The following is a 57671-nucleotide window of genomic DNA, read 5'->3' on the forward strand; positions in this document are numbered from 1 at the left end:
TACCTTTAGCCATCGTGATATAGTCTTCGGCGAGAAGGTTGATCATGTTGTTACGCATGTTAACTAGGAAGCCACCAATTTGAACGATGGTTGCACAGAATAGAGGTAGTACAGCGTGGTAACCCACGTTCTTGATGAACTCCCAGCTTGTCCAATCAGGAATAGTACCTGGCGTGTAAGCATAGCCAGATGGGAACCATTTCAGGCCAATCGCAAAGGTAAACAGCGCTAACATTGCGATAACCATTTGTGGAATAGCTTGAATGATCAATGTGCCAGGCGTTACGAATGCATCGTACTTACTACCGCGCTTCCAGGCGGCAAAAATACCAAGGACAGAAGCGATGGAGAAAGAAAGTACAACCGCAGTACCAGCTAGAAATAGTGACCAGCCAAATGCACTACCTAGTAAAGAATTAACTGAAAGTGGGTAGAACTGGATTGAGGTGCCCAATTCCCAACTTAGAATGTTTTTAATGTACGAGAAGTACTGAATGTAAATTGGCCCATCAACGAAACCGAGCAGTTCTTTCATTGCTGCGATTCGTTCTGGAGTCACCTGTACTGAAGCATTAGCAAACATCATGGTAACTGGGTCACCAGGCATTGCTCGCGGAATAATAAAGTTTAACGTCGCTGCAACTAAGAGCGCGACAAGATAGAACGACAAACGTCTTAAAAAATAACCCATAACTCACACCTTACTCACCCAGATTTTTTCCCTGTCTCTGGTTTCAGGTCGCTCCTAGCGAAATTTAGAGCGAAAAATCCCCTGACGACGAGCGCCACATATTGGTTTCGTTAACAAGGGATTTTTATAGGCGGCACACGGGATGTATGCCGCTTGAAATGAACTTCTACTTATTTAACTGGTTTTAGGTCCAGTACGTGAAGTAGACGCTCTGGGATACCTGCCCAAATGTTTGGACGGCCCTTAGGGTTTTCTTCGTTCCACCAACCAGTGAAGCGAGTTGTGTTGTATTGGTACATGTACGCGCCAGATAGCACAGGAATAGTTACTTGGTCCTGAGCAATGATCTTCTGAATGCCATGAGCGATCTCTAGTTGTTCTTGCTTATCTGCTGTCTTGTAGAAGCTGTTAAGAAGACCGTCTAGCTTATCGTTCTTGTAGAAGTGCATTGCAAAGCGAGGCATGCCGTCACCAGCTTGTAGCTTCGAGTTGTAGCCACTATCCCAGTACAAGTGTGGATCTGCACCGTGGAAGTAGTTGGTGTAAGCAACGTCGTAAGTACCTTCTAGCATTGCTTGGTTGTATACCGAGAAGTCCGGTGTACGAGCACGAGCTTTAATGCCCACTTCTGCTAGTTGCTCAACGGCTAGTTGTACTGTGTTGTTGAAGTCAGTCCAACCGTTTGGTGATTGAATTAGAAGCTCGAAAGACTTGCCAGATGGTGTATCCACAAAGCCATCTTTGTTTACATCTTTGAAGCCAGCTTTAGCTAGAAGCTTTTTCGCACCTTCCGCGTTGTATGTGTTGTAGCCTTTGTACTTGTTGTGTGTCTCTTCATCAGACCAAGCTTCGAATGCGTAGCCAAGGCCAGATGCGAAGTCGTTCACTGTACCGCCGCCGTAGAAAGCGATATCAATGATAGTTTGACGGTCTAGCGCCATAGAGAACGCACGACGGAAGTCAACGTTAGTTAGCGCTTCGTTTTTCGCAGCGTCTGGGTTTTTGAAGTTCACTACAAATGCTTGAGTACCCGCTGGTGGGTACCAGTAGTGGTGATTCGGACTTGCTGCAGCGTACGTACGGTCGATGTCTGGTACGAATGAAGACGTCCAGTCCATTTCGCCGTTAACGATCTTGCCCAAGAATTGGTCGTTGTTCGCGATTTGTGGCACACGCAGACAATCTACATCTAGGTTGTCTGCATCCCAATAATTCGGGTTCTCACACTGGATATATAGCTGCGGTGTGAAAGTGTCGATTTCAGTAAATGGACCACTTCCTACTGGATTTTCGTTTGTGAATGTAGCTGGATCTTTTACTTTGCTCCATACGTGCTTAGGTACGACGGGTACTTTCGCAATTTCGTAAGGAACGTTTGAGTTTGCTTCGCTTAGACGGAATTTAACTTGGTAGTCGTTAACTTTTTCTACGCCAGTCACCCAAGAGTTGATACCAGACTGGTCTAGCTCTGGCTTCTCTTTCACTAGGTTGAAAGAATAAACAACGTCATCAGCGGTAAACGCTTTGCCATCAGACCATTTTACGCCCTTACGGATATCGAAGGTTACGCTCATCAGGTCATCAGCCATGGTAAAGTTTTCTGCTAGACGAAATACAGGCGTGTTACCGTGCATTTCGTTAAAAACAACGAGCGGCTCGTAAATAAAGTCGGTTGTTGTGTGCAGGTTAGTTGCACCCAAGAAAGGGTTAAAGTTACGAACGAAAGTTGTAAACTCTTTAGGGTGGATAGTCAGTTCACTGCGTTCAGCCGCAGTAGCTACCGATGCAAAACCTGTAGTAGCCGTTGCAATAATTGCTGTTGCTAGTGCTGTTTTTTTAATATTGGCAAGCATAGCTGTTCCTTACTATTTGCTTTCATTTCACTAAATGGAATTGAATGTCATCAATTGATAAACACTCTCTAAGACCTACCTCTTGTACATGCCTTACTCATTACAACATTGAGTTTCGCCAAGAGTGGCCTGTAGGCCTTAGGCAGGAGTAAGAAAACACCTTATCCATAAAATAATCAAACTTGATTCCCGTTAAAAACGTTAAAATCTCTGAGCTCTCCGTTATAAACGTTATTTTGGCTAATTTTAACCAGCATTGGGCCAAAAAATAAACGTTGATATGCGTCGCAGTTTATATCCTTGTTAATAATGAGTGTTGGTGATTACTAACCTGTTGGTCCTTTTTAAATATACGTTTCCTGCTTGGTTTCTAGGTTCGGAGATCTCGCTCACATGCAGAAATGGTGTTAATTAATCAGCTAAAAATTAATCTGCCGTTCTGTTGTGATTAAGTTCGCAATCTCTATCAATAGTTCGTCAAAATCCGCTTGTTATCTGAAAAATGGCCTTTTTTATCGACAGTTTTCTTCCGTTTGTTGTCCTTTTTTTGTTGTATGAATGAAGTTTTTCGGTTGCTCGAACTTACCTAGTTAAGACAAGTTAAATGGATAAGGTCGTACGTTTTGAATACCAACAATAGATAGCGTTGTCTAACCGAATGTTCGTTATTGGAAATATGTTAACGGGGTAGGAAGAGGCGGTCTCTTTTATCTCTAGGAAGGGAATACTCGAATAACAAAAAAGCCCAGCATGCACGCTGGGCTAGTTTTTTGATAAATATTAGCTGGTCAATAGTCGCTGTAGTTTATCTCGTTGTGCTTCTATGTATGCTCTCTCGGGGCTCTGTTCTTTGCAGTGTTCGAGAATGAACTCTATCGAGCTTAGCACCGTTCTCCAACGTGGTGTTTTGGGTAATGTTTCTATACGCATGTATTTATCTAAAGTGCGTGTTTGCAAAGTACTACGGTCTAGATAAACGCGCCACAAGCCACTTTGCTCTGCAAATGCGAACTTACTTTCACCCGTTACAGATTCCCAATACTCTAAAGCATGTGTCATTGCGTCTACTAGAACTTCTCGCATAAGTTCTTGCTTGTCCTTTTTATTACCGAGTGCTTTGTCTGCAAGGCGCGTAAATTCTCCGCCAAGCTCTTTTAGCTTTTGCAATTGGTCTTTGTCACCATCAAATGCATAACTTGAAAGCACTTCTACGGCGGTTTCTAGATTATGTATGCGAGCGGCACTGGCTCCACCGCCGACATTAAAGATGTACATGATATCTAACCCTGAACCTTCAGGGAGCTTAAGAATGTCTGCTTCGATGTTCTGACGAATATCTTCAATATAGATATCAATCTTGCCACAGTAATGAGGTTGTTTGACGGTTAGATATTTAGGGGCAATCAGCTCATCAGCAGATGAGCGCTTTAGCTGTTCTAAGCTGCGCTTGAATAGCTTACAAGCAGCTTCGTTAGCAAAGCGAATACGCTTGTCTTCACGTAGACAGATGATTGCTTCAGGAGCCGATTCTAGCTGTTCCAACAAACGACCTTGAGTCTCAAGTAAGCTTGCTTCAACGACTGCTCGCTGTCTAAGTTCAGACTCTAACACTTTGTTTTCCATATGGCGCATTTCTGCTTTACTTGCCGTTAAATGCGCTTGGATACGTGCCGCCAACTCTTGTTTATTAAATGGTTTCGATAAATAGTCGTTGGCTCCTGCTTCAAAACCTCTTACACGATCTTCTGTTTGACTGAGTGCGGTGAGCATAATGATTGGCAACTCGGCATGATCATAGGTTTCACGTAGTTCACTACAAACTTGGTAGCCGCTCATGCCTGGCATCATGATATCCAATAACAGAAGTTCCGGCTTCTCTTGCTCGACGAGCGCTAACGTTTCTGGCCCATCGGAGACGGTACGCACACGATAGCCCTCTAAACGTAAAAAGCTTTCAAGCACGCGTAAGTTTACTGGTTCATCGTCAGCAACATACAGTAACGGGCCGTCTGGGTTCTCTGGAAGTGATAAGTCTTCGCTGTTCTCTACATTAACTTCAGGAATTTGGAAGTGCCCGTGCGCAGCTAGAGTCTGGGTTGCTTGGATTTCTTCTTCACTGGCGAGCGGTAAAGTGAAACTGAAGGTAGTTCCGACCATTGGTTGGCTACTGACGTATAACGAGCCTCCCATTAATTCGATCAATTGACGGCTAATGGAGAGCCCAAGTCCTGCACCTTGACGATAACGGCTCGCGTCTTGCCCTGCTTGGATGAGTGGTTCAAAAATATGTTCAAGTTGTTCTGCGGGAATTCCTTGTCCAGTATCCACGACTTGTACGCGTACATGATCATCTACCACATTAGCGGAGATAACAATTTTACCTTCTGAGGTGTATTTAATCGCATTGCCAATCAGGTTATATAGCACTTGTTCAAGGCGTTGCGGGTCAGCTGACACTGCTTTTAAATCCGCTGGGACTTGGTTGATGATGCGGATGGTTTTACTTCCGAGTAAATGGCTAGAAAGCTCTAAAACCAATCGTGTTGCACTGCCCAAACTCACTGCTGATTTCTGGATATCCATGCTTCCATAACGCATTTTATGATAATCCAACAAGTCATCGACTAGATTAGCGAGACGCTGACCACTTTTAATGATGATATCAAGCTGATATTTCTGGCTAGCGGGGATCGCACCATTGGCGCCGGACGCTAAGGTTTCAGCAATCCCGACCATGCCGTGTAACGGTGTACGAAGTTCATGAGAAGTCGTGGCTAAGAATTCATCTTTTAATTTATCGGCCAATTGCAGTTCTTCATTCTGTTTTTGAATGATCTGTATGTTGCTTTCTAGTTCTTCATTTTGCTTCTTAATGGTTTGAATCTTCTCTCGAATAGAGCGTTGCATTCGTTCAAAGCTTAACGCAAGCCGACCAATTTCATCTTTACGAACCGTATTAAAAGACGTGTCATCAAGATCCCCTGCAGAGACCTTTTCGGCAACCCAAGTCAATTTCAGCAACGGAGAAGTGATAAAGTTTGATAAATAGTGAGAAGCTATCACCACAAGGATAATGGCGATCAACATAGCGATAACGAATAGTTTTTCGAGTTGATGGATACGAGCGAAAGCTTCGTTTTCTGGTAACTGTACGACGAGCGCCCAAATCACACCACGAGTTTCAATCGGTGCATAAGCCGCGATGATTTCTTCACCTAAGCCGTTCGTGTAAGTGCCGACACCAAACGCACCAGAGAGTGCTTTATCGATCACTTCTAAACTGTTCTTAATGTCGTCTTGTTTCGTGTTAATTGTGCGAGGTTGGTGATCATTTCCAACCAGCAGGGTGTTAATGGATGACTCTCGATTAGCGTCTGCGGCTAACTTAGTGATGCCATTATTTGGCAAGCGGAACATGGCATAGCTGTGTAGATAACCTTGCTGAACAATTGGTGCACCTAGCCAAGCGACTGATTTCCCCCCTTCCAGCTCGAAGTCAGACACAATCACAGGAGTGTAGTCTTCGTTTACTTTTCGACGTTCAGTCACATCATCGGCGAGACGCTTGAAAGTTTTGCCAAGTGCCGAGTCTTTGTAGGGGCCTGATAACAAGTTCGTTCCGTAGTTATCGTCTTTGTTGATCGAGTAGGTGACGTTACCATTGATGTCTACCAGCAAAATGTCATTAAAATCAGAGCGCTTGAGGAGCTCTAAGTAGGCCCAATGATAGCGTTTATGTAAAAGCCGGTAACGTTCACTTCCTACATAGTTGGATGACTCGGGTAACGTTGAGGTTTTGATTTGGTCTCCGCTGCCCTCGATGTAGCGCTGTTGGGCGTTTTTACGAGACTCTTCAATATCATTGCCTAAACGACTAAAAGCATTGACGAGACCGTAGAATCGGCCACCACTGGCGTAAGCCAACTCTGAGCGCACAAAGCCCATGACTTCGGTTTCTCGTGCCTCAAAGTAGTCGATGATTTGCTGCTGTTTTGTATCTCGAACAGACAGTAAGTGCGAGGTGCTTTGTTCTTGCAGATCTTTACTGTGGGACTGCAAGAAAAAGATCGCAGTAATGGTAAGAGGTGTGATACTGAGCACCAGAAATGCGGTCATCAGTGTACTCTGAAGGCGCTTAAATTTCTGTTTTTTGTAGAATTTAAACATGGATAAGATTACAACTCATAATGGGCAGTTCTAAAACATACTTCGCTGCCGAGGTTCTCGTTAAAAACGGATAAGATGTTCAACTAGATAGAATTAACAAAATTAACGAGTTTTTTTTCTTTGACAAGAAAGTTAGTTGTAAAGCGTGCAGGGTGACGCAGTTTTTCTTATGAGTGTTGAATTTATGAGAAAAAATCGCGCAGGTTTGTGCCTGCGCGGGGGGAAGTTATGATTTTTTCGCGTAGTAGATAGAAAATTTATTGGTCTTATTTAGCGTCTCGCAATTATTAAACGCCCGCTCGATAATTGGTGGGTATTTTAAGAAGCTATTCGCGACAATCACCATTTCGCCGTCTTTGGTTAGATATTGTGGTGCCTGACCCAACAAGGTTTCCGCTGCGTTGTAATTTGTGTCTAGACCACTGTGGAATGGCGGGTTGCTGACGATAAAGCGGTAGTCTTTTGCGGTATCCGAGTATATATCTGATGCAAATACGCTTCCGGATAAACCATTCGCTTCTAATGTGGCTTGGCTAGAAGTGATCGCATAAGCATTAATGTCACACATCTCAATCGCGATCTCTGGATTCGCTTTCGCCATAAACGCACCGAGTACACCTGCACCACAACCAAAGTCGAGCACTTTGCCCGACAGCTTAGGTAAGGTTTCAAGCAGCAATCGGCTACCTAAGTCGAACTCGCCATGGCTGAATACGCCAGGTAGGCTCTTAACCGCTAGTGACTGCTCACCGAGTGTAACAGTGTAAGACTTAAACCAATCTGCTTGGTTGAAAGGTTTTGGCTCATTGAGGCAATTACCCCAGTAAAATGAGCAGCGACGAGCAGAGTCGTACTTGTTCACTGGGCCGTATTCTTGGAACATCTTCTCGATGCTCTTGATGCCGGAGCGGTTTTCACCAACGATGACGATTTCAGTGTTAATGCCCAGTTTCGCCATCAACATCGCCAGCAAGTATTCTGCTTCAGCTTTTGCTTTTGGCCAGTATAAAAGGACCATGTCTGCTTTTGTTTCAACATCAAACACAGAGCCAAAATGACTTTTCACTTTGTCAGAGGTTTGAATTTGGCGGTAGTAGCTATAGTTGGAAGTAAACACTTCAACAGACTCACAATGAGCCACTAACTCAAGAGGAAATAGGTCTTCAACTTCACCAGCGACTAAAACGTGTTTTCCGTTGAAGTATTCAAGTTGGCGCTGAGCTATTTGGCTAGGAGCGATATAAGCAGACATAAATTTGGTTCATCAGAAATAATTTGGGGCAGATTTTCGCACAATCTGCCCCAAGCTTGAAGTGATTAAGCGGTGACTAGCTGTTGTCTTGTTGGTTAAGGAAGTCTTTGAATTCTTCCTCGTAGATATTAAACAGTACCATGGTCACGGCAAAAATAAGTGGGCCGTAGATAAGACCAATCAAACCAAACAGATGCAGACCACCCAGTAATGAGAAGAAAATCATAAGAGTATTCATGCCGGCGCTGCCTTGCATTAGCAACGGACGTAATAGGTTATCTATAGAGCCAACGATAACTACACTCCACACCGTCAAGAAGATAGCCCAAGTCATATCGCCTGTTAAGAACAAGTACGCTGCTGCAGGAATCCAGATTAGCGCGGTTCCTACCACTGGAATGAATGATGCAAAGCCCATCATTGTTCCCCAAAATAACCCAGGGAAACCGGCGAGCCACATACCGATACCGCCAGCCAAACCTTGAGCAATCGCTGTCATGAATGAGCCCATCACGGCTGATTTAGAAACTTGCTCTATCTCTGTCAATATGCGGTCTTCTTGGCTACGTGAGAGTGGCAGGATATGACGAATCGCAGAGATAATTTTGTCGTGGTCACGAAGCAGAAAAAACAGCACAAACAGCATCAGGAAGAAGTTCATTAGGAAGTTGGTTGCGTCTCCTAAAATCTTTGCGCTGATAGCAACTAAGTTAGAGCCAAACGATGTGGCAAATTGACCAATTTTCTCAGCAATGGCTTTGGGCTCGATTTTATCAAAAGGTAAGTACTCATTAACAATCGCTAAGCCTTTGATAACGAAAGGATGTTGGAATATATCTTGGATACCACCATTGGTAACCCAATTATATGTATTTTGTGAGAAAACAGAGCCTTGCTGAACAATGGCGGCAAACACAAATAAAAGCGGGATAACAATAATAAACGTCAAGACGACACATGACAGCAGTGCTGCCATATTTGGGTGCTTGGGAATTTTCTGCTCAAACCATTCGTGTATCGGAAACATGAGCAAAGAAATGATAAAAGCCATCACAATGGAATTGATATATGGCTCAACCAATAAGTAGCAAGCAAAAGCAGCGGCGAGTAAAGCAACCATTAGTACTCGGTGACTCGACGTTATTTTTACATTATTTGGCATGGTATTAGTCCAACTTACAGGTGACGTTTACGGTTTATGCCTTCAATGATGGCGTGTAACCTTTATTACTTTGCACTCTTAACTCTTTCAAGCTTATGACAATGCCGAATTAGAGCAGGGCGATGTACCTTGCTATAATGACTACAAATCAGTCGGTTATCAATCAAGAGATGAGCTATGGGTTGTTGCAACGGTGATAAAAAGTGTCAAACCGAGAAAAAAGCTAAGCGAATACCGTGGTTTGGCATTGTCGTTGGGGTATTAGCGATATTGGTTATTTTGAATTGGCAATAAAAAAGGACCGTTACGGTCCTTTTCTAAATGCGTTATCGCCGTTTTTAGCGATTATTTCGCTTCTTCTGCAAGAACAGCAAAACAGCGGTCAGCCGCTTCTAATGTGGCATCAATCTCTTTTGAACCATGAGCGAGTGAAGTAAAGCTCGCTTCAAACGCAGATGGCGCAAGGTAGACACCGTGTTTTAGCATTAAGTGGAAGAAACGCTTGAAGCGTTCTACATCGCACTTCGTTACGTCTTCGTAGCAAGTTACTTTTTCCTGGTCAGTGAAGAAGAAGCCGAACATACCGCCCACTTGGTTAACAACTAGCGGAATACCGTGTTTTTCTGCTAGAGACTTAAAGCCTTCAGCAAGTTGTTTCGTTTTAGAAGCTAGGCGCTTTTCGTTGCCTTCTTCTTTTAGAAGGTTCAAACATGCGTAGCCTGCTGCCATTGCGACAGGGTTACCGGAAAGGGTACCAGCTTGGTAAACTGGGCCTGTAGGTGCAACGTATTGCATCACTTCTTTACGGCCACCGAAAGCACCTACTGGCATACCGCCACCAATCACTTTACCCAGTGTCGTTAGGTCGGGTTTGATGTTGTAGTGTGCTTGCGCGCCGCCTAGAGCAACACGGAAGCCTGTCATTACTTCATCAAAAATTAGTAGCGCGCCTTCTTGATCACAGATTTCACGTAGCCCTTCGTGGAAGCCTTCCACTGGTGGAATACAGTTCATGTTGCCTGCTACTGGCTCAACGATGATACAAGCAATTTCGCCTTTGTTAGCAGCAAATAGCTCGCGTACAGAATCTAGGTCGTTGAATGTTGCTGTTAGCGTGTGCTTAGCAAAATCTGCAGGAACGCCAGGAGAGCTTGGTTGACCTAGAGTTAGTGCACCAGAACCTGCTTTTACTAGCAAGCTGTCAGCGTGGCCGTGGTAACAACCTTCAAATTTCATGATCTTGTCGCGACCGGTGAAGCCACGTGCAAGACGAATCGCGCTCATCGTAGCTTCAGTACCAGAACTTACCATGCGGATTTGCTCCATTGATGGAACAAGCTCAGAAACTAATTCTGCCATCGCGATTTCAAGTTCTGTTGGCGCACCGAAGCTAAGACCGCGTTGCGCTGCATCAATTACTGCTTCGCGGATAACTGCGTGGTTGTGGCCAAGAATCATTGGACCCCAAGAGCCAACGTAATCAATATACGCTTTACCATCGGCATCAAAAATCAGTGGACCGTCTGCTCGTTCGATAAATAGCGGAGAACCGCCAACGCCGTTGAATGCACGAACTGGTGAATTGACACCGCCAGGGATGGTTTGCTGAGCTTTTTGATACAGCTCTGATGATTTGGTCATGGGGTTATCCTCTTTTGATTGCTCGGACCAAGTGGAGCGCATTGTACCTAGCTATAATCAAGTTAGAAACGTTTTGCTTAATTTATGTGTTGTTTCGCAGTGTAATCTTATATATCCGCATCTGTTATAAAGAATCGGCGGCGAATACTTGAACGAGTTTGTCAGGTATTGGATAATCGTCTCAATTAGCACAAATTTGACGTCTTGCTTCAGGCTTGACGCATTACACGAGTGAGAGAGGTCTTCGTGAGCGAAGTAAACGTACCATTATCTTTTTCTGACGCAGCAGCATCTCGCGTTAAAGCATTGATTGCTGAAGAAGAAAACCCAGCATTGAAACTGCGCGTATACATTACTGGCGGCGGCTGCAGCGGCTTCCAATACGGCTTTACTTTTGATGAAAATGTAAACGAAGGCGATACGACAATCGTAAACAGTGGTGTAACACTGGTTGTAGACCCTATGAGTCTGCAATATCTCGTTGGCGGTATTGTTGACTACACAGAAGGGTTGGAAGGAGCGCGCTTCTTCGTAAATAACCCAAATGCAACGACAACATGTGGTTGTGGTGCATCGTTCAGTGTGTAATTAACACCTAACAGGCAGCTAATGGCTGCCTGTGCTTTATGTAGAAGGATGTCACGTAAAGCACACGCTCGCAGATATGCAGAGAAATAATAAAAAGGACTTTATATGTCTGGACTTTCTTTTGGACGCCGAATTGTCGAGCGCCCTTGGCTAGTATCTCTTATCCTCGTCTTACTTCTTGTTGCATGGCTAACCATCGGCCAACTCAAAGCACAAGATGATCATCCTAACTCTTCAACATCCACGAACACGACACCACTTGCAAAGGTGATGTTTGATACTTTTCTTGCCGAACCTACCAGTAAAACCATTGAATTGTATGGACGAACAGCGCCCAATCGTCAAGCGCGTCTTGGCGCCGAAGTTGCCGGTAAAATAGTCAGTCTTAACATAAAGAAAGGCCAAGCGGTCAAACAGGGACAAGTGATCGCAAACATCGATAAGCGCGACCTTGGCATTCAACTTAAACGGGCCCAGGCGATGCTGTTGGTTAAAGAGAAAGAGTTTAATGCAGCTAAATCGCTAAAAAGTCGCGGACTGCAAGGTGAGGTTGCATTTGCGACAGCGCAAGCAGCGTTGGTAGATGCACGTGCGAATTTGAGTAACGTGCAAACGGCTTTAAGAAATACTGAGGTTAAAGCGCCATTTGATGGCATCGTAGATCATCACTTTGTTGAGTTAGGTGATTTTGTCGGGATTGGCGATCCCATTGCGACGGTCATTGATTTGGATACTCTAGTGATTGAAGCCGATGTCAGTGAACGGCATATACAATACCTTAAGGAAGGCCTAGAAGCCGACGTAAGAACCATTAACCAACAGCATCATCAAGGTCGTGTGCGCTACATTGGACGTGTTTCTTCTGCTTCTACTAATACATTTCCAATTGAAATCGAAATTGATAATCAAGACGCAAGAATTCCTGCCGGTATGAGCGCAGAAGTACAGCTGCCTTTGAGTGAAGTGTTGGCGGTAAAGATTACGGCTGCCATGTTAGCACTAGATGAAGAAGGTAACTTAGGTGTCAAGACACTGCGTAATGAGCATGTTGAGTTTGTTCCAATTCAACTCGTTAAGGCCGAGGATGATGGTGTGTGGCTCTCTGGGTTAGGAGAGCGTGTAGATATTATCGTGCTGGGACAAGGTTTTGTGCGAGATGGTGATCAAGTACTGGCCAATAAAGTTGATGACGTAGTTCTTGAAGCAGCTAATGAGCAGTAAGGAGCACCTATGTACACTCTGATTGATGCTGCGTTATCTCGCGCTCGCACTATGCTGACATTATTGGTGATGATATTAATTGCAGGTGTCATTACTTACGTCACAATCCCCAAGGAATCGAGCCCTGATATTACCATTCCGATCATTTATGTTTCTGTTGGACATCAAGGTATTTCTCCTGTCGATGCCGAGCGTTTATTGGTTCGCCCAATAGAGCAAGAGCTGCGTTCAATTGAAGGCGTAAAAGAGATGACCTCTGTGGCATCAGAAGGTCATGCTTCGGTGACGCTGGAATTTAGTGTCGGAGTGGATCTTGATAAAGCGATGGCAGATGTGCGTGATGCGGTTGATCTTGCGAAGCCAAAGTTACCAGAGGACAGTGATGAGCCAACGGTAAACGAAGTCACGTTTGCATCTGAAGAGCCTGTGTTGACCGTTGTGCTCTATGGCACCGTACCAGAGCGAACCATTGTTCAGATTGCCAGAACGTTACGTGATCGTTTGGAAAGTTTCCGTCAGGTTCTTGAGGTTGAAATCGCAGGAGATCGCGAAGACATCGTGGAGATAGTTGTCGATCCGCTATTGATGGAAAGCTACGGTCTCGATCAAGCGGATATCTATAATTTAATTGCCTTGAATAACCGAGTTGTGGCAGCGGGGTTTGTCGATACTGGGTATGGACGCTTTTCGGTAAAAGTCCCATCGGTTTTTGATTCACTGAAAGATGTGCTTGAACTACCGATCAAGGTGAATGGCAAAGAGGTGATCACTTTTGGCGATGTGGCGACAGTACGACGTGCATTTCGCGATCCTGAAAGTTTTGCTCGTTTAGATGGCGAATCTGCCATCGTTTTGGATGTAAAAAAACGAGCAGGGGAAAACATTATTGAAACGGTTGAGCTGGTAAAAGAAGTACTGGCTCAGGGACAGAAGCGCGCCGAGTGGCCCGACAATTTGCAAGTTAAATACACTTGGGATCAATCCGACGATGTCAAATTGATGCTCAGTGATCTACAAAACAATATCTTATCCGCAATTATCCTCGTAGTTATCGTCATTATTGCCATATTGGGGGTTAGGACCGCGCTTCTCGTGGGGATTTCTATTCCAGGATCGTTCTTGACTGGGTTGTTGGTGTTATCGGTATTTGGGCTGACGGTCAATATCGTCGTACTGTTTGCTTTAATTATGGCGGTAGGCATGTTGGTGGATGGTGCCATTGTGGTGACAGAGTTTGCAGATCGGCGCATGCAAGAAGGAACGCCACGTAAAGAAGCCTATCGAGATGCAGCAAAGCGAATGGCCTGGCCTATTACCGCATCCACAGCAACCACATTGGCTGCGTTTGCTCCGTTACTTTTCTGGCCAGACATCACTGGTGAGTTCATGAAGTACTTACCACTTACTTTAATTGCTACCTTGGCCGCTTCGCTGATGATGGCTTTATTGTTCGTTCCTGTCATCGGTGGGATCATTGGCAAGCCTCAAGTAGTCAATCAGAAAGCTCAGCGAGAAATGGTGGAGCTGCATAACGGCAACTTTGAAAAAGCGACTGGCATTACCAAGCTTTATTACCAGACTCTGTCGGTAGCGATTCGTCATCCATGGAAGGTCTTACTCAGCGCGATACTGCTAGCGGCAGGTGTCGGCTTCACTTACAACAAAGCTGGCTTGGGTGCAGAGTTTTTCCCTGAGGTGGACCCTGCCTTTTTTACCGTTAAAGTTCGTTCTTATGGTGACCTGTCTGTTTACGAAAAAGATGTTGTTATGCGCGAAATCGAGAAGGTGATGCTTGGTCATGACGAGTTTGAAAGTGTCTACACGCGCACAGGATCGAGCGATAATGGGGACGAGATTGGCCAGATTCAAATAACGCCTGTGGATTGGCAGTATCGACGCAAAGTGAAAACCATTATTGAGGAACTAAAAGAGACGACAGACCGCTTTTATGGTGTTGAACTTGAGTATAAATTCCCGGACGCAGGACCGCCTGTCGAGCATGATCTCGTGATTGAAGTGTCATCACGAAATTTGAGTGTTAGTGCGTTAGATGAAGCAGCCAAAAAAGTACGACATTGGGCTGATGGTAATCCTGCACTGACCAACTTGAGTGATACCACTAATAAGGAAGGGATTGATTGGCAAATTGATATCCAGCGAGATGACGCCTCTCGCTTTGCAGCGGATGCTACTTTAGTCGGGAATACCGTCCAGTTTGTTACGAACGGCTTGAAAATAGGCGATTATTTGCCCGATGATGCGGATGAAGAAGTCGATATTTTGGTGCGCTATCCGCAAGATAAGCGCGACATAGGTCGATTTGATCAACTGAGAGTGAAAACGGCAGCTGGTCTGGTACCGATTACGAATTTTGCTCAAATCAAACCAGATCATAAGCAAGACACTATTCGTCGGGTCGACGGTCATCGAGTTATCAATATTAAAGCGGATATGATGGAAGGTTACAATTTGGCGCTTGAGTTACCTAAGATTGCCGCTGGAATGGAACAGCTCGACTTACCGGAAGGCATTGAATATAAGATTCGGGGTCAAAATGAAGAGCAGGAAAACTCATCAGCATTCTTGCAAAATGCTTTTATTGTCGCGCTTGGTGTGATGGCTTTGATTTTAATTACGCAGTTTAATAGCTTTTATCAAGCTTTCTTAATCCTTAGTGCAGTGCTGTTTTCTACCGTTGGTGTCTTCGCTGGATTACTTATTTTCCAAAAGCCATTTGGCATCATTATGTCGGGAATTGGAGTGATTGCGTTGGCTGGTATCGTGGTAAACAACAATATTGTTTTAATCGATACTTATAATCAGATGCGTAAACGTGGCTTAGAAAAATCTGAGGCTATTTTGCGTACGGGTGTGCAGCGTTTAAGACCCGTTTTACTCACGACGGTGACCACCATATTAGGCTTATTGCCAATGGTGTTAGAAATGAACATCGACTTAGTTAATCAGAAAGTGGAGTTTGGCGCACCAAGCACTCAATGGTGGTCTCAGCTTGCGACCGCTGTCGCGGGTGGTTTGGCGTTTGCGACTTTGCTAACGTTAGTTCTGACACCGTGTTTGCTTATGCTCGGGAGAGAGCATCACTCCGAACAGTAAGCTTTATCGTGATGATATCGACAAAACAAAAAGGGCAGCTTCGCTGCCCTTTTCAATACCTGGCTTACTTCATTGCTAGCAGTTTGCTGTAGCGTTCAAGCTTGTCCATGCTAATTTTCGCGTTTGCCATGAAAGTTTGTCTCGCTTTGCCTGTCAGGGATTTAGATTGTGGCAAATTCACCGTGCGCGGGTTTTTATGGACACCATTCACAAGGAACTCATAGTGCAGGTGAGGGCCAGTTACACGGCCAGTTCCGCCAAGCGTACCGATGGTTTGGCCTTGCTTAACGCGTTGACCAGCTCGTACAGTACGTTTGGTTAAGTGCAGGTACTTGGTAATGTAAGTATTACTATGTTTAATGAAAACGTAGTTACCATTAAATTTGTTGTAAGACGATTTTTGAACGACGCCATCACCAGCCGCCCAAATCGGGGTACCCACCGGTGCCGCATAGTCCGTGCCTCTATGAGGACGAACGCGTCCCGTCACTGGATGTAAGCGGCGTGGGTTGAAATTAGACGAAACTCGACGGAAATCCAACGGCGCGCGTAAGAATGCTTTTTTCATTGCACGCCCATTTTCGTCGTAATACTTGCCACTTTTCTGATCCAATATTGCGGTAAAGGTATCGCCTTGGTTTTTAAAGATCGCAGCAATGATTTTTCCACGGCCGATTACTTCACCTTCTACCACTTCCTCTTGGTAAAGTACTCGGAAGCTGTCGTTTTTACGAATATCTAAAGCAAAGTCGATGTCCCAACCAAATATGCCAGCCAGTTCCATGATTTGGTTACCATTTAATCCAGAAGATATTCCTGCATTCCAAAAGTTTGATTTGATGGTGGCTTCAGCGTAGTTGTACTGGAAGTCGACTTCTTTTTTATCAACTTCAGAAACGTACTTGCCGTCTTTTAATGTGATACGAAAAGTCTCGAACGCGCTTAGTGTTCTTCTTAGCTGCACCAAGTCGTTATTTTCGTCAAAACCAAATTGCAATCGGTCACCAGGTCGAAGCCGAGTTAACTGTTTTTCCACTTCTTTGTCTGATGACACCAGTTCATGTAATAGACGAGCAGAAAGCCCTACGCGACTAAATAAGATGGCAGCACTCTCGCCATTTTTTACCTTGTATGTCTCCCAGCGCAGCACGGCGGGAACCGCAGGCGATGAACTATTTAGTGCACTGAGTTCGAGGGAAACTGGCACAGGATAATGTTGACCAACTTTTAATCGGCTCTGCTGCGGGTCTAGGTCTTGCGGATCAGGTAAAAAGAAGAGCGCGAAGATAATCAGCGCACTAAAAAAACCGATCAATACTTTGTGCAAGAGTGGAAGTCGGACAAAAATCGAATGCATGAGGTACTTGATTGCTAAATTAAACGGAAAAAGTGACAACTACCTAGTCTAACGTGTTTCAAAATGCATCGCTATTCAAGTAATATGTTCAGCTATTATATTTTTGCCAAATCTGTGGGAGTGAACAAGAATGGCGAGCATTGAAGCTGCACTAGCCGAGATTAAGCGCGGTGTTGAAGAGCTGATTCCAGAAGAAGAGCTAATCGCAAAACTAAAAGAAGACCGTCCTCTACGTATTAAATTGGGCGCTGATCCAACAGCACCTGACATTCACCTAGGCCATACGGTTATTTTCAATAAGCTTCGCTTGTTCCAAGAACTAGGTCATGAAGTGACGTTCCTAATCGGTGACTTCACTGCAATGGTTGGTGACCCAACAGGTAAAAACACAACTCGTCCACCGCTAAGTCGTGAAGACGTATTGCGTAACGCTGAAACGTACAAAGAGCAAGTGTTCAAAATTCTCGATCCTGCAAAGACTAAAATTCAGTTTAACTCTGAGTGGCTGTCTGAACTGGGCGCAGAAGGTATGATTCGCCTTGCGGCAAACCAAACCGTTGCTCGTATGCTAGAGCGTGACGACTTTAAAAAGCGTTACGCGGGTGGTCAGCCAATTGCTATTCACGAGTTCATGTACCCACTTCTACAAGGCTGGGACTCAGTAGCAATGGAAACGGATGTTGAATTAGGTGGTACAGACCAGAAGTTCAACCTTCTAATGGGTCGTGAACTGCAAAAGTCTCACGGTCAAAAACCTCAGGTTGTACTGATGATGCCGCTTCTAGTGGGCCTTGATGGCGAGAAGAAGATGTCTAAGTCAGCAAACAACTACATCGGTATCAGCGAAGCGCCAAGCGAAATGTTTGGTAAAATCATGTCTATTTCTGATGACCTAATGTGGAGCTACTACGAGCTGCTCTCTTTCCGTCCTCTGGAAGAGATTGCTCAATTCAAAGCTGATGTAGAAGCGGGCAAAAACCCTCGTGACATCAAAGTATTGCTAGCAAAAGAAATTATTGCTCGTTTCCACAGTGAAGCCGATGCCGATGCAGCAGAGCAAGAATTCGTAAACCGTTTTGCGAAGAACCAAATTCCTGATGAAATGCCAGAGTTTGACTTTGACGCAGGTCGCCCAGTGAGTAATCTGTTGAAAGAAGCAGGCTTATGTCCATCATCGTCAGATGCGATGCGCATGGTTAAGCAGGGCGCTGTGAAGATTGATGGTGAAAAAATTGCGGACAGCAAATTTGCTCCAGAAGCGGGTACTTACGTGTTCCAAGTAGGCAAACGTAAATTTGCTCGTATTACTATTCAGTAATTCATAATGACTGCAAATGAAAGCGTCCGAAGGGCGCTTTTTTTGTATGAAAATTTAGCAAAAACGACAAAGTAAAACTTCCATACCTGATGAACTTTGCTACTATACTTGCGCTGCCAATAATGGCAGCGCTATCGGAGATTTACATGAACAATACCGACCATCCTCCCAGTCGTTGGGTGAGTAAGATTAAGGGAGCGAAATAACCCGCTTCGGTATTGGCGATCTCCGCCTTACCTAAGTGGTGAGGCATCTTTTCTAATTTTCTTCTCGTTATTTCCTTCATACATTCTGAATAGACAGTGCATTAGCATTGGTTTTCTCTGTGCATCTTAATTGTTGTCTGACTTTTAGCGTGCAAGAGTGGCTTTTCATGCTTTGTCGATGGTCGTTACCAATGCCAATCGGGAGATTCGCCATGACGGTAATGAACAACACTTTTATTGAAACAACACCAAACTTTTCTGAAGTAGAAATTGGTGCAGCTCGCAATGCATTCTTGCAGTACGAGCAAGAGCAACAAGTCCATTTGCTTACGGTTATGCCGATTGATGAGGCTGTAGGTATTTTACAGCATTGCTCTGTCGGCTATGTGAATAGTCTTATTGCTCAACTTGAGCAAGCAGGTCATGACAAACGCGCACGTCATTATGCTCACCAACTGGGTCTGCATATGTCTGAAGTTGATACACCCGATGGTTATTTATCAACTAGTGTTTTAGGGCATGTAAAACAGCGTATTGGATGGATCATTGCGCTGGCTCTTTTAGGGATAGTGTCAGGCTTGATCATCGCTCAGTATGAGGACACCCTTAGTCAGCTTGTTTTACTTGCAGTGTACATGCCAGTGATTGCAGCTGCTGGTGGTAACACAGGAACACAAGCAGCAACTTTGGTGATTCGTGCTCTTGCTACTGGAGAGTTAAAAAAACGCCAATGGTTAGAAGTTTTGTGGAAAGAGAGCCGAGTCGCTCTATTTATTGCGCTAGCGATCGCTATCGTGATGATTGGACGCATTATGTTATTTAGTGCAGGACAATCAACAGGAGGCTTTGAACTGACCGATATCGCACTGGCAATAGCAGTTGCGCTGTTCATTCAAGTCACCATTTCTACAACATTAGGCGGGCTGTTGCCAATTATTGCACGAGCTTGCAAGTTGGACCCAGCCGTATTGGTGAGTCCAGTTCTTGCGTCTATCGTCGATATTTCAGGAATGTGGATTTACTTTAACGTGGTGAACTATTTCTTAGGTATTGCCTGACTAAAGTTCACAATGTCATTGTAAAAAAGCTGCTCAAAATGTGTAATCGGGGCGATGACAGGTGTGTTGTCGTCCCGTTTTTCTGGGAAGTAGTCTGAAACAAACTGAACAAAAATGGTGTTAGGTTGACCATTTTTATCCAAGCCATATCCAGCCATATTGTAAGTCCCGTAGATAGAGCCACTTTTCGCTATCAGCTGTCCTTTAATTGGAAGTTTTCGCATACTTTGTCGGTACTTTAATGTGCCGGATTCACCTGATTTCGGCATGATGGCAATCAATTTGAGTTCGTTTTCATGCTTCCAAATATAGCGCAGCATTTCAGCCATCTTGGTCGCGGAGATCCGGTTATTTCGCGAAAGTCCTGAGCCGTCTTCTAGGCGCGCATTACGAATATCAATACCAGTGTTGGCGAAAATGATCTGCTTGATCGCTTCTGTACCGTTAGTAAAACTGCCTGGCTGAACGAAAAATTTAGCACCAAGTGTTTTGGTTAATGTGTCGGCAATCAAGTTGTCAGAGTTTTTGAGCATATCTTCAAGAATGTCTGGTAAGGCCTTTGATTGATGCATTGCGATGAGCTTTCGCTGCTTTTCTGGCGCCGTACCGACCCTAATCTTTCCTGATACCCCAATGTTGAGCTCCTTGAGCAAAGTCGCCAACCTTTGACTGGTGTAACGCTCAGGGTCTTGAACCGCAAATTTCAGTGGTAATGGTTTGTCTCTTTCAACCAAGCACCCTGTTAGCTTGTAGTTGTTATCGGGATTTGCAACTAAACCTAAGTCACAATGACGACTTTTCTTAATGGTTTTAGAAACTGTTTCTACGGTACTTGTGACACGAATAGGTTGATGCTCTGGTACGTAGACCCGCGTTCCACCATCTTTTTGTGTATAGATAGAGGCTTGTACACAGTTGTTATTGAGTGTGATGGTCGATGCCGGAGCGCTGTAGCAAACTCCCAAGATATCCCATGGCCAGCCCACCGCACGGTTATAACCAGTGAATGCGCTGTTATCGAGCCATAGGTCACCGTTAATCCGTTTTAAGCCATTTTTCTTAGCTAGAGTGAGGAGTGATTTTAAGTCGTTGGTTTGGAGTGTTGGGTCGCCGACAAAGTAAATCACTGCATCTGAGTTCGACGTTTCCAGCTTGGTTCGAAACCGGAAATTATCACCCAGTTCTAGCTTTGCGGCTAATGCGGTGACGATTTTTAATGTACTCGCTGGTGGGAACAGTTGTTCGGTAGGATGAACACCGTCAAGCTCAGCATTTTCACTGAGTTTTTCCGCAACTAAACTGATGCGGGCGCCTTCAGGCAGCACCTCTTGATGAGGGTACGCTTGTGAAAAAGCAGAAAGTAATGAAGAGAATATGAGCAAGGGCCAACGTAAACGCATAATGATACTTTCTAAGGTGAGTTATGTGATTGAGTATACGCAAGTCCTTTCAATATGCTAGGTAACTAAAGAAATGCTTCAAATGTCTTCATGAATGAGACACGAGAGAAAGGCGCGCTGCTTAAAATTAAGTATAAAAAATGCCCGCTTAAAGCGGGCATTCGATATTCTAGTCAAAGACCGGAATTAGAAGTCGTAACGTAGACCTAGAGCTAGCTCGTCTTCAGCATCGATCTTAGTTGCAACTGTTTTGCTCGTGTCAGTTGAACCAAACTTGTCACCTGCATCAATCAGGTTGAAGTTGTAAGAAATGTAACCACGGAAGTTAGGCTTGAAGTAGTAAGAAGCATCAACAGCGAAGTTGTTTGCAGAAGTTTCGTTGTTAGTTTCTGCATTGTTGTATGATGTTGTAAATACTGTTTGGCCTAGAGTGTAAGCACCCGCTAGCTCGTAACCAGTGTAATCAACTGTGTTACTGTTGTTTGAATCTTCCATTTTCTCGCCGTCAGTGAATACACCAGCGAAGTAAAGATCAGACATTGTGTAAGATGCAGCTAGCATGTACTCGTTAGCTTTGTCTTGATCTGCGTAACCAGCACCTAGCTCAAGACCAGTGTCAGCTAGAGCGTAGATTGCAGATAGAGAGTAACCGTCTTGTTTGTTGTCGTAGTACTCACCAGTGTTTTTGTTTTCCATACGGTCAGCGAAGCGGTAGCTTGCTTTTACGCTTAGGTTTTCAAACTGGCCTTTGTAAGCCATCATGTTGTCTGTACGGTCTGATACAGCTAGTTTGTCTGCTGCAGAGTTACCGTGGTAAGCCATGATATCTGTGAAGTCAGTGATAACGCCTAGTGCACCTTCAGTTTTACCGTATGCGAACTCACCGTAAGCACCGCCAAGACCAGCGTAAGCAAGACGAGTTTCTAGATCGCTCTTGTCGTCGCCGTCTACAGTACCGTTTTGAGCAGTCTCAAATTCACCTTCCCAGAAACCAACACCGTATAGGTTGTCATTGATTTCTTGTTTACCAAGGAAGTTTAGACGGATGCGAGATTTGTCTTGAGCGTCGCCATCTTTCATAGATAGACGTGCTTCAGCACGGCCGCCCATTTCTAGAGAAGTACCGTCTTGGTTGTAAAGTTCAGCTGCGTTTACGCCAGTTGCCATAGCTGCTGCAGATACAGAAAGAGCAATTAGAGTCTTTTTCATCTTATTTGTCCTAGTTAGCTGTCCATAATCATTGTTGTATGGGGGAGAGGTGATCTCTCACAAGTTGTTGGTCCAAAATTGGCTAATTGAGCGATATAGTTCGCACTTGTAAGCCATTGATCTAACAACTCGCTGGACATGTTTTACTGCTAAAGTTTCCGTATGAGTTAGTAAAATGATATAAATCCCACTGATGAACACTGTTCAATTGTGCGTTGTTTTTATTTAAATTACTGTTTTTGATTGAAATTATTGGCAATGACATTGGCCTGACATTGATTAGTTTTTATCTTTTTTGAGGTTTTTGGTGTAATGAACAGTGTTGTTTTTCAATAAATTGAGAAGGTGATTCGCCCTAGAACCGCTCTAAAAGTGAGTTATATCATTATGCCGAAAAGGCATAGTCTTGCTGTCTTTCGAATTAAGATGATTTCGTCCGGGAGTTTGTTTACACTAAACGAAATACATCTTTAAGCGCACTACCCAGTCCTATGACAGGGTGGGCTTTTTTTGTCCAAAGACCCATTTGGGCTTGAGGTTATAAAATGGAAAAAGTTCCAATGACACTACGTGGCGAGCAAAAGCTACGTGCAGAACTCGATCGTCTACTTAAACTACGTCCTCAGATCTCAGAGGCAATTGCTGAAGCTCGTGAGCTAGGTGATTTAAAAGAGAATGCTGAATATCACGCCGCTCGTGAAGAGCAGGGCATTTGTGAAGCACAAATCCGTGACATTGAATACAAACTGTCAGTTGCTCAAGTTATTGATGTAACGAAGATGGAGAACACGGGTAAAGTTATTTTTGGTTCAACCGTAACCTTGATTGATATCGACACCGAAGAAGAAAAAACGTACCAAATCGTTGGTGATGACGAAGCCGATATCAAAGCAGGTCGCATTTCAGTGAGCTCACCTATTGCTCGTGGCCTGATTGGTAAGATGGAAGGCGATGAAGTTGCTATTCAAACTCCGGGTGGCGCGAAAGACTTCGAAATTGACCGAGTAGAATATATCTAAGTCGTTTGGAGTAGCATTACTGCCCTGATAAAACGCAAAAAGGTCGCCTCAGGCGACCTTTTTTCTTCAGCAACGTAAGTAGAGTTACTTACGAGGGATTTCGATTTTACGCTCTTCAGACTGGCGGTATAGCACTAGCACTTTACCAATAGTCTGAACTTTTTCAGCGCCCGTCTCACGTACGATAGCGTCGATGATTAGCTGTTTTGTTTCACGATCTTCCGAAGCAACTTTTACTTTGATAAGTTCGTGATGGTTAAGAGCGATTTCAATTTCTGCTAGCACGGCTTCTGTAAGTCCATTTGCGCCCATTAGCACAACAGGTTTTAAACTGTGAGCTAGGCCTTTAAGGTGCTGCTTTTGTTTGGTGCTTAGGTTCATTACGCGGCCAATTTTCTTTAAAATAAGGGTTGAAAAAAGCTATTTTAACGCCATCTATTGCTGAAGACTATAATTTATTGAGTAATAGGTAGCGCCTATTAAAACAATAGCTCCAATTTGTGCCTTGTTGGGATTAAAATGAGTAAACAAAAACATTCGGCTAGTTCTGGTCGTTGGTTGAAAGAACACTTTGATGATAAATACGCGAATGAAGCCCGAAAAAAAGGCTACCGCTCACGTGCTTATTTCAAGATCGATGAGATTCAAACGAAAGATAAATTGTTAAAGCCTGGAATGACAGTCGTCGACTTGGGGGCTGCGCCGGGCGGATGGTCTCAATATGCTGCTAAGATAGTAGGGGACAGTGGTCAGATCATCGCGTGTGACTTGCTTCCTATGGACCCGATTGCTGGCGTTAGCTTTTTACAAGGCGACTTTCGTGATGATGCAGTATTGGAGGCTTTGCTAGAAAGGATCCAACCTTCCATGGTAGACGTAGTAATGTCTGATATGGCGCCTAACATCGCGGGAAACAATTCTGTTGATCAACCTCGCGCTATGTATTTAGTTGAATTAGCTTTAGATATGTGTCGACAAGTTCTAGCGCCTAATGGTAGCTTTGTCGTAAAGGTTTTCCAAGGGGAAGGCTTCGATCAGTATGTGAAAGAAGTCCGAGACATGTTTAAAGCCGTAAAAATTAGAAAACCAGACTCATCGCGAGCTCGCTCTCGAGAGGTCTTCGTCGTAGCCACTGGTTACAAAGGTTAACCATTTTGCTCTCTTGAGAGCGTGTTAACACTATAGCTACAGTTAATGAACTGTAGTACCCTACCTTTAATTACAATTAGTTATCGAGAGGCTTACACCTTGAGTGACATGGCAAAAAATTTAATTCTGTGGCTTGTTATCGCCGTCGTATTGATGTCGGTATTCCAGAGCTTTGGCCCTGGAGAAAGCAATGGCAGAACCGTGGATTACACCACGTTTGTACAGGAAGTTGGCCAAGGCCAGATTCAAGAAGCAACTTTTAAAGACGGTGAAATTAGCTTTGTTCGTCGTGGCGGCGGTGCCAAAATGGTCACTTACATGCCAGTGTATGACCAAAAGCTTCTAGATGACCTAATTAACCAAAACGTGAAAGTACAAGGCACGCCTCCAGAAGAGCAAAGCTTGCTTGGTACTATCTTCATCTCTTGGTTCCCAATGATCTTACTAATTGGTGTATGGATTTTCTTCATGCGTCAAATGCAAGGCGGCGGTGGTAAAGGCGCCATGTCTTTTGGTAAGAGCAAAGCTCGAATGATGAGCGAAGAACAAATCAAGACAACTTTTGCTGACGTTGCAGGTTGTGACGAAGCAAAAGAAGACGTGAAAGAGCTGGTGGACTACCTACGCGATCCAAGCCGCTTCCAAAAGCTGGGCGGTAAGATTCCAACGGGTGTTCTAATGGTTGGTCCTCCTGGTACGGGTAAAACGCTTCTAGCGAAAGCCATTGCCGGTGAGGCGAAAGTACCATTCTTTACTATCTCTGGTTCTGATTTCGTAGAAATGTTCGTTGGTGTTGGTGCATCTCGTGTGCGTGACATGTTTGAACAAGCAAAGAAAGCCGCACCTTGTATCATCTTTATCGATGAGATCGATGCGGTAGGTCGTCAACGTGGCGCAGGTGTTGGTGGTGGTCATGATGAACGTGAACAAACACTAAACCAAATGCTCGTTGAGATGGATGGTTTCGAAGGTAACGAAGGTATTATCGTTATCGCTGCGACTAACCGTCCGGATGTGCTGGACCCTGCGTTACTGCGTCCTGGTCGTTTTGACCGCCAAGTGGTAGTTGGTCTTCCAGATGTACGTGGCCGTGAACAGATCCTAAAAGTTCACATGCGTAAGGTCCCTCTAGCGGGTGATGTAGAGCCTTCTCTCATCGCACGTGGTACTCCAGGCTTCTCTGGTGCTGACCTAGCAAACTTAGTTAACGAAGCAGCCCTGTTTGCTGCGCGCGGTAACAAGCGCAACGTTTCTATGGTTGAGTTTGAACTGGCGAAAGACAAAATCATGATGGGTGCTGAGCGCCGTTCAATGGTGATGTCTGAGGAAGTGAAAGAGTCAACCGCATACCACGAAGCGGGTCACGCGATTGTTGGTCGCTTGGTTCCTGAACACGATCCAGTGTACAAAGTGTCTATCATTCCACGTGGTCGTGCGTTGGGTGTAACAATGTACCTTCCAGAGCAGGACCGCGTGAGTATGTCTCGCCAACACCTAGAATCAATGATTTCTAGCTTGTACGGTGGTCGTTTAGCAGAAGAACTTATCTACGGTGCTGACAAAGTATCAACCGGTGCTTCTAATGATATCGAGCGCGCAACAGATATTGCTCGTAAGATGGTTACTCAATGGGGTTTCTCTGAAAAGCTTGGCCCTCTGCTGTATGCAGAAGATGAAGGCGAAGTGTTCTTAGGGCGTAGTGTAACTCAGACTAAACATGTGTCTGACGATACAGCGAAGTTGATTGATGACGAAGTTCGTCAGATCATTGACCGCAACTACGATCGTGCGAAGAAGATTCTTCAAGAGAACATGGATATCATGCATGCGATGAAAGATGCGCTGATGAAGTATGAAACCATTGATGCTCGCCAGATTGATGACTTAATGGAGCGCAAAGCTGAAATTCGTGAGCCTGCGGGCTGGAGTGATAACTCAGCAAGCAAACCAGAAGACAGCGACAAGCCTCAAGCAAAGCAAGAAGTTAAAGAAGAAGCAACGGAGACTGCGAAAGATGCAGAACAGCCTAGCTCTTCTGAAACAACTTCTAACGAAGCGCCTGAAAAGAAAGACTCTGAATAAAGAGTATCGATAATATTAAACCCCGAGTTATCTCGGGGTTTTTGTGTTTATGATGATGATTACAGCAAATAACAAATCTTTGGACCTTTCGCGTCCACATGTCATGGCCATTCTAAATGTGACACCGGATTCCTTTTCGGATGGTGGTAAATACAACTCAATTGAACTTGCTCTTGCTCAAGTTGATAAAATGATAAAGGCTGGTGTAAGTATTGTTGATGTTGGTGGTGAATCGACAAGACCTGGTGCACCGGATGTGTCTTTGGAAGAAGAGCTTAGGCGTGTTGTCCCAGTAATCAAAGCCATTCGTGAAAAATATGATGTATGGATTTCCGTTGACACCAGTAAAGCAGAAGTGATGCGTCAAGCAATTGATGCTGGGGCTGATTTGATCAATGACATCCGCTCGCTGCAAGAGCCAGGTGCTCTGGAAGTCGCAGCAGAAGCAAACCTTCCAATTTGTCTGATGCATATGAAAGGTCAGCCTAGGACCATGCAAGTTGACCCTCATTATGATGATTTAATGGGGGACGTGTCGGCTTTTCTAGAAGAACGTATCGCGGTGTGTGAAGCTGCAGGGATTGATAAATCTCAACTGATTCTCGATCCTGGGTTTGGCTTTGGCAAAACAATCGAACACAATTATCATATGCTTGCTCATCTTGAAAAGTTTCATGAATTCGGCCTGCCTATTTTGGCTGGCATGTCTCGTAAATCCATGATCTTCAAACTGTTAGACAAGCCAGCGGCAGAGTGTACGAATGCAAGTGTCGTTTGTGCTACGATTGCCGCGATGAAAGGCGCGCAGATCATTCGCGTGCATGACTTTGAAGAGACAATCGAAGCGATGAAAGTTGTTGAGATGACGAAAAACAATATTTAAAAATAATAAAGGAAAGTTTATGTCGAATGAAAGACGTTACTTTGGTACTGACGGTGTGCGCGGTAAAGTAGGACAATACCCAATCACTCCAGACTTCGTACTTAAGCTTGGCTGGGCTGCTGGTCGTGTACTAGCGAAACAAGGCACAAAGAAAGTTATCATAGGTAAAGATACACGCATTTCAGGTTATATGCTTGAATCTGCACTAGAGGCAGGCCTTGCAGCTGCGGGACTTAAGGCAACATTTACTGGTCCCATGCCAACTCCAGCTGTGGCATATTTAACTCAGACTTTCCGTGCCGAGGCTGGTATTGTGATTTCTGCATCACATAACCCATATTACGACAACGGCATTAAATTCTTTTCTTCTGAGGGTACTAAGCTACCTGACGATATTGAATTGGCGATTGAAGCAGAGTTAGATAAAGAAATTGAATGTGTGGAGTCTGCTGAGCTTGGTAAAGCAACCCGCCTAAATGATGCAGCTGGTCGTTACATCGAATTCTGTAAGAGTACTTTCCCATCTGAGTTGAGCCTTGCGAACTTTAAGATCGTAGTAGACTGTGCGCACGGTGCAACTTACCACATCGCTCCAAATGTCTTCAAAGAACTTGGGGCAGAAGTTATCGCTATGGGCGTAGAGCCTAACGGCATCAACATTAATGAAAAAGTGGGCGCAACAGACGTACGAGCTCTTCAACAGCGTGTTGTTGAAGAGCAAGCGCATCTTGGTCTCGCATTTGATGGTGATGGTGACCGCATCATTATGGTCGATCACCTAGGTAACAAAGTTGATGGTGACCAAATTGCTTATATCATCGCTCGTGATGCACTTCGTCGTGGTGAGCTAAAGGGTGGTGTTGTTGGTACACTAATGACTAACTTGGGTATGGAAAATGGTTTAAAGCAGCTAGGCATTCCGTTTGTACGTGCTGCTGTTGGTGACCGTTATGTCATGGAGCAACTGCTAGAAAAAGGTTGGAAAATTGGTGCTGAAAACTCAGGCCATGTGATCTTATTAGATAAAGTCACAACCGGCGATGCGATTGTCGCTGCACTTCAAGTACTTGCTTCTGTAATTGGCAGCGATATGTCTTTGTATGAGCTATCGCAAGGAATGACACTATATCCTCAGGTTTTAGAAAATGTCCGTTTTTCAGGAGAAAGTAACCCTCTTGAAGCTACAGCTGTATTAAACGCTGTCTCTGAAGTAGAGGCGACACTTGGTGATAAAGGGCGTGTACTGCTGCGTAAGTCTGGCACTGAGCCTTTGATCCGCGTTATGGTGGAAGGCGAAGATGGTGAACTAGTTCAACACTCAGCATTGAAAATCGCTAAGGCTGTTAAAGCAAGTTGTTAATCATTGCGTTAAAGCATGTCTTGAATGAAAAGGGCATCTTTTGCCCTTTTTTTGAGCGCTTAACGCATTGGCATTGATTTTTTACTAATTTTCCCTTGTCAGCGTTACTGGCTTTCGCTAGTATTGCTCCGCCTCCCGTTAGGAGGTCGCTAGCCTTGTTCATTATGATTTATTCTTTTGAACGGCGCTGGCTCAACAATTTGGAACATAGGTGGAAAAAATGTTTTCAGTTCTACTTGTGATTTACCTGTTGGCAGCGCTTGGTGTGATTGGCCTTGTGTTGATTCAACAAGGTAAAGGCGCAGATATGGGAGCCTCGTTCGGTGCTGGTGCTTCAAACACAGTGTTTGGTGCTGGCGGCTCAGGTAATTTCTTAACCCGAACAACTGCTATTTTAGCAACCGTATTCTTTATCGTTAGCTTGTTACTTGGTCGTATGTCTACGCACCAGACTGAATCACAATGGGTAGACCCAACGTTAGGTCAACCAGTTGTTGAACAAGTTAAGGATGCAGCGAGTGAAGTTCCTGCCCCTGCGGGTGATGAAATTCCTCAATAAGCTGTAAGGTTTTGATGCCGAGATGGTGAAATTGGTAGACACGCTAGCATGAGGTGCTAGTGCCTTAGGTGTGAGGGTTCGAGTCCCTCTCTCGGCACCATGTATTTACAAACTTGTAAATCACTTGTTTGCGAGTATAATGCTCAGCAAGTCGGACGCGGGGTGGAGCAGCTTGGTAGCTCGTCGGGCTCATAACCCGAAGGTCGTCGGTTCAAATCCGGCCCCCGCAACCAATCTCTTTCTTTGAAAGGAAATCGTAGATTGGCAAGTTTGCGTAGTGCTAACCACACTACGAGTTAAGAAAAGCAATTGTTGGCTATTCTTAACGTATCAGGGTCCAGCAGCATAAAACCCCGACTATCGGGGTTTTTTGTTATCTGAGCTTTTTGAAATAGCTCAGATACTGCTTGGTTTTTTGATTGGGCTCTGAGCCCTTTTTTTGTTTCTGGAGTGGTTAAATGACTGGTTTAGAAAGACAACTTACTGAAATGCTTGACGCGCCAGTAGCGGCATCAGGTTATGAGTTAGTTGGATTAGAATTCATTCGTGCAGGCGCGCACTCAACGTTACGTATCTACATTGACCATGAAAATGGTATTAACGTAGACGACTGTGCAGAAGTTAGCCACCAAGTTAGTGCAGTTTTAGACGTTGAAGATCCAATTTCTGTTGCTTACAGCCTAGAAGTGTCTTCTCCAGGTTTAGAAAGACCACTTTTTAAAGCAGCACATTACGAGCAATTTATTGGTCACGAGGTCAGCATCGTATTGAAAATGGCTGTAGCAAACCGTCGTAAGTGGAAAGGTATTATCCACGGTGTTGATGGCGAAACAGTGACAATTACTGTAGACGGTCAGCAAGAAGAGTTTGCTCTAAGTAACATTTCCAAAGCTAACCTGATCCCTAAATTTTAGTTCCCTAAAAAAGTTTAAGCTTAGAGGCTAAATACAATGAGTAAAGAAATTTTAGCGGTAGCAGAAGCGGTATCGAACGAAAAAGCGGTACCTCGTGAGCGTATCTTTGAGGCTCTTGAGATTGCTCTAGCAACTTCTACAAAGAAAAAATACGAAATCGAAATCGACGTACGTGTTGCCATTGACCGTAAAACCGGTGAATTTGTAACTTACCGCCGTTGGTTAGTTGTTGATGACGTTGAGAACCCTACAAAAGAGATCTCACTAGAAGCAGCGCAATACGAAGATGATTCAATCGAGCTTGGCGACTACGTAGAAGACGAAATCGAATCAGTAACGTTTGACCGTATTACGACTCAAACTGCTAAGCAAGTTATCGTACAAAAAGTTCGTGAAGCTGAGCGCGCACAAATCGTTGAACAGTTCATCGACAATGAAGGTGATCTAATCACTGGTGTCGTGAAAAAAGTAAACCGTGACACAATCGTGCTTGATCTTGGTAATAACGCTGAAGCGGTAATCCTGCGTGATGACCAACTTCCTCGTGAAAACTTCCGTCCAGGCGACCGCGTACGTGGCCTTCTTTACAAAGTCGCGCCTGAAGCACGTGGTTTCCAATTGTTCATCACTCGTTCTAAGCCAGAAATGTTGGCAGAACTGTTCCGTGTTGAAGTGCCTGAAATCGCAGAAGATATTATCGAGTTGAAAGGCGCAGCACGTGATCCTGGTTCTCGCGCTAAGATCGCTGTCAAAACAAATGACAAACGTATCGACCCTGTAGGTGCGTGTGTTGGTATGCGTGGTGCACGTGTACAAGCTGTTTCTGGCGAACTTGGTGGTGAGCGTATCGATATCGTTCTTTGGGATGATAACCCAGCTCAATTCGTTATCAACGCAATGGCGCCAGCTGATGTTGCTTCTATCATCGTTGATGAGGATGCACACTCAATGGACATCGCAGTTGAAGCTGACAACCTAGCGCAAGCTATTGGTCGTAACGGTCAAAACGTGCGTCTAGCATCTCAACTAACAGGTTGGGAACTGAATGTTATGACAGTTGCTGATCTTCAGAAGAAACACGCTGAAGAATCACAAGCATCTATTGAAAACTTCATGAAGTACCTAGATATTGAAGAAGACTTCGCTCAACTTCTTGTTGAAGAAGGTTTCTCAACGCTAGAAGAAATCGCATACGTGCCAGTTAACGAGCTACTAGAAATCGATGGTTTGAATGAAGAACTAATCGAAGAGCTTCGTGGACGTGCAAAAGATGCACTAACGACGATCGCACTAGCACAAGAAGAGTCTTTTGAAGGTCTAGAACCAGCTGAGGACCTACTTGCACTTGAAGGTCTTGAGCGTGAGATGGCATTTAAATTGGCAGCGAAAGGTGTAGCGACACTGGAAGATCTTGCTGACCAAGGTATTGACGATTTAGAAGGTATCGAAGGCCTGACCGAAGAACGTGCAGGTGAGCTAATTATGGCCGCACGTAACATCTGTTGGTTCGGCGAAGAAGCATAATTTTCGGCAAGGAGGAAGCGGCATGACACAATTAACAGTTAAAGCACTGAGTGATGAGATTGGTACGCCAGTCGACCGCTTGATTGAACAACTTGCTGACGCTGGCATTAAAAAGGCGAGCTCTGACAATGTTACTGATGAAGAGAAGCAGAAGCTTCTCTCTCATTTAAAGAAAGAACACGGTGATAAATCAGGTGATTCAGAGCCGACTCGCCTTACGCTTCAGCGTAAAACTCGTAGTACACTTAGTGTGAACGCGGGTGGTGGTAAGAGTAAGAATGTTCAGGTTGAGGTGCGCAAAAAACGTACATACGTGAAGCGCAGCACAATTGAAGATGAAGCGAAACGTGAAGCTGAAGAAGCAGCACAACGTGAAGCAGAAGAAGCAGCAAAACGTGCAGCAGAAGAAGCTGCAAAACGTGAAGCTGAAGAAGCTGCAAAACGTGAAGCTGAAGAAGCTGCAAAACGTGAAGCGGAAGAAAAAGCGAAACGTGAAGCTGAAGAAAAAGCGAAGCGAGACGTAGATACGAATGCACAACGTAATGCTGAAGAAAAAGCAAAGCGTGATGCTGAAGAGAAAATTAAGCAAGAAGCAGCGCGAAAAGAGGCCGACGAGCTTAAACGTCGTCAGGAAGAAGAAGCTAAGCGTAAGGCTGAAGAGGAAAGTCAGCGCAAGCTTGAAGAAGCTCGCGAATTGGCTGAAAAGAATAAAGAGCGTTGGTCTGCTGCAGAAGAGAAAAAGGGTGATATGGAAGATACAGATTACCATGTAACGACTTCACAATACGCACGTGAAGCCGAAGATGAAGCAGATCGCAAAGTAGAAGGCGGTCGTCGTAAGAAGAAAAAAGCAGCTTCGGGTAAAGACGACCAAGCTCGCGGTGGCCGTAACAACCAACGTGGCGGTAGAGGTCGTAAGGGCAAACTTGCTAAGCCGACTTCAATGCAGCACGGGTTTGATAAGTCAGCAACGGTTGCTAAGCAAGACGTTGTAATTGGCGAAACGATCGTTCTATCAGAACTCGCTAACAAGATGTCGGTTAAAGCGACAGAAGTTATCAAAGTAATGATGAAGATGGGCGCTATGGCGACTATCAACCAAGTGATCGACCAAGAAACAGCACAACTTGTTGCTGAAGAAATGGGCCATAAAGTAGTTCTTCGTAAAGAGAACGAACTGGAAGAAGCGGTACTATCTGACCGTGACACTAACGCGGAAGCAGTTCCACGTGCTCCAGTTGTTACTATCATGGGTCACGTTGACCACGGTAAAACGTCAACACTTGACTACATCCGTCGCACACACGTTGCTTCTGGCGAAGCGGGTGGTATTACTCAGCACATTGGTGCGTACCACGTTGAAACAGACAACGGCATGATCACGTTCCTTGATACTCCTGGACACGCAGCGTTTACTGCAATGCGTGCTCGTGGTGCTCAAGCAACAGATATCGTTGTTCTTGTAGTTGCAGCAGACGATGGCGTAATGCCACAAACAGTAGAAGCGATTCAGCACGCGAAAGCGGCAGGCGTTCCTCTAATTGTTGCTGTGAACAAGATCGATAAAGAAGACGCGAACCCAGATAACGTTAAGAACGAGCTTGCTCAATACGACGTTATTCCTGAAGAGTGGGGCGGTGAGAACATGTTCGTTCACATCTCTGCTAAACAGGGTACAAACATCGATGGTCTTCTAGAAGCAATCCTTCTTCAGTCTGAAGTTCTTGAACTTACAGCTGTAGCTGAAGGCATGGCATCTGGTGTTGTTGTTGAATCTCGCCTAGATAAAGGTCGTGGTCCAGTTGCAACAGTACTTGTTCAATCAGGTACACTAAACAAAGGCGACATCGTTCTTTGTGGTCAAGAATACGGCCGTGTTCGTGCAATGCGTGATGAGCTAGGTAAAGAAATTACTTCGGCTGGCCCATCTATCCCTGTAGAGATCCTAGGTCTTTCAGGTGTACCATCTTCAGGTGATGAAGCAACAGTAGTTCGTGACGAGCGTAAAGCGCGTGAAGTAGCTAACTACCGTGCTGGTAAGTTCCGTGAAGTGAAACTTGCTCGTCAGCAGAAATCTAAACTAGAGAACATGTTCTCTAACATGACTGCTGGTGAAGTTGCTGAACTTAACGTTGTACTTAAAGCAGACGTTCAAGGTTCTGTAGAAGCAATCGCTGACTCACTAGTTAAGCTATCTACTGACGAAGTTAAAGTGAACATCGTTGGTTCTGGTGTAGGTGGTATTACGGAAACTGACGTAGTACTAGCGGAAGCTTCAAACGCAATCATCCTTGGCTTTAACGTTCGTGCAGATGCTTCTGCTCGCCGTGCTGTTGAAGCCGCAGCTGTTGACTTACGTTACTACTCAATCATTTACCAATTGATTGATGAAGTGAAACAAGCAATGGGCGGTATGCTTGCTCCAGAATTCAAGCAAGAGATCATTGGTCTTGCTGAAGTTCGTGACGTGTTTAAGTCACCGAAACTGGGCGCTATCGCTGGTTGTATGGTTACAGAAGGTGTGATCAAGCGTAACAACCCAATCCGTGTACTACGTGATAACGTTGTTATTTACGAAGGTGAACTAGAGTCACTACGTCGTTTCAAAGACGACGTTCAAGAAGTTAAGAATGGCTACGAATGTGGTATCGGCGTTAAGAACTACAATGATGTTCGCGTTGGTGACCAAATCGAAGTCTTCGAAATCGTTGAAATTAAACGTACTCTAGACTAATTGACTAAAATTACTAATATTGTCTTTGAAAGATAAGTAGTAATTGGTTGTTGAATACACCATGGGGGGCTGGCTTTGACCAACCCCCCATTCTTTCTATATAAGAGTAAAGATATGTCAAAAGAATTTAGCCGCACGCAGCGCGTTGCACAGCAGCTGCAAAAAGAACTAGCGATGATCCTTCAACGTGAAGTTCGTGACTCTCGCCTTGGCATGGTGACGATCTCAGACGTAGAAGTCTCTCGTGACCTAGCTTACGCAAAAGTATTTGTGACCTTCCTGTGTGTGGGTGAGCAAACACCTGAATCATGTCTAGCAGCGCTACGTGAGCACGAAGTGCACATTCGCATGATGTTAGGTAAGCGTATTCGTCTACGTTTAACGCCAGAAATCCGCTTCCACTATGACAATACGCTTGTTGAAGGTATGCGTATGTCTAACCTAGTGTCTGAAGTCGTTAGTTCAGACAAACAAAAGCAAAAAGATTCTGGTCGTGAGGACGAAGAATAATGGCTCGTCGTCGTAAAGGTCGTCCAATTAATGGCGTTATACTGTTGGACAAACCAACAGGTATCTCTTCCAATGATGCACTGCAAAAAGTAAAGCGAATCTACTTTGCCGAGAAAGCAGGCCACACTGGAGCCTTGGACCCATTAGCGACAGGCATGCTGCCAATTTGCTTGGGTGAAGCGACAAAATTTTCTCAGTTTCTTCTTGATTCTGATAAACGCTACCGCGTGATCGCAAAGCTGGGTGAACGTACTAATACGTCTGACTCGGATGGTGAAGTTGTAGAGACGCGTCCAGTCGATGTTACGTTAGACAAACTAAAAGCGTGCATCGATCAGTTCCGTGGCGAATCTGATCAAGTACCTTCCATGTTTTCAGCGTTGAAATATCAAGGGAAACCCTTGTATGAATACGCTCGTAAAGGCATCGAAGTTCCGCGCGAATCTCGTAAGATCACGGTATATGAGATTGTTCTTCACCGTTTTGAAGGCGATGAAGTAGAGATGGAAGTGCACTGCTCTAAAGGTACCTATATTCGTACTATCGTTGATGATCTGGGCGAAATGTTAGGTTGTGGTGCGCACGTAACTATGCTTCGTCGTACTGGTGTTGCTAAATACCCTTACGAGAATATGGTAACACTTGAGCAACTAAATGAGTTGCTAGAGCAAGCTCACCGCGAGGAACGAGCGCCTCGAGAACTACTGGACCCGCTACTTTTGCCAATGGATACAGCGGTAGAAGACTTACCAGAAGTCAACTTGGTGCCTGAACTGGCGGATATGGTCCAACATGGGCAGCCCGTTCAAGTATTTGGTGCTCCGACAGAGGGCTCACTTCGCCTTACTATGGGTGAAGAACGCTTATTTATTGGCGTTGGCGAAATGAACGAAGATGGCAAAATCGCTCCTAAGCGATTGGTCGTGTTCCGAGATGACGTTGCATCCAAGTAAATGATTGAAAATACCGACCTGAGTGTCGGTATTTTTATATTGCACGAGATAGGAAATTTCCCTATAATCCGCGCTTCGCGTAGCGGCTGAATCAGAGATTGGCTGCTACAACTTTAAACCTACTCTTATTAGGAGAGAATTATGTCTCTGAATGCAGAAACTAAAGCAGCAATCGTTGCAGAATACGCACAAGGCGAAGGCGACACTGGTTCACCAGAAGTTCAAGTAGCTCTACTTACAGCTTCTATCAACCACCTACAAGGTCACTTCAAAGCGCACAAAGGCGATCACCACAGCCGTCGTGGTCTTCTACGCATGGTTTCTCGTCGTCGTAAGCTTCTAGATTACCTAAAAGGTAAAAACCTAGCTCGCTACCAAGACCTAATCAAACGTCTAGGCCTACGTCGCTAATCAGCGACTGCATAGCAGTTTGTCTAAAAAGGGGCTTTATGCCCCTTTTTTGTTGCCTAAATTTAGCCAAATTAGACTTATGCCGTTATAATACTGGCGGCTAAACCTTGTAAGAGGTTTTCTCAAAAGCTCATAGCATTACAGTCAACCACGTCGACCAAAAGGTCGCGACTATTCAAAAGGAACTTCCGAGTTTCTTTTTACTAGTCGCGATTCGTAATGCCTTGAGTGTCAATTAACACATCTAAGATTTCTTTAAGCACTAAAGGAAGATTAGAAACAAGGAATAACAATGTTCGAAAAACCAGTTGTTAAAACGTTCCAGTACGGTAACCACACAGTTACTTTAGAAACTGGCGTTATTGCACGTCAAGCTACAGCAGCAGTTATGGTCACAATGGATGATACGTCTGTATTCGTATCTGTTGTAGGTAAAAAAGAAGCCGTTGCAGGTCAAGACTTCTTCCCACTAACGGTTAACTACCAAGAGCGTACTTACGCTGCGGGTAAAATCCCAGGCGGCTTCTTCAAACGTGAAGGTCGTCCTTCTGAAGGCGAAACGCTAACAGCTCGTCTAATCGACCGTCCAATCCGTCCGCTATTCCCAGACGCGTTTAAAAACGAAGTTCAGGTTATCGCGACAGTAATGTCTGTAAACCCAGATGTTCAGCCAGATATCGTTACAATGATCGGTACTTCTGCTGCTCTTGCTATCTCTGGCATTCCATTCAACGGCCCTATCGGTGCGGCGCGTGTTGGTCATATCGATGGTCAGCTTGTACTTAACCCTAGCCAAACTGAACTAGAAACTTCTAAGCTTGACCTTGTTGTTGCAGGTACAGAGTCAGCAGTACTGATGGTTGAGTCAGAAGCGGACAACCTAACTGAAGAAGAAATGCTAGCGGCGGTTGTTTATGGTCATGACCAACAACAAGTTGCTATTCAAGCTATCAACGAATTCAAAGCAGAAGTTGCAACTCCTGCTTGGGATTGGGTTGCTCCTGAAGAGAACACAGCGCTTAAAAATAAGATTGCTGATCTAGCAGAAGCTAAACTTGTTGAAGCTTACCAAATTACTGAGAAAATGGCTCGTTACGACCGCATCCATGAGATCGCTGCGGAAGTAAATGAAGTTCTTCTTGCTGAAGATCCTGAAGCAGACACAAAAGAAATCCACACTATCTTCCATGATCTAGAGAAGACAGTAGTACGTAGCCGTATTATTGCTGGTAACCCTCGTATCGATGGCCGTGAAAAAGACATGGTTCGTGCACTAGATGTACGTACTGGTGTTCTTCCTCGTACTCACGGTAGCGCGCTATTCACTCGTGGTGAAACTCAGGCGATCGTTACTGCAACGCTAGGTACTCAGCGTGATGCTCAAATCATCGATGAGCTAACTGGTGAGCGTAAAGATCACTTCCTACTGCACTACAACTTCCCTCCATACTGTGTAGGTGAAACTGGTTTTGTAGGTTCTCCTAAGCGTCGTGAAATCGGCCACGGTAAACTGGCGAAGCGTGGTATTGCTGCAGTAATGCCTTCTGTTGATGAGTTCCCATACACAGTACGTGTTGTATCGGAAATCACTGAATCTAACGGTTCATCTTCAATGGCTTCAGTATGTGGTACTTCTCTTGCGCTTATGGACGCAGGTGTACCAATCAAAGCATCTGTTGCTGGTATTGCAATGGGTCTTGTTAAAGAAGGTGACGATTTCGTTGTACTTTCTGACATCCTTGGCGATGAAGACCACCTAGGTGACATGGACTTTAAAGTAGCAGGTACTAACACTGGTATCACTGCACTTCAAATGGACATCAAGATCGAAGGCATCACTAAAGAAATCATGCAAATTGCGCTTAACCAAGCTCAAGGCGCACGTAAGCACATCCTATCTGTAATGGATGAAGCAATCTCTGGTGCTCGTGAAGACATCTCTGAATTTGCTCCGCGTATTCACACGATGAAGATCAGCGCAGAGAAGATCAAAGACGTTATCGGTAAAGGTGGTGCAGTTATCCGTGCTTTAACTGAAGAGACTGGTACAACTATCGAAATCGAAGACGACGGTACTATCAAGATTGCGGCAACTGAAGGCACTGCTGCGAAAGAAGCTATCCGCCGTATCGAAGAGATCACTGCTGAAGTTGAAGTGGGCCGTATCTACACAGGTAAAGTTGCACGTCTAGCGGACTTCGGTGCATTCGTAACGGTTCTTCCAGGCAAAGATGGTCTTGTACACATCTCTCAAATCGCCGAAAAACGTGTTGAGAAAGTGTCTGACTACCTAGCTGAAGGTCAAGAAGTTCAAGTTAAAGTTCTTGAAATCGACCGCCAAGGCCGTGTACGTCTAAGCATGAAAGAAGCGGTAGAAAAGCCAGCTGAAGAAGCTGCTGCTGAAGCACCGGCTGCTAAAGACGAGTAAGACAAAATGAGACTTTCAGCCTTTTATTAGATTAAGGGCCTGAAAGCATGTTATAAAAGGGGAGCATTTTCGCTCCCCTTTTTTGGTTTGTTTCGATGTATTAACCTCAAACGAGGTTATCGCCTATATTGCATTAAGAGAAACAAATCTTGAGCGGTCCAAACAGGAGTATCAATTAGTGAAATGGTTTCAAACCGCAATTTTATGTGTTGCTATCGCGCTGACCGGTTGTGCAAATACTTCTCAACAATCAGCACAAAAGTGGTTATATCCACCGATGGCGGTGCCACTTCAGCCTAGTGTTCAACAAGAAGTACAAATCGCGCGTCTATCGCAGTTGCTACAACGTCCCGACCTTAGTGATGAAGTGCGCGCTAAAATGCATTATGAGCGCGGTAGCTACTACGACAGCGTTGGTTTGCGTGATCTTGCCCGTTTGGACTTTAACCAGTCTTTGCAGTTGAATCCTGCTCAGCCGGACATCTTCAATCTTTTGGGAGTATACTTTACCCAAGTAGGAGAGTTTGATGCGGCATATGAAGCGTTTGACTCGACCATAGAGTTGGCTCCTGATAATACCTATGCTGAGCGCAACCGTGCGATTGCACTGTATTATGGTGGCCGAATCGATCTCGCTTTAGAAGATATGACCAAGCATTATCAAGAAATGCCAACGGATCCTTTTCGTTCATTATGGCTGTACATCATCGAAGCTGAGCAAAATCCAGAGCAAGCAAAAGCCAATCTTCAACAGCGTTATTTACGAGATCGTAGTGAAGAGTGGGGATGGGTTCTTGTTGCCATCATGCTACGAGACGTCTCGGACGAAGACGCGCTTAAAGCAATTATGGATGGAACGAGAGAGAACTATCGCCTAGCTGAACGATTGACGGAAACGTATTTCTACCTTGGAAAGCGTAATCAGCTTGAAGGTGATATCGCAAGTGCCATCTCACTTTATAAGCTCGCGATTTCGTTCAACGTTTACGATTATGTTGAGCATCGCTATTCTTTCTTGGAGCTGGCGCAAATTTACGATCAATTACAGCAAGATAGATTGGCCAAGTTAAAGGCTGCCAAGAAGCTGGAAATTGAATGATTTAGAGCCGCTCGATGAGAGCGGCTTTTTTTATGATTGAACTTGATGAGTGACTCATTTAAAATAGTTAGTCTTGCTAACTAAGTGGTGGTGGCTTTTATGGCATTAGAAGAAAGCTTGATTGATTTAGAGCGTTTTTGCGCCAAAGCTTGGCGTGTCTATGCCAAAGAAGATCCATTATCACATCTAAGCTTTAATGAGTTCGATTATTTACGTGTGATTCAGGTTTACCCTGAGGGTGTGCGAATAACCGATCTTGCAGAAGAGCTGCAAGTGACTAAGCCTTCCGCATCGACAATGGTTGTGCGTTTGGAAAAAAAGGGTTTGGTGAAACGCATCGCATGTAATGAGGATGCTCGTGCTAAGCGTGTGTTGCTTACGGAAGAAGTCGCAGAAAAAATGTCTTTGGAGCAGGTAGTGTACAAAGATATCTCTGACCAAATGATGCAACAATTAAATCAGCAAGAAGCTGAGCAGTTACAAGCTTTACTGAATAAAGCATTGAGTAATAAGTCATTTTAAACTAAAGCAAAGACCTCAGCTGTATGGTTTAGTTTTTGTTGTTTCATCTTTTTTTATTTAATTTAACCATTTAGTTAGTCTTGCTAATTAAATGGTTAGCTTTGCTAACTACTGGTGACAGTCATGCAAAACTCAATTTATAGACAGTTTTGGAAATATACGATTCCAACCGTCGCAGCAATGCTCGTAAACGGTTTGTATCAAATAGTTGATGGCATTTTTATTGGCCGTTATGTTGGCGCTGACGGATTAGCTGGGATCAATGTTGCGTGGCCTATTATCGGTTCGATCCTCGGTATAGGAATGATGATTGGGGTGGGGACTGGCGCGCTGACTTCGATCAAGCAAGGAGAGAACGATCATGAAGGCGCTAAGCGAATCCTAACGACCGGATTGACGTTGTTAGCGGCATTGATGCCGATCGTTGCTACAATATTGTTCTTGTTTTCGGATGAATTTATTCGCTGGCAAGGTGCGGAAGGGCGAGTGTTTGAACTTGCGCTGCAATATTTGCATATTCTGATTGTCGCGTGCGTATTCACGTTGGGTTCTATCGCAGTTCCGTTTTTATTACGCAATGACGACAGCCCGAACTTAGCAACGATTTTGATGGTCATCGGTGCCGTTATTAACATTGTATTAGACTACGTATTTATTGCTTGGTTGGAGTGGGAGTTAACCGGAGCCGCTATTGCCACTGCACTTGCACAATTAGTGGTCACTGTGCTAGGTATTGGTTACTTCTTTACTTCAAAAGCAACATTACGCCTTCGTATCAGCGACTTCAAAGTTCAGGTTGATGCTGCACCAAAGATTATCATGATAGGTACATCAAGTTTCTTTATGTACGCCTACGGCTCTGTGATGGTGGCACTGCACAACGCGTTATTTGCTCAATACGGAAGTGCAATGTTGATCGGAGCGTACGCCATTTTGGGGTACATCGTGACGGTTTACTATCTGATAGCCGAAGGAATTGCGAATGGTATGCAGCCTTTAGTGAGCTTCAACCACGGTGCACGTAATCAGGAGAACATCAGAAAGTTATTAAAGGTCGCGATGGGGACATCTGTGCTTGGCGGGGTGGCGTTCGTTGTTTTGATGAACCTTTTCCCGTACGAACTGGTTTCGGTGTTTAATAATGCAGACCAACAGTTGATTGATAGCACGGTGATCGGGATTCGTTTACACATGTTTGCGTTGTTCTTAGATGGTTTTTTAGTTGTGGCGGCCGCGTACTATCAATCAGTAAACAAAGGCAGCAAAGCCATGTTTGTAACACTAGGCAACATGCTGGTCCAGTTGCCATTCTTATTCATTATGCCGAAACTTTTCGGCGTGACAGGCATTTGGTTAGCTTTCCCATTGTCTAACATTGCATTGAGTTTGGTCGTGATCAGTATGTTGTGGCGAGATGTGAAAAAGCTGCTTAATGAAACTTCGGCTGAGCCAACAGTGCAAGCCTGTTAACAATGGCTGATAGAGAAAAGCGAGGTTGGGCCTCGCTTTTCTTTTTTGGGGAGCTAAATGTTTTTTACTTCTAAGCCAGCTAGCTGATGCCAATAGCCATTGCATTGGCGGCTTTCAAGTTTTTCAGGGTTGTCGCCGTGCTCGTTTGAGCGAAAATGCTCTAACTCAGAAAGTGTACTCACACCGAGAGGGCTTAATCGGACCACATCAACCAGGCCTTGCATACTTGGTAAGTCATTGATCAGGTTATAACAATACCCTGATTGTGTTTGAATGCCGTTAAGGTTAAAGACTTCTTGCCCTTCTTGGCTACTGACCTGGATTCCCGTAGGGTATTTGATACAGCAGGTTTCGCAATCGTCTTTCGCTCGGTTTTCAGCTCGGGCTGTGAAACAGCGAGCGGAATACGCTAAAGGTAAATAACCGTGGCTAAATACCTCAACTTCAAACTTGTTACGAATACCCAGCTCGTCACACTGAACTAAAGTATCGTTTAACCATTCGCGAGAGAGCTCGACAGGCATGCACCAACGCATCATACCTTGCTTCAAAAATAAGTTGAGCGTGTGTGCGTTATAAGTATTGATTGCAGGGCCAACGACGAAAGGCACTGTATGCTCTGATGCCAATTGAACAGCAGATACGTCATTTGCTTCAATCGCGAAGTCACCGTTGTCGATGTACTTCTTCATTATGTTTACTTCACTCGGAGCTTCTAGTAGTGCCATTGTTGATAGCACCACTTGCTTGCCAGATGCAGACAGCTCTTTTGCGATTTCAAGCCAATGCGAAGGCTTCATTTCTCGACGTTTTGAACATACGGTTTCCCCAAGATAGATGATGTCCGCGGAGCTTGATTTCGCTTGTTCATAAAACGCTTCGATATCTTGTTTTGGCCAGAAGTACAACAGCGGGCCAAGCGCGTATTTCATTGAATTATCCATCTTAACCTCTACTGCCATTTGCGGTGATAAGCACCAAGTGTGGTCTGCGTACCTTCAGACACGTTTGCCAATGCGGCATCCCAAGCCGCTTCGACTTGATAAGCTTCTGGGTTTGCTTGGTAACGGTCAATCGCGGCTCGCCATGTTCGAGTGACTTGTTCTACGTAAGCTGGGCTACGTTGGCGACCTTCAATTTTTACAGACGCCACATTTGCAGCAAATAGTTCTGGCAGCATAGAGAGGGTGTTCAAACTGGTTGGTTCTTCCAGTGCGTGGTAGCGTTTTTTCTCGCCTTCGATTTCTGCTTCGAAACGACCTTTACACAAGGTAGGGTAGCCCGCATTTTCACCGGCGCTGTAGCGATCGATCAAAATGTCGTTAAGGCGGGATTCCAGACCATTTTCTGTTTCTTGCCAGCGAACGTACTTAGCTGGAGAGCATGCTCCCACAGTGTTTGGAGACTCGCCTGTCATATATGACGATAGGTAGCAGCGACCTTCAGACATGATGCAAAGGCTACCAAAAGCAAAGACTTCTAACTCGACATCGCTAGTGATGTTGCGTGAAAGCTGTTTGACCTGATGAATCGATAAAACGCGAGGTAATACTACCCGTTTTACGTTGAAGTTTTGTTTGTAAAAATCAATGGCTGCGACGTTGGTCGCTGATGCTTGCACTGAAAGGTGTAGTTCTAGATCGGGATATTTGCGAGCCGCGTACTCCAGCACTGCAATGTCTGCAACAATCAGCGCGTCTACACCCAGTGCCGCTGCATTGTCTACTGCGTTCGTCCAGCGCTCGAAGCCATTGGGATGAGCGAAGGTATTCAACGCGACATGAATTTTTTTATTGCGGTCATGAACGTATTGCACCGCTTTTTCTAACTTTTTGCCGTTAAAGTTGAGGCCTGCAAAGTGACGGGCGTTGGTATCATCTTTGAAACCAATGTAGACGGCATCGGCACCGCAATCAATCGCAGTTTTTAACGCAGGCAGGTTACCCGCGGGACACAAGAGTTCCATATGCTCACAATCATTGAGAATAAAAAGGTGTCCGCATTTTATGAAGAATTATGAATAGCGAAATTGACCTAAGTTAGGTTTAGCTCAATAAAGTCGATATTTACCCCTTGCGAGTAAGGGTATCGGGTCGGGGTTAGTTCTTGTGACGACGATTCTGTACAAACAGCTCTTCAATTTCATGTTTTGGCTGCGGGCGATAAAAATGGAATCCTTGAATCGCATTACATTGAAGGTTAGAGAGCAGGGTCGCTTGCTGGTGGGTTTCCACCCCCTCGGCAACGACAGTTAAGTCGAGCGACTTACCCAGATTAATGATGTTTTCAATCACAGTGACTTGTTTCGGTAGTGTGTCGATATCATTAATAAAAGCGCGGTCGATTTTTAGCTCGTCAATAGGGAAACGCGCTAAGTAAGAAAGAGAAGAGTAGCCGGTACCAAAGTCATCGATAGAGAGAGCGAAGCCAAGCTTTTTAATCGCATTCAACATTTGCAGTGTATGTTCGCTATCACTCATCACTGCACTTTCGGTTAGCTCGAAGGTAATACAGCTTGGATCAAGCTCGGTAGTGCGAAGCAGCTTTTCCATAAAGTCGATCAGCTGTGGGTTGCCAAATTGCTCGGGAGAGAGGTTGATGGCGACACGGCCTGGCAGTATGCCTTGTTGCTTCCAACGTTTTACCGTATTGAAAACATCACGCATCACGACACGTCCAAGGTGTTCTATTAACCCAGCGCGCTCGGCGACAGGAATGAATGAGCCAGGACTAATGTACCCTTCGACTGGATGCTTCCAACGAACGAGCGCTTCTGCGCCGTTGATACTGAAGTCTCGCGCGTTAACCTTAGGTTGATACCACACTTCCAAACCGTTCTGCTGCAATGCTTTTTGCAGTTCAATTTCAAGCCACAAACGCATACGCGCTTCTTTGTTCATTTGATCGTTAAATTTGATCAGACGATTTCTACCACGATCTTTGGCTTCATACATCGCAGTATCGGCATTTTGTAGTAGGATTCGCGCATCTTGTCCGTCTTCAGGGTATCGAACGCTACCAATTGAACACGCAAGGCGTTTACTGAAGTGGTGCAAGTCGAAAGGTTGGTTGATCAACGAGATAATGCGATCGGACAAAATTTCAGCCATGCGGGTGTTTTCTGGCTCCGGCAGAATGACGCCAAACTCATCGCCACCCAAATGACCAATAATCGCTTGGTTTGGCAGTAACCGTTTAAGACGGGCCGATACCTCTTGAATCACTTTATCGCCAATATGGTGACCAAGTGAGTCATTAATGTTTTTGAAGTTATCGATATCCAAATAGAACACCAGAAGCGGTGTTTGCTTTTTGATCAGCTGTTCCAAACGTTTGGTGAAGCCAAAGCGGTTGTAGAGTTTGGTGAGCGAGTCAATGTGTATGTCTTCATTCGATGCAGAAGACAGGTTTTTGGGCGCATCATCAGCATCTTGGATTAGGATAATTTGAGATTCGCTACCTAATATCGCCGTGGAATCCGCGTGTAGCTGAACTTTCCGTTCAAAGCCGCATCTTGCACTGGTTAAGCAGACAAAAGGTTTGTCAGAAATTAATGTACTCAATCGATGACTAAATACCTTTTTACTGTTTTCATCAATGAATAAACGACTTAGCTCTTCGCCCAACAATTCATGAGGAGAGTTAAGTCCGAGAAGGCGCGCTGATGCGGGGTTCGCAGAGATGACAATATCATCTTCGATAAGCAGTAAGCCGTCTGGTAGCAGTTGTGTTAACTTCGCAAACTTACTTTCGGACTCTTCTAAGGAGCGAACGAGTATCTGCTTTTCTGAAGTATCGACAGCGTGAAAAACAACAAAGCGAATGTCGTTACCTTCAAAAACTGGCGAAAGACTAAAGTGAAGACTGGTTTCAAGGTCGGTTTCATCGAGCGTGATTTCGGCTTCGACATGTGCCCCTTTGAACGCGCGCTGATAGTATGGTGCAAGCTTCTTATAAAACTGTTCACCCAGCACTTGGCAATCGTTTAAGCCGACGATTTCCTCATGACTTAAACCTGCGATATCGCAGTAACGGTCACTTACCATTCGATAATTGTGTTTTTTATCAAGAATGGCAAAGAAGAAAGGGCTATTTGAGGTTAGCGTGGCAAACCAATGTTTTAATTGCTGGGAAGGCATTAGGGTATTACCGATCTCCAATGAGCCAGATTATTCGTCCGTGTATAAAAAGCGACACCCTGATAAGCCTGCGGCGATCTACCACCAAGCCAAAGTGTTACTTGCCATTAAAGGGCTCGCGGTTTTAGCTGTGCAGTCGACAATCACATGGATACGCTCAGATAACTATAACTTTGAAAATACGGTTGTAAAAGTGTTTATCCACCTGTTCGCATCAATAATACACGTAAGTTCAAAAAAAGAAGCGTTAGTGAGCAATAAACCACCAATCTAAAATAAGCACTTTATTGATACATAACAGTAATCTCATCGCCACGATTGCTTAATATAAGCAACCTAATGACAAAGTAACGGATAATGAACGTGTTAAACAAGATTCGCAGTCAACTAGTAAAGAACGCAGCTAATATTTTGCGTTCTCCAGTCCAGTTATTACCACAGCCAATTCAGCAAAAAGCGTTGCTAGAAGGGCTAAAAATGGTGTTTAAAGAAGCCTTGGAAGATGGTGACTTTGAGTTCCTTGAAGACAAGTGGTTAAAAGTTGCGATTAAAGACTTGAACTTAGCATGGTACATCAGCTATCAAGACGAAAAATTGGTGGTAGCTGAAAAACCAGTTCAGGAAGATGTGAGTTTTAGTGGTAATCTAAACGACCTAGTACTGATTGCTGGTCGTAAAGAAGACCCTGACACACTGTTCTTCCAACGTCGCCTTTCAATTGAAGGTGATACTGAGCTTGGCTTAGAAGTGAAAAACTTAATGGACAGTGTCGACTTAGAGCAGTTACCGAAAGCAATGCAAGTCGCTTTGAATCAATTGGCTGATTTTGTTCAGAAAGGAGTTCAAGCGCCTGCACAACCAACCGGAGTAGCGAATGCTTATTCGAACTGAAGCCCCAGCGGACATTCTTACCATTGACCGCTTATTGAAACACGCCTTCCCGACGGAAGCTGAAGCTGAGCTTGTGATGCGTTTGCGCGAAAACAGCAAATTCACGCTTTCCTTAGTCGCGTGTACAGATGAGGGAGAGGTGATAGGCCATGCTTTATTTAGCCCTGTGACCTTAAATGGTGAAGATTTGTCATGGCAAGGGCTAGCGCCATTAGCTGTTCATGAAGATTACCGTCGCCAAGGCATCGCTGCAGAGTTGATCAAAGAAGGTTTTGATTCACTGCGTGATTTTGGTTACCCAGTGTGTGTGGTGTTGGGCGATCCTGATTATTACGCGCGCCAGGGTTTTCAATCATGCGACGAGATGGGCTTTGAATGTGCTTGGGATGTCCCTAAAGGTGCATTTCGAGTCGCAGAGTTGGTCGAAGGTCAATGTGCTGGACGCTCCGGACGCATAGACTATGCGCCAGAGTTCTCTGAACTGTAAATGAAAGAAGCCCACGACTAAGTGGGCTTCTTTCTTATTCACTGAAAACTGAGATAGGGAGGTTAGGATGACTGGTTACTTTTCTTTTTGCCCCAGACCTCTATTTTCGCTTTTTTACTTACCCCTAGCAGGCTAAGTTTTGTGCTTCCCCAGCTACTGTAAGTCATTTCAATCCGTTTTAGCTTGGCTTCTTTTGTACCTGGAAGGCTCCAGGCACGAGTCGACAATCCGCTTGTTAGTACGCCCATAGAGGAAAGCTTTTTCTCACTACCATCTGTCATGACGACTTTTAAACCATTCATGTCTACCGTTCCTTGCACACATTTTAGTTTTATTTTACTGAAGCTTCGGTTTCGGAATAGGCTATTTGGTGTCACGGTATCTGTTTCTGTATGAAAGTTAACGGTTTTCGTTGCAATCAGCTCCCACTCATCGCTGTTATTAGCAAAAACACTCACGCTGGTGGCGGCTACCAGTGTGCAAAGTAGTAGCGTATTTAAGAATTTCATAATGTACCTCATATGTCATACCCAATGTGTGGCCGTTGGCAAAACGCTATGTTCAGGAATATCCAAATCATCTCATTGTGTTCAGGTGTTCCTTGAAGTCCTTTAGGTATAATCGCGATAATTTGATAGGATTGCCCTCGTTCAAATAGGTGACGGAAAATGTCAATTAACGAGAAACAGTATTTACGTGAAATGGGGATCAGCACATGGGAGCTGGTACACCCTGAAAGACTGGAAGGCTATCAATCGCCATTATTGGATTTGCAAAGTTCATGTAAACTCCTATTGGTATCGCCAATATGTCCAGAAAACGAGACGGCATTGATGTTTGAGCGCGTATTAAAAAGCATTAAGCTCACGCTTGATGATGCGCTACACCTAGAGCCTGAGCGCTTATCCATGCTGGGTGAACATCAGCTAGAGTGGGTGTGGTTTGCAGGCTGTGAGGCTGATCAAAGCATCAAGGCAAAGCACCTGACCTCGCCACTATTACAAGATATTGATGGTAATAACGAACAGCGCCGCGCATTGTGGCAACAAATCTGTTCGTACTCTTCTTAACGGAGCTAATGCGTGACAATTGAAATTACGCCGATGCGTGCAGAGCACCTCGACCAAGTTTGGCAAATCGAGCAGCAAGCACATTCTCACCCTTGGGCCGAATCTTTGGTTCGTGACTTATCCAGTCGCGGTGCTTGCCATCATGTGATGCTGGAAGGCTCTCAAGTGGTTGGTTACTTCTATGGACAGAATATTGTTGGAGAAGTGACACTATTAAATATTGCAGTAGCGCCTTCTCAACAGGGCAGAGGGCTAGGGCAAAAATTGCTGGACGCGTTTATTGAATACTGTGAACAAGCCAAAGCAGAGAGTGCTTGGTTAGAAGTGCGTGAAAGTAATCACCCAGCTATCCATATTTATGAGCAAGCAGGTTTTAATGAAGTGGACCGTCGTTACAACTATTACCCAGCTAAATCGGGAAATGGTAAGGAAGACGCCATTATCATGAGTTACTTATTTTTGAGTTAGTTTTAGGCCGTTACTAATTACCTCATCAACACTTATGCTTTAAATGCGTATCCGGATTCGAGGCTTTTGAATATGTAATAATAATTTTTTGAATTTTTACATCTCTTTGTGTGGAGCTGGCTTTCCCTTGTTAGTTGCAGGTAAAGGCTGGTGAGCCGAGTAAATTCAGTTCATGTCTTTCCAGTTTGCTAGCACAGCGATAATAAGCGAGAATACCGCACAATATCGAATAGTAGATATGCTTGCCTATTTTGTGAGCATGAAAGTAATTTAGAAGATTAACTAATGTCAAATCCCCTTTTTTTAGGCGAAGTGTCTAAGCGCAGAACGTTCGCTATTATTTCTCACCCGGATGCGGGTAAAACCACCATTACTGAAAAAGTACTGTTATTCGGAAACGCGATCCAAAAAGCAGGTACGGTTAAAGGTCGTGGTAACGCACAGCACGCAAAATCAGACTGGATGGAAATGGAAAAGGAACGTGGTATCTCGGTTACTACTTCTGTAATGCAGTTCCCTTACAACGATTGTCTGGTAAACCTACTTGATACGCCTGGACACGAAGACTTCTCGGAAGATACTTACCGTACTCTAACGGCAGTTGACTCATGTCTGATGGTTATCGATGCAGCGAAAGGTGTTGAGGACCGTACTCGTAAACTAATGGAAGTTACACGTCTACGTGACACGCCAATCGTAACCTTCATGAACAAACTTGACCGTGACGTTCGTGATCCAATGGAAGTATTGGATGAAGTAGAAAACGAATTGGGCATGATGTGTGCGCCAATCACATGGCCAATCGGCTGTGGTAAAGAGTTTAAAGGTGTTTACCACATTCACCGTGATGAAACGATTTTATACGAATCAGGTCACGGTCATGAGATTCAAGAAGTTCGAATCATCAAAGGTCTCGATAACCCAGAGCTTGATGAAAAAGTTGGTGCAGGCCTTGCGGAAAGTGTTCGAGAAGAGCTTGAGCTTGTCATGGGTGCTTGCCCTGAGTTTGATTTGGAAATGTTCTTAACAGGTGACCTGACGCCAGTTTACTTCGGTACTGCATTAGGTAACTTTGGTGTGGATCATATGCTAGACGGTCTAACTGAATGGGCTCCAGCGCCGAAAACTCGTCAAGCGGTTGAACGTGAAGTTGAAGCGACTGAAGAGAAGTTCTCTGGTTTCGTATTTAAGATCCAAGCGAATATGGACCCAAAACACCGCGACCGTATCGCATTCATGCGTATTGTATCGGGCACTTACACGCAAGGTATGAAGATGAACCACGTTCGTCTTGGCAAGCAAGTGAGTATCTCTGATGCAGTAACCTTTATGGCTGGTGACCGTGCACGTGCAGAACACGCTTACGCCGGTGACATCATTGGTCTACACAACCACGGCACTATTCAGATTGGTGATACCTTTACGCAAGGTGAATCACTGAAGTTCTCTGGTATTCCGAACTTCGCTCCGGAACTATTCCGTCGTATTCGCCTGAAAGATCCATTAAAGCAGAAGCAGCTTCTCAAAGGTTTGGTTCAGCTATCAGAAGAAGGTGCGGTACAGGTATTCCGTCCTCTACAGAACAACGATCTGATCGTTGGTGCCGTTGGTGTACTTCAGTTCGATGTTGTTGTGGCTCGTTTGAAATCTGAGTATAACGTTGAAGCGATTTATGAAGGCATTAACGTTGCAACTGCTCGTTGGGTTGAGTGTGGTGATGCGAAGAAACTGGATGAGTTCCAACGCAAGAATCAAGCGAACTTAGCATTGGATGGTGGTGATAACCTAACGTATATCGCCCCAACAATGGTTAACTTAAACTTGGCGAAAGAGCGTTTCCCTGACGTTGATTTCCGTGCGACGCGTGAGCACTAATTTGCGCGGTTAGGGTAAGCCTTAACGCAAACTAGATTTTAAAACGCCCTTGGCTATAAACTTAGCCAAGGGCGTTTTTATATAAGGATAAGATATGAATTGGTTTAAACGTGGGCTAAAGCGTTACGACAACTGGTGTAAAGAGATGGGGTTAACTCCCGATCAGAAACGCAGTTGTGTCCCATATCGAAAAGACCCAGCCCATCAAACTGAAGAGAAGAGTGAAGCCCAACCATCCTCTGATTTTCTGCCCGCAGATACAGATAAAAAGCGTCAAGATGAAGCTCTTTGATACGCACTGCCACTTTGATTTTGATGTGTTTCAAGATGACTTTGCACATCAACTTGAGCGTGCTCAAACGCAAGGCGTCGCAAGAATTTTGATTCCTTCCGTCGGTCCGCAAAACTGGGCTCGTATTCAAACTTTGGCAGAGCAACATGCCAATTTGTATTATGCGCTCGGCTTTCATCCGTATTTTCTTGAAGATAACGTTGAGCAGCACCTTACAGAGCTAGAAGGCTATCTAAATCAAAAAGGGCAGCAGTGCGTGGCAATAGGAGAGTGTGGTTTAGATTTTGCCATTGATGTTGATCCACAGTTGCAAGAAAAGATACTTGAAGTTCAATTTGAGCTGGCTAGACGCTTCGAACTCCCAGTTATTTTACATAGCCGAAAAGCGCACAATCGCCTCATTCAAATGGTGAAAGCGGCGAATCTCCCTAGAGGTGGTGTGCTACACGCTTTTTCTGGGAGTTATCAGCAAGCCATGGAGTGGGTCAAATTAGGTTTTTTTATCGGTGTAGGAGGAACGATTACCTACCCAAGAGCCAAGAAAACACGCGACGCAATTCAAAAATTACCACTCGAAAACCTAGTAATCGAAACAGACGCACCAGATATGCCTATACTTGGATATCAAGGGGAGTCAAATCACCCAGCCAAACTCATTCACGTCTTTAATGAGCTCGTAGAGTTGCATAACGGCCGAAAGCAATCGATTGCCTCTCAACTGTGGAAAAATAGCAATTTTGCTTTCTCGATATGTGAATAAAATCTAAAGATGTGGTTTGAAATCGAAAACGTTTTCCTGCTTATTGTGAATTAACTCACAAAGCTGGTTGAATCAATCATGAATCTTATAGGAAAGTGTGAGGCTGGCATTACTTTAATTGATTCTGCATGAGTATAATTGCCCCCGCTTTATAGCTCCATTTTGTAACACGCCAATAAATAACTTATAAGGAAGTCATAAACTATGAGCCTGTTTATGAGCCTAATCGGTATGGTAGTGCTTCTTGCGATTGCAGTGGCATTTTCTAACAACCGAAAAGCTATCAACTTTAGAACTGTGGGTGGCGCATTCGCTATCCAATTCGCATTAGGTGCATTTGTTCTGTATGTACCTTGGGGCCGTGATCTACTAAACGGTTTCTCTTCAGGTGTTTCTAACGTTATCAACTACGGTAACGATGGTTCATCATTCCTGTTCGGTGGTCTTGTTTCTGACAAGATGTTCGAAGTATTCGGCGGCGGCGGTTTCATCTTCGCATTCCGTGTTCTTCCTACACTGATCTTCTTCTCTGCACTGATTTCAGTTCTTTACTACATTGGCGTTATGCAATGGGTTATCAAGATTCTTGGTGGCGCACTACAAAAAGCGCTAGGCACTTCTCGTGCGGAATCAATGTCAGCGGCAGCTAACATTTTCGTAGGTCAAACTGAGGCACCTCTAGTTGTTCGCCCATTCGTTCCAAAAATGACTCAATCAGAGCTATTCGCGGTAATGTGTGGTGGTCTAGCTTCTGTTGCTGGTGGTGTACTAGCTGGTTACGCATCTATGGGTGTTCCACTAGAGTACCTAGTTGCGGCATCATTCATGGCAGCACCAGGTGGTCTACTGTTCGCTAAAATCCTTCACCCAGAGACTGACCAGCCTCACGAAAGTATCGAAGAAGCGATGGACGGCGGTGACGACAAACCAGTTAACGTAATCGACGCAGCTGCGGGCGGTGCGGCTTCTGGTCTACAACTTGCGCTTAACGTAGGTGCAATGCTAATCGCATTCGTTGGTCTAATCGCGCTAATCAACGGTATGCTAGGTGGCATCGGTGGTTGGTTCGGCATGCCAGAACTAACACTAGAGCTAATCCTAGGTTACGCGTTTTCTCCACTAGCATTCCTAATCGGTGTTCCATGGGCAGAAGCTGTAACAGCTGGTTCATTCATCGGTCAGAAAATCGTAGTGAACGAATTCGTTGCTTACTTGAACTTCACACCATATCTAGGTGAAAACGCTCAAGTAATCGCGGCAACTGGTGAAGTAATGTCTGAGAAGACAACAGCTATCATCTCATTCGCACTATGTGGTTTCGCGAACCTTTCTTCTATCGCGATTCTACTTGGTGGTCTAGGTAGCCTTGCACCAAACCGTCGTAGTGACATCGCTCGCATGGGTGTTAAAGCAGTTCTTGCAGGTACGTTGTCTAACCTTATGGCAGCGACAATTGCAGGCTTCTGCTTAAGCCTTGCAGCACTATAATTAGAATCGGTTCTTAATATATAGACGCCGTTTTACATCATGCCCTGTAGCAAGAGATTGCTGCGGGGCATTTTTCGTTTTTCGGGCTCCAAAATTTCATCGGGTGTTTGCCTTAGTCGAGGTATTACGCAGTCAATGGAATAGGGGCTAGGAAATTTTGAGATACAAACCGTTTGCGCTCTATTTGGTGCTACAGTTTTGCGGTGAAACTCTATAATGTATTAATCACAGGATAGTGGTTAAGCTTGATTCTTAATCACGTAATGAATATTACATAATCGATGGGCAAATGAATTGCCCTGCAATATCAGATCTAATAGGCGTTTTGCTTTGTGATGTGATATTAAAGACACCGCAATCATAGATTGTTGTGCCATAGGCCAAACTGGTACTGTGCGGTGACAAGGATAGCAATTGGCATATGATAAATTTTCGCTGTATATGCCGAGTCTTCAGGGAACCAAGTCCGTTCATTAATAGACTGTTTAGCCATTTACTCACATTGTCTCGACTTGTTGATTATAGTTAAAGACGTGATGTAAGGCTGAGTAGTGAATTTTTTGAATATTGATCGGAGATAGAAATGAGCGATTTAAAAGCAGCAGCGCTACGTGCACTTAAACTTATGGACCTAACTACGTTGAATGACGATGACACTGATGCAAAAGTGATCTCACTATGTCATGACGCGAAAACAGCAGTAGGCAACACAGCTGCAATTTGTATTTACCCTCGCTTTATTCCTATTGCTAAGAAGACACTTCGTGAGCAAGGTACGCCAGAGGTTCGTATTGCAACAGTAACGAACTTCCCACATGGTAACGACGACATTGAAATCGCAGTTGCTGAAACAAAAGCGGCGGTTGCTTACGGTGCAGACGAAGTTGACGTAGTTTTTCCTTACCGAGCGCTAATGGCGGGTGATGAGAAAGTAGGCTTCGAACTAGTTAAGCAATGTAAAGAAGCTTGTGGTGACATTCTTCTTAAAGTGATCATCGAAACAGGTGAACTAAAAGAAGAAGCACTAATCAAGAAAGCATCTCAAATCTGTATTGAAGCAGGTGCTGACTTCATTAAAACTTCAACTGGTAAAGTGCCAGTAAACGCAACACCAGAATACGCTCGCATGATGCTTGAAGTTATTCGCGACATGGGGGTTGCAGAAACTGTTGGTTTCAAACCAGCAGGTGGTGTGCGCACTGCTGAAGACGCAGCAGCATACCTAGCAATGGCTGACGAAATCCTAGGTGACAACTGGGTTGATGCTCGTCACTACCGTTTTGGTGCGTCTAGCCTGCTAACCAACCTACTAAATACATTAGAAGTATCGGACGACGTCGCTGATCCAACAGCGTACTAATTTCAATAATACGTCTGAACGGTAGCACCTAAACGGGTGCTACCACACCTCTTCTATCCTACTACAACCATGGCTCAAAAGAGCTTGGGAGGCACTAATGTATTTACCACAAGAAATCATTCGTAAAAAACGTGACGGCGAAGTCCTAACCGCCGACGAAATCAACTTCTTTATTCAAGGCGTAGCGAACAACACGGTATCTGAAGGTCAGATTGCGGCGTTTGCTATGACGATTTTCTTTAATGAAATGACCATGGATGAGCGCATCGCCTTAACGTGTGCGATGCGTGATTCGGGCATGGTTATCGACTGGAGCCACATGAACTTCGGTGGTCCAATTGTCGACAAACACTCAACCGGTGGTGTGGGTGACGTAACTTCTTTAATGCTTGGCCCAATGGTGGCAGCGTGTGGCGGTTTCGTACCTATGATCTCTGGCCGCGGTCTTGGTCATACAGGCGGTACGCTGGATAAACTTGAATCTATCCCTGGTTACAACATTACGCCGAGCAACGATGTTTTTGGTCAAGTAACCAAAGACGCTGGTGTGGCGATCATCGGTCAAACTGGTGACCTTGCTCCTGCGGATAAGCGTGTTTACGCGACTCGTGATATTACCGCAACGGTAGACAATATCTCCCTGATTACGGCGTCGATCCTTTCTAAGAAACTGGCGGCGGGTCTGGAATCGCTAGTGATGGACGTAAAAGTGGGTTCAGGTGCATTTATGCCAACTTACGAAGCGTCTGAAGAGCTAGCAAAATCAATCGTTGCGGTAGCAAACGGTGCTGGCACTAAAACTACGGCAATTCTTACGGACATGAACCAAGTATTGGCGTCTTCAGCGGGTAACGCAGTGGAAGTTCGTGAAGCGGTTCGTTTCTTAACGGGTGAATACCGTAATCCTCGTCTACTTGAAGTGACCATGGCTTCATGTGCTGAAATGTTAGTACTTGGCAAGCTTGCTGAGAACACAGAAGACGCACGCGCAAAACTGATGGAAGTGCTGGATAACGGCAAAGCGGCTGAGTGCTTCGGCAAGATGGTTGCCGGTTTAGGCGGCCCTGCGGACTTCGTAGAAAACTACGACAACTACTTAGAAAAAGCAGCAATCATTAAGCCAGTTTACGCAACAGAAACGGGCATTGTCTCTGCAATGGATACACGTGCTATCGGCATGGCTGTGGTTGCTATGGGTGGTGGTCGTCGTGTTGCTACTGATGAAATCGACTACGCAGTTGGTTTCGACGAGTTCATCCGCCTAGGTGAGGTCGCAGACAGTGATAAACCTCTTGCGGTCATCCACGCTCGCACTGAAGAGCAATGGGAAGAAGCGGCAAAAGCACTGCGCAGTGCAATCAAAGTAGGTGGTGAATACACACCAACTCCAGAGGTTTACCGCCAAATTCGTGCAGAAGATATCTAATAGAACAAGTAATTACACAAGGCCTACTCAACCATAATAAAAAGCCGAGTGGGCCTAAGGAACGAGCAATGAAAAGAGCATTTATTTTAGTACTAGACTCATTCGGTATCGGTGCAACTGCCGATGCTAAAGAATTTGGTGATGTAGGTTCAGACACACTAGGTCACATCGCTGACCAATGTGACAAAGGCTTAGCAGATAACGACAATCGCCAAGGTGCACTTCGCCTTCCAAATCTATCGAAACTTGGTTTGGCAATGGCGCATAAAGAATCGACAGGTCGCTTCGCACCTGGACTAGACGCAGACGCTGAAATCATTGGTGCATACGGTCATGCAGCAGAGCTTTCTTCAGGTAAAGACACGCCGTCTGGTCACTGGGAAATCGCAGGTGTTCCTGTTCTGTTTGACTGGGGTTACTTCACTGACAAAGCAAACAGCTTCCCGAAAGAATTGACTGACCGCATTCTTGAGCGTGCAGGTCTTGACGGTTTCCTAGGTAACTGTCACGCGTCTGGTACTCAAGTTCTTGACGATCTTGGTGAAGAGCACATGAAGACTGGCAAACCAATCTTCTACACGTCTGCTGACTCTGTATTCCAAATCGCATGTCACGAAGAGACTTTCGGTCTAGACCGTCTACTAGAGCTTTGCCAAATCGCACGTGAAGAGCTAGAAGATTACAACATTGGTCGTGTTATCGCGCGCCCATTCGTTGGTGCTGGTAAAGGTCAATTTGAGCGTACAGGTAACCGTCGTGACCTTTCTGTTGAGCCACCATCAGCAACGGTTCTACAGAAACTTGTTGAAGAGAAGCAAGGCAACGTGGTTTCTATTGGTAAGATTGCTGATATCTACGCAAACTGCGGCATCACTAAGAAAGTGAAAGCGACAGGTATCCCTGCATTGTTCGAAGCAACGCTAGAGCAAATCAAAGAAGCGGGCGACAACACGATCGTATTCACTAACTTTGTAGACTTCGACTCAGCTTACGGTCACCGTCGTGACGTAGCGGGTTACGCAGCGGCACTTGAGTACTTCGATGGTCGTATCAATGAAGTGCTAGAGATTATGGAAGAAGACGATGTGCTTATCCTAACGGCAGACCACGGCTGTGACCCAACATGGCCAGGTACTGACCATACTCGTGAGCACATCCCAGTATTGGTTTATGGTCAAAAAGTACCAGCTGGTTCTCTTGGCCGCCGCGAAACATTCGCAGATATCGGTCAAACATTGGCAAGTTACTTCGGTACTTCTCCAATGGATTACGGTAAGAACTTCCTATAATTAGTTAGGTTTTTGAAAACTAGGAGCTTGATTGCTCCTAGTTTTATGTTTGCAGTATGTAAATGCTGCTTGTCGGAAATGAGAATACTCTGGCTTATATCGCCTTAAGCGCGGAGCGCTAGAGAAAGGTTAAGGAAAAGAAAATGGCAACTCCACATATCAATGCTGAAATGGGTGCATTTGCAGACGTCGTACTGATGCCTGGCGATCCACTACGTGCAAAATACATCGCAGAGACTTTCCTTGAAGATGTCGTTCAAGTGTGTGACGTT

Annotated in this window: 48 protein-coding genes and 2 tRNA genes (2 of these 50 running past the window's edge); 35 read left to right on the forward strand and 15 right to left on the reverse strand. The window is 44.8% G+C overall.

The genetic code is table 11. The features are described from left to right. The 6 genes from R7Q11_RS15015 to hemL all read right to left on the reverse strand — a co-directional run. Positions 1-691 carry the 5' portion of an ABC transporter permease gene (locus tag R7Q11_RS15015; protein ID WP_005380038.1) on the reverse strand. It extends 296 nt beyond the left edge of the window, so only the first 691 of its 987 coding nucleotides appear in the window; it begins with the start codon at positions 689-691; its stop codon lies beyond the left edge, outside the window. Between the two features lie 170 nt (positions 692-861). Then, complete coding sequence (locus R7Q11_RS15020) at positions 862-2544, reverse strand: ABC transporter substrate-binding protein (protein ID WP_005380037.1); 1683 nt, start codon at positions 2542-2544, stop codon at positions 862-864. A 780-nt stretch (positions 2545-3324) separates the two neighbouring features. Beyond that, on the reverse strand, positions 3325-6711 hold the full coding sequence (locus tag R7Q11_RS15025; protein ID WP_005380036.1) for a response regulator: 3387 nt from the start codon (positions 6709-6711) through the stop codon (positions 3325-3327). Between the two features lie 226 nt (positions 6712-6937). Beyond that, positions 6938-7963, reverse strand: coding sequence for a 16S rRNA (guanine(1207)-N(2))-methyltransferase RsmC (rsmC, locus tag R7Q11_RS15030; protein WP_222712300.1), 1026 nt, complete (start codon positions 7961-7963; stop codon positions 6938-6940). Between the two features lie 76 nt (positions 7964-8039). After that, positions 8040-9125, reverse strand: a complete 1086-nt coding sequence (locus R7Q11_RS15035; RefSeq protein WP_031779035.1) for an AI-2E family transporter — start codon at positions 9123-9125, stop codon at positions 8040-8042. A gap of 345 nt (positions 9126-9470) precedes the next feature. Next, complete coding sequence (gene hemL, locus R7Q11_RS15040; protein ID WP_005380032.1) at positions 9471-10766, reverse strand: glutamate-1-semialdehyde 2,1-aminomutase; 1296 nt, start codon at positions 10764-10766, stop codon at positions 9471-9473. A 246-nt stretch (positions 10767-11012) separates the two neighbouring features. Here hemL and erpA point away from each other — a divergent pair, with 246 nt between their 5' ends. From erpA to vmeK, 3 genes are all read left to right on the forward strand, one after another. Continuing rightward, positions 11013-11354: an iron-sulfur cluster insertion protein ErpA gene (erpA, locus tag R7Q11_RS15045; protein ID WP_005380031.1), complete on the forward strand. Its 342-nt coding sequence runs from the start codon at positions 11013-11015 to the stop codon at positions 11352-11354. 105 nt (positions 11355-11459) lie between these two features. Then, the gene (locus R7Q11_RS15050) at positions 11460-12575 is read left to right on the forward strand and encodes an efflux RND transporter periplasmic adaptor subunit (RefSeq protein WP_053304105.1); all 1116 of its coding nucleotides are present in this window, start codon (positions 11460-11462) and stop codon (positions 12573-12575) included. 9 nt (positions 12576-12584) lie between these two features. After that, positions 12585-15689 carry a multidrug efflux RND transporter permease subunit VmeK gene (vmeK, locus tag R7Q11_RS15055; protein ID WP_225466549.1) on the forward strand — a complete coding sequence of 1035 codons (3105 nt, stop codon included), beginning with the start codon at positions 12585-12587 and terminating at the stop codon, positions 15687-15689. Positions 15690-15753: 64 nt separating this feature from the next. Here the strand turns inward: vmeK and R7Q11_RS15060 are convergent, their stop codons facing one another. Then, positions 15754-17046 (reverse strand): peptidoglycan DD-metalloendopeptidase family protein, encoded by a 1293-nt coding sequence (locus R7Q11_RS15060; protein ID WP_005386530.1) that lies wholly within the window; start codon positions 17044-17046, stop codon positions 15754-15756. 130 nt (positions 17047-17176) lie between these two features. Between R7Q11_RS15060 and tyrS the strand changes: the two genes are divergently transcribed. After that, a complete protein-coding gene (gene tyrS, locus R7Q11_RS15065; protein ID WP_017820416.1) occupies positions 17177-18364 on the forward strand; it encodes a tyrosine--tRNA ligase in 1188 nt (395 codons plus the stop codon). A gap of 418 nt (positions 18365-18782) precedes the next feature. Beyond that, entirely contained in the window at positions 18783-19628 is an 846-nt protein-coding gene (locus R7Q11_RS15070; RefSeq protein ID WP_005380062.1) for a magnesium transporter, read from the forward strand. Here the strand turns inward: R7Q11_RS15070 and dacB are convergent. Next, entirely contained in the window at positions 19607-21028 is a 1422-nt protein-coding gene (gene dacB, locus R7Q11_RS15075) for a serine-type D-Ala-D-Ala carboxypeptidase (RefSeq protein ID WP_017820417.1), read from the reverse strand. The two genes, R7Q11_RS15070 and dacB, sit on opposite strands and share 22 nt — an antisense overlap. Before the next feature lie 186 nt (positions 21029-21214). Continuing rightward, on the reverse strand, positions 21215-22237 hold the full coding sequence (locus tag R7Q11_RS15080; RefSeq protein WP_005380064.1) for a porin: 1023 nt from the start codon (positions 22235-22237) through the stop codon (positions 21215-21217). Positions 22238-22782: 545 nt separating this feature from the next. Between R7Q11_RS15080 and greA the strand changes: the two genes are divergently transcribed. After that, on the forward strand, positions 22783-23256 hold the full coding sequence (gene greA / locus R7Q11_RS15085) for a transcription elongation factor GreA (protein ID WP_005380065.1): 474 nt from the start codon (positions 22783-22785) through the stop codon (positions 23254-23256). 84 nt (positions 23257-23340) lie between these two features. Here the strand turns inward: greA and yhbY are convergent, their stop codons facing one another. Next, complete coding sequence (gene yhbY, locus R7Q11_RS15090; RefSeq protein WP_005380066.1) at positions 23341-23637, reverse strand: ribosome assembly RNA-binding protein YhbY; 297 nt, start codon at positions 23635-23637, stop codon at positions 23341-23343. 138 nt (positions 23638-23775) lie between these two features. Here yhbY and rlmE point away from each other — a divergent pair, with 138 nt between their 5' ends. The 17 genes from rlmE to R7Q11_RS15175 all read left to right on the forward strand — a co-directional run bounded on the left by rlmE (position 23776) and on the right by R7Q11_RS15175 (position 41854). Then, entirely contained in the window at positions 23776-24405 is a 630-nt protein-coding gene (rlmE, locus tag R7Q11_RS15095; protein ID WP_005388985.1) for a 23S rRNA (uridine(2552)-2'-O)-methyltransferase RlmE, read from the forward strand. Between the two features lie 108 nt (positions 24406-24513). Further along, entirely contained in the window at positions 24514-26487 is a 1974-nt protein-coding gene (ftsH, locus tag R7Q11_RS15100) for an ATP-dependent zinc metalloprotease FtsH (RefSeq protein ID WP_017635895.1), read from the forward strand. 52 nt (positions 26488-26539) lie between these two features. Continuing rightward, complete coding sequence (gene folP / locus R7Q11_RS15105; protein WP_225466554.1) at positions 26540-27370, forward strand: dihydropteroate synthase; 831 nt, start codon at positions 26540-26542, stop codon at positions 27368-27370. 19 nt (positions 27371-27389) lie between these two features. Further along, positions 27390-28730: a phosphoglucosamine mutase gene (gene glmM, locus R7Q11_RS15110; RefSeq protein ID WP_225466550.1), complete on the forward strand. Its 1341-nt coding sequence runs from the start codon at positions 27390-27392 to the stop codon at positions 28728-28730. 220 nt (positions 28731-28950) lie between these two features. Beyond that, positions 28951-29289, forward strand: coding sequence for a preprotein translocase subunit SecG (secG, locus tag R7Q11_RS15115; RefSeq protein ID WP_005380080.1), 339 nt, complete (start codon positions 28951-28953; stop codon positions 29287-29289). A gap of 16 nt (positions 29290-29305) precedes the next feature. Further along, positions 29306-29389, forward strand: a tRNA-Leu gene (locus R7Q11_RS15120). 56 nt (positions 29390-29445) lie between these two features. Then, positions 29446-29522 (forward strand) — tRNA-Met (locus R7Q11_RS15125). Positions 29523-29747: 225 nt separating this feature from the next. Continuing rightward, positions 29748-30203, forward strand: coding sequence for a ribosome maturation factor RimP (gene rimP / locus R7Q11_RS15130; RefSeq protein ID WP_005386424.1), 456 nt, complete (start codon positions 29748-29750; stop codon positions 30201-30203). 36 nt (positions 30204-30239) lie between these two features. After that, on the forward strand, positions 30240-31727 hold the full coding sequence (gene nusA, locus R7Q11_RS15135; RefSeq protein ID WP_005380084.1) for a transcription termination factor NusA: 1488 nt from the start codon (positions 30240-30242) through the stop codon (positions 31725-31727). Between the two features lie 22 nt (positions 31728-31749). After that, positions 31750-34461: a translation initiation factor IF-2 gene (infB, locus tag R7Q11_RS15140; RefSeq protein WP_005380086.1), complete on the forward strand. Its 2712-nt coding sequence runs from the start codon at positions 31750-31752 to the stop codon at positions 34459-34461. Between the two features lie 114 nt (positions 34462-34575). Next, positions 34576-34971, forward strand: a complete 396-nt coding sequence (gene rbfA, locus R7Q11_RS15145) for a 30S ribosome-binding factor RbfA (protein ID WP_005380087.1) — start codon at positions 34576-34578, stop codon at positions 34969-34971. Continuing rightward, positions 34971-35924 carry a tRNA pseudouridine(55) synthase TruB gene (gene truB, locus R7Q11_RS15150; protein WP_025768208.1) on the forward strand — a complete coding sequence of 318 codons (954 nt, stop codon included), beginning with the start codon at positions 34971-34973 and terminating at the stop codon, positions 35922-35924. The genes rbfA and truB overlap by 1 nt, the downstream gene beginning before the upstream one ends. A 141-nt stretch (positions 35925-36065) precedes the next feature. Next, positions 36066-36335, forward strand: coding sequence for a 30S ribosomal protein S15 (gene rpsO, locus R7Q11_RS15155; protein ID WP_005380094.1), 270 nt, complete (start codon positions 36066-36068; stop codon positions 36333-36335). Positions 36336-36627: 292 nt separating this feature from the next. Continuing rightward, on the forward strand, positions 36628-38763 hold the full coding sequence (pnp, locus tag R7Q11_RS15160; RefSeq protein WP_005380098.1) for a polyribonucleotide nucleotidyltransferase: 2136 nt from the start codon (positions 36628-36630) through the stop codon (positions 38761-38763). A gap of 178 nt (positions 38764-38941) precedes the next feature. Further along, positions 38942-39862, forward strand: coding sequence for a lipoprotein NlpI (gene nlpI, locus R7Q11_RS15165; RefSeq protein ID WP_005380101.1), 921 nt, complete (start codon positions 38942-38944; stop codon positions 39860-39862). A gap of 99 nt (positions 39863-39961) precedes the next feature. Next, positions 39962-40384, forward strand: coding sequence for a MarR family winged helix-turn-helix transcriptional regulator (locus R7Q11_RS15170; protein ID WP_005380103.1), 423 nt, complete (start codon positions 39962-39964; stop codon positions 40382-40384). Positions 40385-40507: 123 nt separating this feature from the next. Next, positions 40508-41854 (forward strand): MATE family efflux transporter, encoded by a 1347-nt coding sequence (locus R7Q11_RS15175; protein ID WP_054579097.1) that lies wholly within the window; start codon positions 40508-40510, stop codon positions 41852-41854. Between the two features lie 53 nt (positions 41855-41907). On the opposite strand, the gene R7Q11_RS15180 is transcribed toward R7Q11_RS15175, so the two are convergent. From R7Q11_RS15180 to R7Q11_RS15190, 3 genes are all read right to left on the reverse strand, one after another. Beyond that, positions 41908-42786, reverse strand: coding sequence for a U32 family peptidase (locus tag R7Q11_RS15180; protein ID WP_225466555.1), 879 nt, complete (start codon positions 42784-42786; stop codon positions 41908-41910). 20 nt (positions 42787-42806) lie between these two features. Beyond that, a complete protein-coding gene (locus R7Q11_RS15185) occupies positions 42807-43820 on the reverse strand; it encodes a peptidase U32 family protein (RefSeq protein WP_005386427.1) in 1014 nt (337 codons plus the stop codon). A gap of 133 nt (positions 43821-43953) precedes the next feature. After that, complete coding sequence (locus tag R7Q11_RS15190; RefSeq protein WP_005380112.1) at positions 43954-45993, reverse strand: bifunctional diguanylate cyclase/phosphodiesterase; 2040 nt, start codon at positions 45991-45993, stop codon at positions 43954-43956. A 363-nt stretch (positions 45994-46356) separates the two neighbouring features. Between R7Q11_RS15190 and R7Q11_RS15195 the strand changes: the two genes are divergently transcribed. Together R7Q11_RS15195 and R7Q11_RS15200 are read left to right on the forward strand one after the other, a co-directional pair. Then, positions 46357-46884 (forward strand): SCP2 domain-containing protein, encoded by a 528-nt coding sequence (locus tag R7Q11_RS15195; protein WP_005394645.1) that lies wholly within the window; start codon positions 46357-46359, stop codon positions 46882-46884. Continuing rightward, positions 46868-47371, forward strand: a complete 504-nt coding sequence (locus R7Q11_RS15200; RefSeq protein ID WP_005380119.1) for a GNAT family N-acetyltransferase — start codon at positions 46868-46870, stop codon at positions 47369-47371. Before R7Q11_RS15195 ends, R7Q11_RS15200 begins: the two co-directional genes overlap by 17 nt. 62 nt (positions 47372-47433) lie before the next feature. On the opposite strand, the gene R7Q11_RS15205 is transcribed toward R7Q11_RS15200, so the two are convergent. Next, entirely contained in the window at positions 47434-47880 is a 447-nt protein-coding gene (locus R7Q11_RS15205; RefSeq protein ID WP_005380120.1) for a hypothetical protein, read from the reverse strand. Between the two features lie 159 nt (positions 47881-48039). Here R7Q11_RS15205 and R7Q11_RS15210 point away from each other — a divergent pair, with 159 nt between their 5' ends. The 6 genes from R7Q11_RS15210 (at position 48040) to R7Q11_RS15235 (ending at position 53324) form a co-directional block, all read left to right on the forward strand. Further along, positions 48040-48441 carry a DNA polymerase III subunit psi gene (locus tag R7Q11_RS15210; protein ID WP_005380121.1) on the forward strand — a complete coding sequence of 134 codons (402 nt, stop codon included), beginning with the start codon at positions 48040-48042 and terminating at the stop codon, positions 48439-48441. Between the two features lie 12 nt (positions 48442-48453). Further along, positions 48454-48909: a ribosomal protein S18-alanine N-acetyltransferase gene (rimI, locus tag R7Q11_RS15215; protein WP_005380122.1), complete on the forward strand. Its 456-nt coding sequence runs from the start codon at positions 48454-48456 to the stop codon at positions 48907-48909. A 285-nt stretch (positions 48910-49194) separates the two neighbouring features. Further along, complete coding sequence (prfC, locus tag R7Q11_RS15220; protein WP_005380123.1) at positions 49195-50784, forward strand: peptide chain release factor 3; 1590 nt, start codon at positions 49195-49197, stop codon at positions 50782-50784. A gap of 94 nt (positions 50785-50878) precedes the next feature. Then, complete coding sequence (locus tag R7Q11_RS15225) at positions 50879-51076, forward strand: DUF5363 family protein (protein WP_005380125.1); 198 nt, start codon at positions 50879-50881, stop codon at positions 51074-51076. Continuing rightward, positions 51063-51836 carry a TatD family hydrolase gene (locus R7Q11_RS15230; protein WP_225466551.1) on the forward strand — a complete coding sequence of 258 codons (774 nt, stop codon included), beginning with the start codon at positions 51063-51065 and terminating at the stop codon, positions 51834-51836. The genes R7Q11_RS15225 and R7Q11_RS15230 overlap by 14 nt, the downstream gene beginning before the upstream one ends. Positions 51837-52040: 204 nt before the next feature. Then, on the forward strand, positions 52041-53324 hold the full coding sequence (locus R7Q11_RS15235) for a NupC/NupG family nucleoside CNT transporter (RefSeq protein WP_005380131.1): 1284 nt from the start codon (positions 52041-52043) through the stop codon (positions 53322-53324). A gap of 358 nt (positions 53325-53682) precedes the next feature. On the opposite strand, the gene R7Q11_RS15240 is transcribed toward R7Q11_RS15235, so the two are convergent. Further along, complete coding sequence (locus tag R7Q11_RS15240) at positions 53683-53817, reverse strand: hypothetical protein (RefSeq protein ID WP_005391675.1); 135 nt, start codon at positions 53815-53817, stop codon at positions 53683-53685. A gap of 90 nt (positions 53818-53907) precedes the next feature. Between R7Q11_RS15240 and deoC the strand changes: the two genes are divergently transcribed. The 4 genes from deoC to deoD form a co-directional block, all read left to right on the forward strand. After that, a complete protein-coding gene (gene deoC / locus R7Q11_RS15245; RefSeq protein ID WP_005380133.1) occupies positions 53908-54684 on the forward strand; it encodes a deoxyribose-phosphate aldolase in 777 nt (258 codons plus the stop codon). 97 nt (positions 54685-54781) lie between these two features. Beyond that, the gene (gene deoA, locus R7Q11_RS15250) at positions 54782-56110 is read left to right on the forward strand and encodes a thymidine phosphorylase (protein ID WP_025768209.1); all 1329 of its coding nucleotides are present in this window, start codon (positions 54782-54784) and stop codon (positions 56108-56110) included. 68 nt (positions 56111-56178) lie between these two features. After that, positions 56179-57399, forward strand: coding sequence for a phosphopentomutase (locus tag R7Q11_RS15255; protein ID WP_054576312.1), 1221 nt, complete (start codon positions 56179-56181; stop codon positions 57397-57399). A 143-nt stretch (positions 57400-57542) separates the two neighbouring features. Further along, positions 57543-57671, forward strand: the start of a protein-coding gene (gene deoD, locus R7Q11_RS15260; protein ID WP_225466552.1) for a purine-nucleoside phosphorylase. 591 nt of this gene lie beyond the right edge of the window; 129 of the gene's 720 nt are visible here — the first part of the coding sequence; its start codon is at positions 57543-57545; the stop codon falls past the right edge of the window.

The organism is Vibrio sp. 970 (genome assembly GCF_033339075.1).

Bases quoted from the DNA above. Each gene is read 5' to 3' on its own strand.
- R7Q11_RS15020 (WP_005380037.1), bottom strand. From the start codon at position 2,544: ATGCTTGCCAATATTAAAAAAACAGCACTAGCAACAGCAATTATTGCA.
- R7Q11_RS15025 (WP_005380036.1), bottom strand. From the start codon at position 6,711: ATGTTTAAATTCTACAAAAAACAGAAATTTAAGCGCCTTCAGAGTACA.
- rsmC (WP_222712300.1), bottom strand. From the start codon at position 7,963: ATGTCTGCTTATATCGCTCCTAGCCAAATAGCTCAGCGCCAACTTGAA.
- R7Q11_RS15035 (WP_031779035.1), bottom strand. From the start codon at position 9,125: ATGCCAAATAATGTAAAAATAACGTCGAGTCACCGAGTACTAATGGTT.
- hemL (WP_005380032.1), bottom strand. From the start codon at position 10,766: ATGACCAAATCATCAGAGCTGTATCAAAAAGCTCAGCAAACCATCCCT.
- R7Q11_RS15050 (WP_053304105.1), top strand. From the start codon at position 11,460: ATGTCTGGACTTTCTTTTGGACGCCGAATTGTCGAGCGCCCTTGGCTA.
- vmeK (WP_225466549.1), top strand. From the start codon at position 12,585: ATGTACACTCTGATTGATGCTGCGTTATCTCGCGCTCGCACTATGCTG.
- R7Q11_RS15060 (WP_005386530.1), bottom strand. From the start codon at position 17,046: ATGCATTCGATTTTTGTCCGACTTCCACTCTTGCACAAAGTATTGATC.
- tyrS (WP_017820416.1), top strand. From the start codon at position 17,177: ATGGCGAGCATTGAAGCTGCACTAGCCGAGATTAAGCGCGGTGTTGAA.
- R7Q11_RS15070 (WP_005380062.1), top strand. From the start codon at position 18,783: ATGACGGTAATGAACAACACTTTTATTGAAACAACACCAAACTTTTCT.
- dacB (WP_017820417.1), bottom strand. From the start codon at position 21,028: ATGCGTTTACGTTGGCCCTTGCTCATATTCTCTTCATTACTTTCTGCT.
- R7Q11_RS15080 (WP_005380064.1), bottom strand. From the start codon at position 22,237: ATGAAAAAGACTCTAATTGCTCTTTCTGTATCTGCAGCAGCTATGGCA.
- greA (WP_005380065.1), top strand. From the start codon at position 22,783: ATGGAAAAAGTTCCAATGACACTACGTGGCGAGCAAAAGCTACGTGCA.
- yhbY (WP_005380066.1), bottom strand. From the start codon at position 23,637: ATGAACCTAAGCACCAAACAAAAGCAGCACCTTAAAGGCCTAGCTCAC.
- rlmE (WP_005388985.1), top strand. From the start codon at position 23,776: ATGAGTAAACAAAAACATTCGGCTAGTTCTGGTCGTTGGTTGAAAGAA.
- ftsH (WP_017635895.1), top strand. From the start codon at position 24,514: ATGGCAAAAAATTTAATTCTGTGGCTTGTTATCGCCGTCGTATTGATG.
- folP (WP_225466554.1), top strand. From the start codon at position 26,540: ATGATGATTACAGCAAATAACAAATCTTTGGACCTTTCGCGTCCACAT.
- glmM (WP_225466550.1), top strand. From the start codon at position 27,390: ATGTCGAATGAAAGACGTTACTTTGGTACTGACGGTGTGCGCGGTAAA.
- secG (WP_005380080.1), top strand. From the start codon at position 28,951: ATGTTTTCAGTTCTACTTGTGATTTACCTGTTGGCAGCGCTTGGTGTG.
- rimP (WP_005386424.1), top strand. From the start codon at position 29,748: ATGACTGGTTTAGAAAGACAACTTACTGAAATGCTTGACGCGCCAGTA.
- nusA (WP_005380084.1), top strand. From the start codon at position 30,240: ATGAGTAAAGAAATTTTAGCGGTAGCAGAAGCGGTATCGAACGAAAAA.
- infB (WP_005380086.1), top strand. From the start codon at position 31,750: ATGACACAATTAACAGTTAAAGCACTGAGTGATGAGATTGGTACGCCA.
- rbfA (WP_005380087.1), top strand. From the start codon at position 34,576: ATGTCAAAAGAATTTAGCCGCACGCAGCGCGTTGCACAGCAGCTGCAA.
- truB (WP_025768208.1), top strand. From the start codon at position 34,971: ATGGCTCGTCGTCGTAAAGGTCGTCCAATTAATGGCGTTATACTGTTG.
- rpsO (WP_005380094.1), top strand. From the start codon at position 36,066: ATGTCTCTGAATGCAGAAACTAAAGCAGCAATCGTTGCAGAATACGCA.
- pnp (WP_005380098.1), top strand. From the start codon at position 36,628: ATGTTCGAAAAACCAGTTGTTAAAACGTTCCAGTACGGTAACCACACA.
- R7Q11_RS15170 (WP_005380103.1), top strand. From the start codon at position 39,962: ATGGCATTAGAAGAAAGCTTGATTGATTTAGAGCGTTTTTGCGCCAAA.
- R7Q11_RS15175 (WP_054579097.1), top strand. From the start codon at position 40,508: ATGCAAAACTCAATTTATAGACAGTTTTGGAAATATACGATTCCAACC.
- R7Q11_RS15180 (WP_225466555.1), bottom strand. From the start codon at position 42,786: ATGAAATACGCGCTTGGCCCGCTGTTGTACTTCTGGCCAAAACAAGAT.
- R7Q11_RS15185 (WP_005386427.1), bottom strand. From the start codon at position 43,820: ATGGAACTCTTGTGTCCCGCGGGTAACCTGCCTGCGTTAAAAACTGCG.
- R7Q11_RS15190 (WP_005380112.1), bottom strand. From the start codon at position 45,993: ATGCCTTCCCAGCAATTAAAACATTGGTTTGCCACGCTAACCTCAAAT.
- R7Q11_RS15200 (WP_005380119.1), top strand. From the start codon at position 46,868: ATGCTTATTCGAACTGAAGCCCCAGCGGACATTCTTACCATTGACCGC.
- R7Q11_RS15205 (WP_005380120.1), bottom strand. From the start codon at position 47,880: ATGAAATTCTTAAATACGCTACTACTTTGCACACTGGTAGCCGCCACC.
- R7Q11_RS15210 (WP_005380121.1), top strand. From the start codon at position 48,040: ATGTCAATTAACGAGAAACAGTATTTACGTGAAATGGGGATCAGCACA.
- prfC (WP_005380123.1), top strand. From the start codon at position 49,195: ATGTCAAATCCCCTTTTTTTAGGCGAAGTGTCTAAGCGCAGAACGTTC.
- R7Q11_RS15225 (WP_005380125.1), top strand. From the start codon at position 50,879: ATGAATTGGTTTAAACGTGGGCTAAAGCGTTACGACAACTGGTGTAAA.
- R7Q11_RS15230 (WP_225466551.1), top strand. From the start codon at position 51,063: ATGAAGCTCTTTGATACGCACTGCCACTTTGATTTTGATGTGTTTCAA.
- R7Q11_RS15235 (WP_005380131.1), top strand. From the start codon at position 52,041: ATGAGCCTGTTTATGAGCCTAATCGGTATGGTAGTGCTTCTTGCGATT.
- R7Q11_RS15240 (WP_005391675.1), bottom strand. From the start codon at position 53,817: ATGGCTAAACAGTCTATTAATGAACGGACTTGGTTCCCTGAAGACTCG.
- deoC (WP_005380133.1), top strand. From the start codon at position 53,908: ATGAGCGATTTAAAAGCAGCAGCGCTACGTGCACTTAAACTTATGGAC.
- deoA (WP_025768209.1), top strand. From the start codon at position 54,782: ATGTATTTACCACAAGAAATCATTCGTAAAAAACGTGACGGCGAAGTC.
- R7Q11_RS15255 (WP_054576312.1), top strand. From the start codon at position 56,179: ATGAAAAGAGCATTTATTTTAGTACTAGACTCATTCGGTATCGGTGCA.